The following is a 56,840-nucleotide window of genomic DNA, read 5'->3' as shown; positions in this document are numbered from 1 at the left end:
GTCGCCGGTAAATCCCCGAACCGGTCGATGAAGTGCTGCTTCTGATTGATCACCGACGCCTCCCCCAACGGCCGAATGGCAATCGACAAATGGCGAGGTTGTGCCTGTCGAACCGCCTCGACCAGGTGCTGGTCACTGCTGTCCAGATGCTGCCCGAACAGGCATAGCCCCTGGCTCTCCTGCGCCAATTGCGCCAAGCACCAGCTGAGGTAGTCCGAGTGACGAATGGCGCGCAGCTTTTCGTCGCTGCGGTCTTCATTGATGAACAAGGGCACTTCCCCCGGAATGTTCACGGCAAAGCCATCGAGCAACTCGGCGCTCTCTGCGCTGCGTTGGCGGGTGGTGCCATCCGGCAGTTTCAGCAGGTGCAGGCCGCCATGCAGGTGCAGCACGCGGGTGCCTTCACTGCGGGTGCGGCGTACGTCGAAAAAGCCTTGCTCATCGAACAGCTCGGCAAAACCTTGGGGGGCGTGCTGCACGGCCCAAGGCACGATCAGGTCGTAGTTGCTGGTGTAGATGTTGCGATAGCCGCGCAAGGCCTGGTTCAGCATGGCCAGCGTGGCGGCTGGCATCAGCGGCCATGGCAGATGCACCGTGCGCACGGCATGAATCAGCGCTTCCTTGATCGAGTAGTAGCGGTTCAGCGGTGCCGTGGAGTTGATGGCCAGGGCCGCGTTGACCCGCACCGTGCTGTTGAGGGCGCTGAGCACGGGCTCGAACAATTCGGTGGCGAGTGACTTGAACAAGGCTTGGTCGCTGATCGCCAGGCCTTTTTTGCGGCCCGCGCGCTGCGCTTCCTCGAACAGCGAGAAATAGCCAAACGGCTTCCACAGTGCACGGCTGGCGCCGTTGCCCAGCAGCAGGGCGTCGCAAGGGTGGCGTTGGTCGAGTTCTGGCCAGGGGGTGAGGTAAGCGTCAAGTGCGGGCATGCGGGGTCCGTTGGGCGGAGCGGAAAACGGGGCGACTGTAGCATGTCATTCAAGCGCTAGGTGATTGAGGCTGGCGAGGACAAGAAGTCGTGTGTGAGAATGATACGGATTCCTATTAGCGACGCTCACCTTCAATGACATCCTTTTCCACACCCTGGAGCGGCCCTGCGCCGGCCTTGCAGGCGGTCGTCGATGATCTGCTGGCCAACTACAGTGACCTGCGTCGCTACCTCAGCGGGCGCCTGCGCAACCCCGACGACGCCGCAGACATCGCTCAGTCCAGCTTTGCCCAGGCCTATGCCCACGCGCTGAATGCGCCGGTGCTCAATGCGCGCGCGTTGTTGTTCCAGGCGGCGCGTAACTTGTGCATCGATCAGTACCGGCGGCGCAGCACCGAGTTGGCGGCGCTGGAGGATTGGCTGGTGCGCGTCGACGGCTTGAGCCCCAGCGTCGAGGACATCCTGATCGCGCGCGAGCAGTTGCAGCAACTGATTGCACTGATCGAGCGCATGCCGCGCCTGCGCCGCGAAGTGTTCGTGCGGGTGCGGCTGTATGGCCAGAGCCATCGCGAGGTGTGTGAGGCGCTGGCGCTGTCGGCCAAGTCGGTGGAACTGCACATCGCCCGCGCGGTGTTCGACCTCTCCGAACTGCGCCTGGCCAGCCGCCATGGCTGACCCGGTTGCCGCACGCAAGGTGCAACAGGCCTTGGTCTACCTCGCGGCGATGCATGGCGACGACCCCACGCGTGTGCGCGAAGCCAGCGGCCAGGCGCTGCGCTGGCGGGGTAAGAGCGACGAACATGAGCGCGCCTGGCATGAGGCCGAGCAGCGCTGGCAACTGGTGCATCGCCTGGCGCCGCAATTGCGCGGCGCCCTGCAGCCGCAGCCGCATGATCCGGGCCGTCGGCGCCTGTTGCGCCAGGGCGGCGCGTTGGCGGTACTGCTGGCGGCAGGTGGCTGGCTGGGCTGGATGTGGCAGCGCACCGCTGCATTCCAGCAAGACCTGCAGACCGCGCACGGCGAACAGCCCCGCAGCCTGGCCTTGCCCGATGGCAGCCAACTGCTGGTGGCGGCCGAGAGCAACCTGCGTATCCGCTTCGACCATGGCCAGCGCCAGGTGATGCTGTTGCACGGCAATGTCTTCTTCGACGTCGCCCATGAGCGCTGGCGGCCTTTCCATATCAGCACCCGTGTGGGCAGTGTCCAGGTGCTGGGCACGGCCTTCACGGTCAGCGACCGGGGTGACCGGGTGTTCGTGGCGGTGGCCCGCGGCCGTGTACAGGTGCGTGACCTGCACGGTGGCGAACGTACCCTTGGCGCTGGCGAACGTGTCTGCATCGATGCTCAGGGGCACCTGAGCAACCTGCATGCGCAGGGGCGACTCGGCCCGGACGTCGACCATTGGCAACGCGGTTGGTGGTCTTACACCGACCAGTCGCTGCGCGAAGTGATCGGCGAGCTCAATGCCTATCTGCCGCAGCCCGTGCTGCTGGCGCCGGAAGTCGCCGAACTGAAGCTGACCGGCAGCTTCCCTATCGATCAGCCGCAGAAACTGCTGGAAGCGTTGCCACGCATTCTGCCGGTGCGCCTGAGCGAACGGCAGGGCAGGGTGGAACTGTTGGCGCGCTGAAAAAAGTTTTGAGGGGTAAGCCGCTGGAGCGGCGTCATCAACGGTGAACCCCTCCAAGAGCAAGGACCCTTCATGTCGTTCGCCTCCACCCGTTTATCCGTGCCACTGCGCCACCTGGCCCTGGCCTGCGCACTGGGCAGCCTGTTGTCGCCGGGCATGGCCCTGGCTGACAGCCAGCCACTGGCCCTGGATTTTCCGAGCCAATCGCTGGAAACCACGGTGCACGCCCTTGCCCGCCAGTCCGGTGTGGCCATTGCCGCTGACAGCCGGGTACTCGCGGGCCGCACTGCGCCCGCCCTGCACGGGCGCTTCAGCGTGCTGCAAGCCTTGCAGCAGTTGCTGATCGGCACCGACCTGGTGGCCGAGGAGCACAACGGCGTGGTGACCCTGCGCAGCACCGCCGAGGACGGCGCCTTGACCCTCGGCGCCACCAACGTCAACGCCGCCGGTTTCAACAGTGAACTGCCCGAGGCCTACAGCGGCGGCCAGGTGGCGCGCGGTGCACGGCTTGGCATGCTGGGCAATCGCGACATCATGGACACGCCATTCAACATCACCGCCTACACCGCCAAGACCATCGCCGACCAGCAGAGCGGCACGGTTGGCGCCGTGTTGCGCAATGACCCGTCGATCCGCTTCAGCACCGGCGAAGGCCATGCCTACGAGAACTTCATGATCCGTGGCTATGGCCTAGAGTCCTCGGAGTTGGCGGTAAATGGCCTGTACGGCCTGGCGCCAGATGGCCATGTGCCGACCGAATTCCTCGAACGGGTCGAAGTGCTTAAAGGCCCAAGCGCATTGCTCAGCGGCATGGCGCCTAATGGCGGGGTGGGCGGCAATGTCAACCTGGTACCCAAGCGTGCCGGCGATGCCCCACTGACCCGGCTGACCACAAGCTACGTTTCCGACGGCTACTTTGCCCAGCACATCGACGTGGCCCGACGCTTTGCGGATGGGCGCTTTGGTGTCCGCTTCAATGGGGTGTATGGCAGTGGCGACATGGGCGTCGACGAACAGTCGAAGGACCGCACGCTGGCCGCCCTGGCGCTGGATTACCGAGGTGACGACTTCAAGCTCGAACTGGATGCCTACGAGACCCATGAAAAACTCGACAACGGCAGCCCGATGATGGCGGGCTTCAGCGAGCTGGGCTACGTGACCAAGGCGCCCAAGCCCGACACCAACGTGCTGGAAGGCATCTATGCCAAACAAGTCAGCAAGGCAGTGGTGCTGCGCGGCGAGTACCAGCTCAACGACGACTGGACGGCATTTGCCAGTGTGGGTGGGGCACGCACGTACTACGACGGCTTCCTGAACGGCACCCGCATCCGGGTGCAGGCGGCCGATGGCAGCGCCAAGGGGCAGACTTACAACCAGGCCGGCTACACCCACAGCCTGTCCAGCGAGGCCGGCCTGCGCGGCAACTTCATGACGGGGCCGGTCACCCACCAGCTGGTGTTGACGACGTCGCTGCTGCACCAGGACATCGGCCGAGCGCCCACGGTCACCGGCGCCACCTACGACACCAACCTCTATCGCCCGGTCAAAGGGGTGATTGCCGGTGATCACGGCTCGAATGACAAGACCGGCGACAATACCTTGTCCAGCTTCGCCCTGGCCGACACCCTCGGTTTCTTCGACGAGCGTGTGTTGCTGACCCTGGGTGCGCGTGCCCAGCGGGTTCGGCAGAAGATGAGCAAACCAACGGCCTATGACGAACGCAAACTGACCCCGGCCTTTGGCATCGTGGTCAAGCCTTGGGATGCGCCGGTGTCGCTGTACGCCAACTACATCGAAGGCCTGACCCAAGGTGGCACGGTGACCGAGGTGGGGGCCCTGAACAAGGACGAGCAATTTGCGCCGTACGTGGCCAAGCAGATGGAAGCGGGCGTGAAGTGGGACCTGGGCACGTTCAGCCATACCCTGGCGGTGTTCCAGATCGAGAAACCCAGCATGGTCAAGAACACCCGCGGCGACACCTTCTGGTACACCGATGATGGCGAGCAGCGCAACCGTGGCGTGGAATGGAACATGTTCGGTGAAGCCGCCCCTGGCGTACGCCTGCTGGGCGGGGTGACCTACACCCGCGCCGAACTGAGCAAGACGGCCAACGGTACCCTGGATGGCAACACCGCCCGCGGTGTACCGGCCTGGTCGGCCAACCTCGGCGCCGAGTGGGACCTGCCCTGGGTCGATGGCCTGACCCTGACGGCACTGGGCATTCACAGCAGCTCGCAGTACCTGGACGACGAGAACACGCTGAAAATCCCACAATGGACGCGCTACGACCTGGGCGCGCGCTACGCCACCCGCGTGCTGAGCAAGGACGTGACCCTGCGCGCCAGCCTGGAGAACGTCGAGAATCGTGCCTACTGGGCGGGGGTGTTCAACCCGGGGTATGCCACCGTCAGCGAACCGCGCACCTTGAAGCTGTCCGCCAGCGTCGACTTCTGAGGTGCGCATGAACCGCAACTCTCTCATCCGTTGCGCCTTGCTGCTGGCCTTGACCAGCGCCGTGGCGCAGGCTGCAAGCGAAGCCACGCTGCAGCCCGGTCAGGCTGTCAAGGGCCAGGCCATGTCCGCAGGCAGCACGGTCTGGCACGTTGGGCTCAAGGCGGGCGACCTGGTGCGCGGCCGGGTCGACGGCGACGTCAGCCTGCGCCTGCTGGACCCGCAGGGCAGGCCCTTGCGCCTGTTGATCGACGGCCAGGACCAGCCGCGCGCGTTCATCTTTGTCGCCGACAGCCCGGGTGCATATGGCTTGCGTGCAGAGCCACTGGACGGGCGCCCGGGCGCCCCTTTCAGCCTGCGCCTGGAGCAGGTACTGGCGCGTGCCGAGCAGCAGCAAAGCCCACCACGGCTGGCCAGCCCGGCCCTGGCCGAGTTGGCCGGGCAGCTTGCCCAGGGCGGTGATACCGAGGCGTTCTGGAACGCGCGAAAGGCCCAGGGCACGCCGCTGGTCGAGCGCCTACCGGGCCAGCCGCAGCAGCGCCTGGTGACGTTTCTGTGGCGCGGCGCCCAGCACAATGTGCGGATGTTCGGCGCGCCTTCGGGCCGTCACGAAGCGCTGCAACGGCTTGGCACCAGCGATGTCTGGTACGCCAGTTTCGAGGTCCCGGCCAGCACCCGGCTCAGCTACCAAATGGCGCCTGATGTGCCAGCGTCGGATGACCGCCGGGTGATTCTTGCCACCACGCGCCGCGACCCGCTCAACCCTGCCACCTTCGCCGACAGCAGCGGTGATGCCTGGCTGTCGCGTTCACGCCTGGAATTGCCGGATGCGCCACCGCAACCTTGGGTAGCCGAGCGGTCGGGTATCGCCCGTGGCACGCTCGAACGCAAGCGCCTGGCCAGCGACGTGCTGGGCAACACGCGCGATGTCTACCTGTACCGACCGGCTGGCTGGCGCCCGGGTGCTGCAGGCCAGGCCTTGCTGGTGCTGTTCGATGCCCACGCCTATACCCGCCAAGTGCCTACGCCGACCCTTCTCGACAACCTGATCGCCGATGGCCTGATCCCGCCCACGGCAGCCATCATCATCGCCAACCCCAGCGACCTCAGCCGCCAGCAGGAGCTGCCACCCAACCCACGGTTCGCCCGCTTCATGGCCGAACAACTAATGCCCTGGGCGCGACAACAAGGCTTGAGTGCACCCGCGGCCCGTACGGTAATCGCCGGCTCCAGCTACGGGGGGCTGGCCGCGTCCTACCTGGGCCTGATGCACCCTGAGCTGTTCGGCAATGTGCTGAGCCTGTCGGGGTCGTACTGGTGGGCCAAGGACGGGGAAGAGCCAGGCTGGCTGACCCGTGAGTACGTCAAGGCAACCCCCAAGCCGCTACGTTTCTACCTGCAATCGGGGCTGTTCGAAGGCCCGACGATTCTGGATACCAACCGCCACCTGCGCGATGTGTTGCGTGCCAAGGGCTATGCGGTGGAAGCGGTGGAGTACCCCGCGGGGCATGATTACCTGCAATGGCGCGGGTCACTGCCGTGTGGCCTGGTGAGCCTGATCGGCAGGCCGGGTAAGGCCAGTTCCCAGGCGTGCGCTGAATACCGTTGATGCCCTGCATCCCTTGTAGGAGCAGCCTTGTGCTGCGAAGAGGCCAGCGCTAACAGCGAAGAGTATGTGTTGTCACTGGCCTCTTCGCAGCACAAGGCTGCTCCTACAGTAGAGGGTGATTGGCCTGGATTCAGCGTAAGCACGTTGACGCGTTTTACTCCGGTGTTGACACGTGGCGACTCCTGTTCCGCCACACCCGATACGCGCGGATCCCGGCGCGTACCGAGCCGAACAGCAGTTTGTCCTCCATCTCCCGTGCCATCCCTGAGCGCACCAGCATGCGCAGGAAGGTGCCGCGGGCGCGGGCGATGGCGAAGAAGATGCCTTGGGCAGCCAGGGTGTCGCGGACTTCGCGCAGCGCGGCAATGCCGCTGACGTCGATGCTGGTCACCGCTTCGGCATCGAACAGCACAACCTTGGGCTGGGCCTGGCTCTGCACGGCTTCCAGCAGGCGCATCTTGAAGTAGTCGGCATTGAAGAACAGGATCGCATCGTCGAAGCGGTACACCACCAACCCCGGTACGGTGCGGGCGTCCTTGAACTTGCGGATGTCGACTTGGCCCTCGGTGCCCGGCAGCCAGCCCAGCACTGCGTCGGTGGGCTGGTAGATGCTGTACAGCAGGCGCAGGATCGCCAGGGTCACGGCAAACACGATACCCGGCAGCACGCCCAGGCCCAGCACGCCGACCGTGGTCAGCAGGCAGAGCCAGAACTCGAAGCGGCTCAGGCGCCGGATGCTCTTCAGCGACTTGATGTCGATCAGCCCCCAGCCCGCCATCAGCAACACGGCCCCCAGCGCCGCCTGGGGGATCCAGGCCATGGGGGCGGTGAAGAACAGCAGGATCAGGGCGATCACCAGCGCAGCGATGATGCCGACCAGCTGGCTCTTGCCGCCGACCATGTCGTTGACTGCGGTACGCGAGTCGGCGCCACTGATGGCAAAGCCTTGGGACATCCCGGCCGCCAGGTTGCTCACCCCGAGCGCCACGAACTCATGGTTGGCGTTGATAGCGTAGCCATGGCGTGCGGCAAAACTGCGCGCTGTGAGCATGGCGCTGCAGAAACTGACGGTGGCAATACCCAGGGCGTCGCGCAGCAGGCTTTTCATTTCTGCCAGGTTGCTTTGCGGCCAAGCCAGTTGCGGCATGCCGGCCGGTACCGGGCCGAGGATGGCGACACCGAAGCGGTCCAGGCCGAACAGGCCTACCACAACCGTGAACAGCGCCACCGCCACCAGCGCCGCCGGTAGCCGTGGGTAGCGCTGCGGTAGCCAGATCAGCAGCGCCAGCGCGGACAGGCCGATGGCCAGGGTCACCCCATGAATCTCGCCCAGGCGCTGGAGGAAGTTGACCAGGCTCAGGATGAACCCGTCGCCCTCGATCTTGAACCCGACCACCTTGGACAACTGCCCGGCGATCAGGCTCAGGCCAATGCCATTGAGGTAGCCGATCAGGATCGGCCGTGAGAAGAAGCTGGCGATGAACCCGGCCCTGGCCAGGCCCGCGCCGATCAGCATCACGCCCACCAGCACGGTGACAATTACCGACAGCTCGGCAATACGCTGGGGGTCGCCCAGCGCCAGCGGTGCCACGGCCCCGGCGATCATCGCGCAGGTGGCGGCGTCCGGGCCGACCATCAGCTGACGCGAGCTGCCGATCAGGGCATACACCATCATCGGTAGCACGCAGGCATACAGGCCATATTGCGGCGGCAGGCCGACGATTTGTGCGTAAGCGATGGCGATGGGGATCTGGATAGCCGCCACCGAAAGCCCAGCCTGCAGGTCGGCATGAAACCACTCACGGCGGTAGTGCAACAGGTTGGCGAGGCCAGGTAGCCAGCGGGACAGAAACATGCGCGGTCCTTTCGAAATGTTTCACGAATCCATCAAGCATATGCGCTTCAAGCCGTTTCGCTTGCAAGCGGATTCGCCGGCCGCGCATTCAAGCGCAACGGCTGGGAAGTGGCCATGGGCCAGATCAACAAAAGGGGCATGAAAACGAATAGGCAGAAACGAAAAAAGGAGCCGAGGCTCCTTTTGACAGCGATGACGTTGCTGGAACGCCATGCGGGAATGCGATGTGGAGCGGGTAGAGGGAATCGAACCCTCAACTAAAGCTTGGGAAGCTTTCGTTTTGCCACTAAACTATACCCGCGTCTGCGTTCGACTTTTTACCAGAACCCTCATCGAATTAGAAGCCCAAGTTATAAAAAAGGGTTATAAAAAGCTTGTCGGCGACCCATAGCCTGCGGGTAAAGGGCTACAGGACGCCGAGGCGCTCAGATGGCCAGTGCATGCTGCCCCTGTACGTGCTGGTAGCGTTGACGTGGCTCACGCACGGTCGGCTTGAGGAAGCCGAGCAGCGCACTGCGGGTGTCTTCGCAGGCCGCCTTGGTCTCCATGTCGAGGAAGTGCCCAGCATCGCGAATCACGCTGAAGTGGCTCTTGCCCACATGGCGACCAAACTCGCGCGCATCTTCAGCCGTGGTGTACTCATCGCGGTCGCCGTTGATGAACAGCACCGGGATATCGATGTTGCGCGCACCACTCAATGCCCGTTCCAAGTCATGATGCAGCACTTCGTTGATGTGGAAGTGCATCTGCGCGTACTCGTGGCTGTCCAGGCTGCTCACGTGGCGATAGTTGAAGCGCTTGAACAGCGACGGCAGGTGCTTGCCGATGGTGTCGTTGACCAGGTTGCCGACCTGGTAGCGATCACAGGCGGCCAGGTACTGGCAGCCACGGTCCAGGTAGTCGCGCATCGGTTCGTTGATCACCGGCGAGAACGAGCTGACCACGGCCTTCTTCACTCGCCGCGGCTGGTGCGCCAGCGCCAGCAGCGTGCTCGCACCGCCCCACGAAAACGACATCACGTGATCGGCCTGGAAGTGCTCGATCAGCTCAAGGAGGATATGCGCCTCGGTCTCCTTGGTGATCAGCCGTTCCTGGCGGTTGTGCGGTTTGGATTTGCCAGCGTACGGCTGGTCGAACAGCACGACGTTGAATTGTGGGTGCAGGTTCCGCACTGTCTGGGCGAACGAGGCCGTGGTGGCCAGCGAACCGTTGATCAAAATGATCGTCTTCTCGGCTGCATCCGCGCGATGGAACTCCGTGTAAACCCGATACTGACCTTGGATATCAAGTACAGCGATTTCTGGCCTCATGTCATCGACTCCTGGCGCAAAAAGGGTATTCGCGTCACCTAGGGTGCACGTTCTTTATGACAGGTAGGCATTTGCCTTGAAGAGTAACCGGGGCCCTGTGTCGATCCTTGGCACACATGTCGACGGTATTGTTTTTGGCGGGCAATTTGCCGTGCCCCAAGGCATCTAGGCGTTGGGTGGCCGGCAAAAAGGTGTCTTCGACTGCGGGCGTGACTCATGAGTCACATGCAGACTGACGATTTGGATTCAAGCAGTGGGCTGGGGATCCTGCAAGTGCCGTTGGGGGAAATATGTGACTTGGGCCGCCGGGCGGTCGTGTGACACTGCCAGTGTTGCCTTTTCTGGCCTCTTCGCGGGCAAGCCCGCTCCCACAGGTACTGCACAAGCCTCCAACGCTGTGGAGTCCTGTGTGAGCCACAGGTACTGCACAGGCTTCCAACGCTGTGGAGTCCTGTGGGGGCCACAGGTACTGCACAGGCTTCCAGCACTGTGGAGATCCTGTGGGAGCGGGCTTGCCCGCGAAGAGGCCAGTGCAAACACCCTAGACCGAGTCGATTTCCTCGGCCGTCAACGCCCTGAATGCCCCCGGTGCCAACGCCGGATCCAGGCGAATCGCGCCCATGCTCTCGCGGTGCAGCCCCACCACCTTGTTGTCGAAATGGCCAAACATGCGTTTGACCTGGTGGTACCGCCCCTCGACGATAGCCAACCGGGCCTGGCGGGGGCCAAGGATGTCGAGTTGGGCGGGCAGGGTGGTGAGGTTTTCGAAGGCGAAATACAGGCCTTCGTGGAACTTGGCAGCATAATGCTCGCCAATCTCGTCTTCGGTCTCGACCAGGTAATGCTTGGGCAGTTTGGTCGTTGGCTGGGTCAGGCGACGCGACCATTGGCCGTCGTTGGTCAGGATCAGCAGGCCGGTGGTGTTGAAGTCCAGGCGCCCGGCAATGTGCAGGTCGTCGCGCAGTTCAGCGGGCAGCAACTCGAGCACCGTGCGGTGTTGTGGGTCCTGGGTGGCGCTGACGCACCCGGTCGGCTTGTTGAGCATCAGGTAGCGCGCCGGTCGCCCGGCCTGCAGCAGTTGCTCATCCACCTCGACGCGGCTGAACTCACGCACGTCCGTCAACGGGTCGACCGCCACTTGGCCATCGACCCGCACGCGGCGCTGCACCAGCAGCAGGCGAACGTGCTGGCGGTTGTAGCAGGGCAGGTTGGCAAGAAAACGATCGAGGCGCATGGGGAACAGGGCTGAAGTTAAAGGCCGCGCAGTCTAGCGCTTTGTGCCGGGCGGCGCTGCCTGCAGTTGCGCTTCGACCGCTGCGCAGCGCGGGCACAGGCAGGCCTTGTCACGCAACTCGGCGGGCAGGGCCTGGAGCACGGCGGGGTCGATGGTCACGCTGTAGCACCAACAGGCCTGCGTGGCGCTGCGGGGGTCGGCCAGGCTGCACTGGTTGAGGGCGCCGCAGGCGGGGCAGTGCTGGCTGTCATTCATGGTCAGGTCCGGAAACTTCACTGCAGACGCGGTTGCGGCCGGCCTGCTTGGCACGATAGAGCGCACGGTCGGCGCGGGTCAGCAGGGCATGCAAGGTATCGCCCGGTTGCAGGCTGCTCAGGCCGATGCTGGTGGTCAGGCGCAACGGTCGGTCGTCGTAGCTGAAGGTCAGCTGTTCGGTGCGGCGGCGGATTTTTTCCGCCACTTCCACCGCTTGCCGGCCTTCTGCCTCTCGCAGCAGCACGATGAATTCCTCACCGCCCCAGCGGCAGAGTATATCCGACTGGCGCAGGCTGCCCTGCAGCACATTGGCGAACTGGCGCAGCACTTCGTCGCCGGCCAGGTGGCCATGGGTGTCATTGAGCACCTTGAAGTGGTCAAGGTCGATCAACAGGGCCACCAGCGGGCCGCTGTCGCGCTGGGCCTCATGCAGGGCCTGGGCGGCCAGCAGGTCGAAGCTGCGCCGGTTGGGCAGGCCGGTGAGGCTGTCGAGGGTGGCCAGCGCCTCGGTGCTGGCCTGGTGGCGCTTGACCATCGCATGCACCAGTGACAGCACCACCAGGGTGATCATCGCGCAAATTGCCAGGTTCAGGTACAGCGAGTGGCGGATGCGGTCCAGGGTACCGGTTTCGCGCTTGTCCACCAGCAGGTACCAGTCCAGCTCGGGCAGGTGCCGCACATTGAGAAAGTGGCTGTGGTTGTCGCTGTCGCGGTATTCGTGGCTGCCTTCGCCAGGTACCGGTTGCTGTGCCAGCAGGTCGCTCAGCTCGGGGTTGTCGCTAAGCGGCTGGCCGACGCGCAAGCCGTGGGGGCCACCTTCGGAGCCGGTCAGCAGGACCTTGCCCTTGGCATCGGTGAACAGCACCGAGCGCTGGTAGCGGCGCTGGTACTCGTCGATCAGCTTGACCACCGACGACACACTCAAGCCCACCCCGGCCGCGCCGATGAAGCGGTGTTGGTAGTCCAGCACCTGGTAGTTGATGAACACTGTCAGGCTGTCCTGGTTGGCCATGTCCAGGTCGACGTTGATCTCATAGGGTGCCTTGAGGTCGCGCAGGCGAAAGTACCAGGCATCGCGCCAGCTGCCGGGCTTGATCTGCTTGAGTACGCCCTTGGCCTGGTAGTAGGTGAGGCTGCGGTCGGAGACGAAGAACGAGGTGAAGATGTCCTGCTTGCCCATGATCTCGCCCAGGTAGCGGGTGATGCGCTGGGTGTCCTGCTCACCGGACAATACCCAGTCCCGCAAGAAGGTGTCCTGGGCCATCATCGAGGCGATCAGCACAGGGCGGATCAGGTCTTTCTGGATTTCCGAATAGACCGTGTCGGAGGTCAGTGGCAATTCGGTGTTCACGATGCCATCGCGAATGGCACTGCGTGAGGCGAAGTAGCTGAGCAGGGAAGTGGCGAGAAAGCCGCTGGCCAGCAGCATCAGCAGGGTGACGATCAGCGAACGCTGCGAAAACAGAGCGGAACGTGCAGGCATGATCTTCCCGTGATGTGTGCCAAGGCGGTCATTCTAGTGAGATGACCGGTAAATGACTGCAAGTTTTTCAGGGTTATCGCACCTGTTTCAAATTATTGCAAAAATGGCACTGCACCTCGGTATGGCGGTCTTATTCAGTGTCGATGAACGCGTTTTGCATCGACGCTCGCCAGCGCCGCTGTTCGGGCACTCCAGCGGTCCAGGAGGCCGCCATGTCCTATCGAATGCTGTTGATCGCCCTGTTGGGTCTGATGACGTCTGCCTGCGCCCCTTACTACGGCGGCGGGGGCTACTACCGATCGGATTACTACTCCACCGACCGTTATGTGTCACCGGGGTATTACCGATACGACCGCTACTATGTAACGCCGCAGCCGCGTTACTACTACCAGCCCGCACCTCGTTATTACCGCCCGGCGCCGGTGCCGCAGTACAGGCCCCACCCGCAGCCAGGCATGAACCAGTGGCATGGCAACCCGCGGTATGACTACGGCAATCGCCAGCGCTATGACTATGGGCGTGACCGTGACCGCCATGACTATCGCGATGGCAGCCAGCGCTATCAGAACGATCGTTGGCATTCCAATGGGCGAGGGGACCGTGACCGCAGGCCAGATGGCGGCCGGGGGCAGGGCCGCAACTGGCAGCGGTGATGAATTGGGGTGCGCAGCGGCCCGGTTGCAGATAATCAATCCAAATCCGCCAGTGGATGGCGCCCCTCCCAGACCTTGGTAAAATGCGCCTCGACCACCGCCGCTGGCACCTGCGCCACATCCGGCCAGTGCCAGCGCGGCTGATTGTCTTTGTCCAGCAGGCGCGCGCGCACCCCTTCGCTGAATTCCGGATGACGGCAGCAATTCAGGCTCATGCCGAACTCCATCTGGAATACCTGCGCCAATGACAGGTGCCGGGCCCGGCGGATCTGTTCCCACACCAAGTGCGCGGTCAACGGGCACCCCTCATGCAGGCGTTCACCCGCTTCGGCCAGCAGAGGGTCGTTGTGATGTTTCAGGCGTTGCAGCGCATGCCATGCGCCGGCGGGGTCGGCGACATCCAGCAGCTCATCGATCACTTGGCGCCGGGGCAGCCATTGCGCCTCGGGTAGCTCCTCGCAGGCACGATGCTGCTCGGCCTTGAGCAGGCTGTTGAGCTGCAACTCGGTCTGCTCCTGCCAGTTCAGCTGCAACAACTCTTCGATCAACTCCTCCTGCTGGTGCTCGCCGAAGAAACGATCGGCGAGACCCAGGTCGAGGGCATCGCGGGCATTGATCGGGGCGCCGGTCAGTCCGAGGAACAGCCCCAGCTTGCCCGGCAGACGGGCGAGGAACCAGCTGGCGCCGACGTCGGGGTAGAGGCCGATGCTGATCTCTGGCATCGCCAGCCGGCTGCTGGGCGTGACGATGCGCACATTGGCGCCTTGCAGCAGCCCCATGCCGCCACCCAGCACATGCCCGTGCCCCCAGCACAGCAGCGGCTTGGGGTAGGTGTGCAGCAGGTAATCGAGGCGATACTCGGCAGCGAAGAAGGTGGCGGCCAGCGGCGGCACGCTGCCGGGGTGATCGCGGCAAGCCTGGGCCAGCGCCCTGACGTCGCCCCCGGCACAGAACGCCTTGGCGCCATTGCCTCGCAGCAGCACGCAGACCACGCCAGGGTCGCGGGCCCAGGCGTGCAACTGCTCGCCGAGCACTTCGATCATCCGCAGGTTCAGTGCATTGAGCGCCTTGGGTGCATCCAGGGTGGCGATGCCGATGCAGGCGCCATCGGCACCGGTGAGTACCTCGCAATGAATAGACATGGACTACCTCTCGCAGGTCATCGCACAAGTATGGCCTGCCTGCGGGATCATGCCGGTCGTCGGTCGGATCGTTTGACAAGCGGATGAGGCTTACCTAGTGTCGCGCCATTGTTTACGGATGGCCCCATGACTGACGACGATCGCATCAAACTCGAACCCAGCTGGAAAGCCGCATTGCGCGACGAATTCGACCAGCCCTACATGCATCAGCTGCGCGAATTCCTGCGCCAGGAGCACGCGGCCGGCAAAGAGATCTACCCACCGGGCCCGCTGATCTTCAATGCCCTTAACTCGACGCCGTTGCAGCAGGTCAAGGTGGTGATCCTCGGCCAGGACCCGTATCACGGCCCAGGCCAGGCCCATGGCCTGTGCTTCTCGGTGCAGCCGGGCATCGCCACGCCGCCGTCGCTGGTCAATATCTACAAAGAGCTGCAGCGCGACCTGAACATCCCGATCGCCAGCCACGGCTACCTGCAGAGCTGGGCCGAGCAAGGCGTGCTGCTGCTCAACACGACCATGACCGTTGAGCGCGCCAATGCGGCTTCACATGCCAAGAAGGGCTGGGAGTTCTTTACCGACCGGGTCATCCAGGTGGTCAGCGAGCAGTGCCCGAACGTGGTGTTTCTGCTGTGGGGCGCGCATGCCCAGGGCAAGCAGAAACTGATCGATGGCACCAAGCACCTGGTGCTGAAGTCGGTGCATCCGTCGCCCTTGTCGGCGTATCGGGGCTTCCTCGGTTGCGGGCACTTCAGCCGGGCCAATGGCTTCCTCGAACAGCGTGGGTTGGCACCGATCAACTGGGCCTTGCCGCCGCTTTGATGGCATGAAACACCGTGGAGCAGGCGACGCGGTGTTTCAGGCTTTTTCTGCGTTCCAGAGCCGGAACAGCGGCTCTGCCAAAAACAACACGAACAACAACCGCATCACTTGCAGCGCTGTCACCAACGGCACCGACAGTTGCAGGGTCTCCGCCGTCAGGCTCATCTCCGCAATCCCGCCGGGCATCATCCCCAGGGTCAGCGAACGCAGGTCTAGCGCCGTCATCACGCTCAACCCCCACGCTGCGCTGCCGGCAATCAACATGCACAGCGCCGTGGCCAGCAACGTACGGCCCAGAAACGAAGGTGCGCGGCGGAAAAACGCGCGGTTGAAGTGGCAGGCCAGGCCGCTGCCAATCAGCCACTGGCCGATTTGACTCGCGCCATCAGGCAGGCCGATCTGCAGGTTGCCCGCCAGGCTAACCGTCGCCGCCACCAGCAGCGGCCCGAACAGCCAGGGGTTGGGCTGGCGCAACCGCTGCCAGATAAAGCCCGCGGCTATACCCAGCGGGGCGATCAACGCTAGCCAGCCCCAGCTAACACTGCCGGCATGATTGAGCGGTACACCGTCACCCATCAGGAACTTGAACAGCGCCGGCACGCACAGCACCACTGCCAACACACGCAGGCTTTGCGCCGCCGCCACCTGGCTGAGCACCGCGCCATTGCGCGCGCCCAGGTTGACCATCTCACCCGAACCGCCCGGCATGCTGGCGAAGAAGGCGGTTGCGCGGTCTTCGCCGGTACGTCGCAGCAACCACACGCTGATCACGCTGGATAGGGTAGTGAACAGCGCGCCAAAGAAGATCAGCAGAAAGTGGCTGCCCACCTGTTCGATCACGGCGGGGGTGAAGTGCAGGCCGATGCCCAGGCCGATGATGCATTGCCCGCATTTGCGCCCATTGGGGATTTCCGACAGCTGCCAGGGGGTCAGGCAGCGCACCAGGATGATCGCCAACAACGCGCCGACCATCCAGGGCAAAGGCCAGCCGACCGTGCTGGCGAGATACCCACCAGCAAGGCCGAGCAGCCCGGTAGCCCAATACAGGGGCAAGGACCGATCAGGCATCAGCCATGGCCCGGCGCTGCAGGCTGCGCTTGCGCCAGATACGCAGCAGCGGCAGGCACAGCATGCACACCACCAGGACCCACACGCCCATGCTGATCGGGCTGGACCAGAGGATGCCCAGCTCACCGTTGGAGATCGACAGCGCACGGCGCAGGTTCTGCTCCATCAGCCCGCCGAGGATGAAGCCGAGCAGGATCGGCGACAGCGGGAAGTCCAGCTTGCGCAGGATGTAGCCCATGATGCCGATGCCGACCATCAGGAACAGGTCGAAGGTGGTGGCGTGCACGGCATACACGCCGATCCCGGTGATGATTGCGATGACCGGCACCAGCGCCCAGTTCGGTACGGCGAGGATGCGGGTGAAGATGCGGATCATCGGGATGTTGAGGATCACCAGCATGATGTTGGCGATGAACAACGAGGCGATCAGGCCCCAGACGATGTCTGGCTGCTGTTCGAACAACAGCGGGCCGGGGGTGATGTTGTACAGGGTCAGTGCGCCGATCATCACCGCGGTGGTGCCCGAACCTGGCACGCCGAGGGTCAGCATGGGGACCAAGGCGCCGCAACAGGAGGCGCCGATAGCGGTTTCTGGCGCGGCCAGGCCACGGGCATCACCCTTGCCGAACTTGCCGCTTTCGCCAGCGATACGCTTCTCGGTCATGTAGGCCACGGCACTGGCCAGGGTCGCGCCGGCACCTGGCAGCACGCCCATGATGAAGCCGAGCAGGCCGCAGCGGATGTTCACTGCGAACACCGAAGCCGCTTCCTTGACGTTGAACAGCATGCGCCCAGTGGCCTTGACCGCCTGGTGGCCATGGTGGGTCTTTTCCAGCAGCAGGAGGATTTCGCTGATCGAGAACAGCCCCAGCACCAGCACCACGAACTGGATGCCGTCGGCCAGGTGCACGCTGTCACCGGTGAAGCGGTAGACGCCGCTGTTGGCGTCGATGCCGACCGCCGACAGGAACAGGCCGATCAGCGCAGCGATGAAGGTCTTCAACGGTTTGTCGCCGGCCATGCCGCCCAAGGCGACAATGGCGAACACCATCAGCACGAAGTATTCCGCCGGGCCGAAGGCGATCGCCCATTTCGCCAGCAGCGGGGCGAACAGCACCATGCCGCAGGTGGCGATGAAGGCGCCGATGAACGAACTCCAGGCAGACAGCGACAGGGCAACGCCTGCCAGGCCCTGGCGGGCCATCGGGTAGCCGTCGAGGGTGGTCATCACGGTCGAAGCTTCGCCCGGGATGTTCAGCAGGATCGAACTGATGCGCCCGCCGTATTCGCAGCCCAGGTACACCGCAGCCAGCAGAATCAGCGCCGACTCAGGCGGCAGGCCCAAGGCAAAGGCGATGGGGATCAGCAGGGCCACGCCGTTGATCGGGCCCAGGCCCGGCAGCAGGCCGACCACGGTGCCGATCAGGGTGCCACTGAGGGCGGTGACCAGGTTGTACGGGCTCAGGGCGACGCCGAAGCCCTGGCCCAGGTAGCTCAAGGTATCCATGTGTCAGTTCTCCAGTACGCTCAGCAGGCCAAGGGGCAGGGGCACGTCCATCACGCGGTCGAACAGCCAGTAGAGGAACAGGCTCATGCCGACCACGACGATGGCGCTGTGCAGCCAGCGGCCGCCGTACAGCCGGGCCATGGGCAGGCCGACCAGGATGGCGCTGAGGATGAAACCCAGAGGTTCGAAGGTGGCAGCGAAGACGATCAGCAGGCCGACACAGGCGGCGATCTTGATCAGGGTTTCGCGGTCCAGTTCTGGCTCGTCGTCTTTGCGCACGATGGGCGTTGGGCGGATGGCCAGGTAAAGCAGGCCCAGGCCCATCAGGCCGAGCATCAGCAGCGGATAGGCCCGCGGGCCAACCGGTTCGTAGGAAAACGCAGCCTGGTACGGCCAGGCCATCACGGCCAGGGCGGCGCATACCGCCAGCAGGACCAGGGCGAAGAGGCGTTGCAGGATCATCGGGGAATCCTCGTTGGACGCGGACTCTGTGGGAGCGGGCTTGCCCCGCGAACACCGGCAAAGCCGGTGCCATGCACCGAGGTGCCAGCTTCGCGGGACAAGCCCGCTCCCACAGGGATCTGTTCAGGTAGTCGGCGAGTTACTGAATCAGGCCGAATTCCCTGGCCAGTGCCTTGTAGTCAGCCACCTGCTTCTTCACATAGCCGTCCAGCTCTTCGCCGGTCATGGCGAACGGGAACAGCTCGCGCTGGTCACGCAGCTTGGCGAAGTCTTCCGAGGCCAGCATCTTGTCGAACGAGGCCTTCCACCAGGCGTAGTCCTCGTCGCTCACCTTCGGCCCCAGGTAGAAGCCGCGTACCACCGGCCAGACGATGTCGTAGCCCTGCTCCTTGGCGGTAGGGATGTCTTTCATCTCTGGCTCGTCCAGGCGGTTTTCGGAGAACACCGCGAGGATGCGCATGTTGCCGCTCTGGATGTGCGGCATGGAGTCGGAGATGTCGGTGGAGCCGACCTGGATGTGCCCGCCCAGCAATGCAGTGGCAATTTCACCGCCGCCTTCCAGGGCCACGTAACGCAGGTCACGCGGGTTGATGCCGGCGGCCTTGGCGATCAGTGCGGTTTGCATCCAGTCTTGGCTGCCGACCGTGCCACCGGAGCCGATCACAACCTTGCTCGGGTCTTTCTTCAGGGCAGCAACCAGGTCGTCGAGGGTTTTGTAGGGCGAATCGCTCTTCACGGCGATGGCACCGTAGCTGGTGCCGACGGCTGCCAACCACTTGACCGCGTTCTCGTCGAAGCGGCCGAACTTGCCTTGGGCCAGGTTCAGCAGCGAGCCACTGGACCACGCCACCAGAGTGCCGGCATCCCCTGGGCGCTGGGCCACCACGGCGTTGTAGGCCACCGCGCCGACGCCGCCGGGCATGTAGGTGACACGCATGGGCTTGCTGAGGATTTTCTCCTGCACCAGGGCGCTCTGCACCAGTTTGCAGGTCAGGTCGAAGCCACCGCCGGGCGAGGCAGGGGCGATGCATTCAGGGCGTTTCGGTTCGGCAGCGAGGGCGTTGCCGGCCAGCAGCAGGCAGCCGGTAGCGAGGACGAGGCGGCGCAGTGAAAAGGTCATCGTCAATCTCCGTGAGCGTTGTTGTTATTGGGTTACCACAGGGCCACGCTGTAGCTCACCAGCAGCCGCACTTCGTCGGCGTCGCGGGCAAAATTCGAGCGGAAGGTGGCGTTGCGCAAGCGCACGGCGACGTTTTTCAACGGGCCGCTTTGTACCACGTACTTGAACTCGGTGTTGCGTTCCCACTCCTTGCCCTCGCTGCCATCGGCGCGGCTGACGTTGTCGCCGCTGATGTAACGGGTCATGAAGGTCAGGCCAGGGATACCCAGGGCCGCGAAGTTGTAGTCGTAGCGCATCTGCCAGGAGTGCTCGTCGGCACCGGCGAAGTCGTTGATCTGCACGAAGTTGACCAGGTACGGGTCGGCGCCATCGATGTAGGGGAAGGCGCTGTCGCCGGACAGGTGCTGGTAGGCGGCACTGACCTTGTGCCCGCCCAGGGCGTAGCTGAGCATGCCGTTGACGGTGGTGTTGTCGATGTTGCCGGCCTTGGCGGCGCCGGCATCGTCACTCACGGCAAGGCGCAGGTCAGCGCCCAAGGTGCCCGGCCCCCACGGCTGGGTGGCGACCATGCCGAGGAAGTGCTGGCGGTAGATGTCGTCGAGTTGGGCGAAGTGGTAGCTGCCGGTGATGCGATCGGTGAACTGGTAGTCCAGGCCCGCGAGGTCGAGGTTGTCGGCGGTGAAGGTGCCACCGAAGCGGCCGTTCTTGTTGTTGAGGGCCAGGTCTTCCCAGTTGGTGTCGTTGCGGTCCTTGGCCTTTTCCAGACGCCCGCCGGTGAAGGTCAGGTGGCTGATTTCTTTCGAGGTGAGCAAGCCGCCTTCGAAGGTTTGCGGCAGGATGCGCCCGTCGTTGGGCTGCAGGGTCGGCAGCTCGGGGATCAGCGTGCCGATCTTCAATTCGGTCTTGGAGACTTTGACCTTGCCGGTCAGGCCGAGCTTGGAGTATTCGTCGGCGGCCTTGCCGTCGTCATGGGTCGGCAGCAGGCCGGTGTCGGTGCGGTCGGGGCTGGAGTCGAGCTTGATGCCCAGCATGCCCAGCGCATCCAGGCCAAAGCCTACAGTGCCGTCGGTGTAGCCGGACTCGAAGTTGAGCATGAAACCCTGGGCCCATTCGTCGCGCTTGGATTGCTGCGCGCTGGTGCCGTCGCGAAAGTCGCGGTTGAAGTACATGTTGCGGGTTTCGAAGGTCGCCGTGCTGTCTTCGAAGAAGGCGGCCTGGCTCATGGGCGCGACACCGGCGAGCGCAAGGGCGCTGGCGATGGCAGAAGGGCGTGCGGCAAAGGAACGGGTAGGCACGAATGCCTGCGGCTGCGATGACAGCATCGTCGATGACTCCGTTTATTGTTCTTATTCGTTGCACCTTGCTGGTGCTTTTTTCGGCGCGTGGGGCGACCGTGGTGCGATGCTAGGTAACGAACCTTTCGCTAACCTTTCAGCGTGAAAGGTTTGTCAGAAGGGGCTTCACAGGCCGGTCGACAGCGGTACACTCCGCGCCACCGCCCCACCCGAGCAGGGAGAATCCGATGCGTGTGCTGCTGGTCGAAGACCACCTGCAACTGGCCGAAAGCGTGGCCCAGGCCTTGAAAAGTCACGGCCTGACCGTGGATGTACTGCATGACGGCGTGGCTGCCGACCTGGCCCTGGCCAGTGAGGAATATGCCGTTGCCGTGCTCGATGTTGGCTTGCCGCGCATGGATGGCTTCGAAGTGCTGGCGCGTTTGCGTGGCCGCGGCAAGACCCTGCCGGTGCTGATGCTGACCGCGCGCAGTGACGTCAAGGACCGGGTCCACGGGCTGAACCTGGGGGCTGACGATTACCTGGCCAAGCCGTTCGAACTGACTGAGCTGGAAGCCCGGGTCAAGGCCTTGCTGCGCCGCAGCGTGCTAGGTGGCGAACGCCAGCAGCGTTGCGGGCCGTTGGTGTACGACCTGGATACCCGGCGCTTCAGCCTGGGCGAGGACAACCTGACCCTGACCTCGCGTGAACAGAGCGTGCTTGAAGCGCTGATCGCCCGCCCAGGCCGGGTGATGAGCAAGGAGCAACTGGCCGCCCAGGTGTTTGGCCTGGACGAAGAAGCCAGCCCCGACGCCATCGAAATCTACATCCACCGCCTGCGCAAGAAGCTCGACGGCCACCCGGTGGCGATTGTCACCTTCCGTGGCCTGGGGTATCTGCTCGAGCATCGCGATGCGTGACAACGGCAGCTTGCGCGGGCGGCTGCTGGGCAACCTGGCACTGTTGCTGGTGGTGTTGATGCTGGCCAGCGGCCTGAGCGCCTACTGGAACGGCCGTGAAGCCGCCGACACGGCGTACGACCGGACCTTGCTGGCCTCGGCACGGACCATCGCCGCGGGCTTGTCGCAACGCGACGGCTCGTTGAGCGCGGACGTGCCCTATGTGGCCCTGGATACCTTCGCCTACGACAGTGCCGGGCGTATCTACTACCAGGTGCTGGACATCAAGCAGCGCTTGATTTCGGGCTACGAGAACCTGCCAGCGCCGCCGCCTGGCACGCCGCGCACCGACGACTACCCGGCGCTGGCGCGGTTCTACAACGCGACGTACCTCGGCCAGGACGTGCGCGTGGTCAGCCTGCTCAAGCCGGTCAGCGAGCCGAACATGAACGGCATGGCGGAAATTCGCGTGGCCGAGACCGAAGAAGCGCGGGTGCGCATGGCGCGCGGGCTGATGGCCGATACCCTGCTGCGCCTTGGAATGCTGGCACTGGGCGCTTTGGTGATGGTGTGGTTTGCGGTCAGTGCCGCGCTACGCCCGCTGGAGCGCCTGCGCACCGCCGTGGAAGAGCGCCAACCCGATGACCTGCGGGCTTTGCCGGTGGTGCAGGTGCAGCGCGAACTGGGCCCACTGGTGCGGGCCTTGAACCACTTTACCGAGCGCTTGCGCGGGCAGTTCGAGCGCCAAGCCCAGTTCATCGCCGACGCCGCCCACGAGTTGCGCACGCCCTTGGCGGCGCTCAAGGCGCGGGTCGAGTTGGGCTTGCGTTCATCCGAGCCGCAGGAGTGGCGGCAGACGTTGGAATCAGCCGCTCAAGGCACCGACCGCTTGACCCACCTGGCCAACCAACTGTTGTCATTGGCACGGGTCGAGAATGGCGCCCGGGCAATCGCCGAAGGTGGCGCGCAGCGCCTGGACCTCAGCCAGTTGGCCCGCGAACTGGGCATGGCCATGGCGCCCTTGGCGCATAACCGTGGCGTGGCATTGGCCCTGGAGGCCGAGGCGCCCGTGTGGCTCAAGGGTGAGCCGACCTTGCTCAACGAACTGCTGAGCAACCTGGTGGATAACGCCTTGGCGCATACCCCGGCCGGTGGCAACGTGATTTTGCGGGTGCTGGCGCCGGCGGTGCTGGAGGTCGAGGATGACGGCCCGGGTATTCCCGAGGATGAGCGCGAACGGGTGTTCGAGCGCTTCTACCGCCGCAGTGCTCAAGGCAGTGGGCTGGGGTTGGCGATTGTCGGCGAGATCTGCCGCGCGCACCTGGCGCAGATCAGCCTGCACGATGGCGAGAAGGGCGGCTTGCGGGTGCGGGTGAGTTTTATCGCTGACTAGGGTTTCATTTCCATTGGCCCGTCGGCACTGTAGGAGCAGCCTTGTGCTGCGAAAGGGCCAGTGACTGCAGCGAAGATTTGCTGTGCTGTTACCGGCCTCTTCGCAGCACAAGGCTGCTCCTACCTGAATCGTGCAGGAGGGGAGGTGTCGCGGGCTTTTGGCGGCCTAGCGCAACAGGCTCCGCGCCTCAAGCAGCTCTTCGACTTCCAGTTCGGTGCCGAACGGCAGCCCCAGGTGTCGGTACGCCGGCAACGCGGCCAGTGGCCGGCTACGCCCACGTTGGCTGATGCAGCGGGCGATCTGCACGACGTCGATATAGTCGACCTTGTCCGTCTGCCGGTCGAGGTCCTGAACCTGGCTCGGCAGGTTGACCAATTGCTCGGGAAACTCCCACGCCTTGAGGATCTTGTCACCCAGCACGGGCTGGATCTGCTCGATCACGTAGTGCAGGCAGACCGGGTCGGACAGCAGCTCGTTATGTTCTTCGGCGTAAATCAGCACCGGCAGGGCACCGATCTGGTTGACCAGCCCACCGAGGGTCGCCTGGTCGGGTTTGAGGTGGGTGAAACGGCGGCAGATTTCGTAGCTGATGCCTGCCACTTCCAGGCTGTTGACCCAGATATCGCGCAGCTTTTGCTCAACAGCCGGCGAGCGGGCATGAAAGATCTGTTCGATCACGAGGCCGATGGCCAGGTTGCAGCTGTAGTTGATGCCTAGGCGAGTAATTGCGGTATGCAGGTCAGTGACCTCTACCGCAGCGCGCAACAGTGGGCTGTTGACGACTTTGATCAGGCGCGCCGAGAGGGCCGCGTCGCGACCGATCACCTTGCTCAGGGCCGACACGCTGATCTCGCTATCCTCGGCGGCCTCGCGGATGCTCAAGGCAACCTCGGGCAGGGTCGGCAGGACCAGGTCATCCTTTTCGATGGCATCGAGCAACTGTGCTTGAACCATCTCGGCCAGCTTGTTCATGGACTTCTCTACCGCAGTGGTGGTGCGGCCCCGTCACGCGGACGGGGCAGGCTGGTCAGCGCTGGATTTCCCGGTCGCGGTCCAGTTCGTAGGGCAGGCTCAGCACGTGCAGGCGTGGCCCTTCCAGGCTGCCCAGGTGCAGGTTGTCATCGGCCACCGCATCGGCGCTGAGCACCGCGAGCAACTCGCAACCGGTACCGGTATTGGCCGCTATCACCACTTCACCGACCGACGAGCCATGGGTGGGCGAGAAAATCTCGGCACCTGGCGCGGGGATGTCCTGTTGATCGAGCGCCAGGCGATACTGACGGCGCTTGAGCTTGCCCAGGTACTGCATGCGGGCAACGATTTCCTGGCCGGTGTAGCAGCCCTTCTTGAAGCTGACGCCGTCCACGGCCTGCAGGTTGATCATCTGCGGGATGAACAGCTCGCGGGTAGGGCCCATGACTTGGCCAATACCTGCGCGGATCTGGCCCAGCAGCCAGTCGTTGAGGCTGCCTTCAGGCAGGCTGGCGGCGAGTGCCGCGCCTACGTTGGCGGCCTGCTCGGCAGGTACCCACAGCTCGACACGGCCTGCGGACACGGCGATGGCGATCAGGCCCTCGTGGCGCACGGTGGCGCTTGCTTCGACCGGCGGCGTCAAGCCCAAGGCTTGCAGTGCCGCCTCGCCGCCCTGCAGGCCAAAGCGCGCCCAGGCGGCGCTCTCGTCGCTGAGGGTGGCCTTGGAGAACACGGCGTACTTCTTGAGGTCGGCCAATTGGGCATCGAGCAGCTCACTGGCCATGGCCAGCAGGTAGCCATTGCCTTCGGGCACGATGCGGAAACTCGATTGCATGCGCCCTTTGACCATGCAGCGGGCACCGAGGCTGGCATGTTCCTGGCTGAGGTAGTTGATGTTGCAGGTCAGCTGGCCCTGCAGGAACTTGCCTGCGTCGGAGCCGCGGACGGCGAGGATGCCCTCGTGGGACAGGGGGCTGAAGAAAGCGGAATCGGCCATGGGTCATCGCGGTGGCTAAAGACTGGCGGCCATCATAGAACGCCAGTAACAAAATAGGTAGGTGACTAGACCAACGCCCTGTGCCGCTTCGCTCGCCTGGCTGTATACTGGCGGGCCATTCGAGGAGGGCCCCATGGTCGAACAAACTGAACTCAACCGGCTTTTCTGGCACAGCCGCCGCGGCATGCTGGAACTGGACGTACTGTTGGTGCCTTTCACCCAGGAAGTCTACGCCACCCTCAACGAAGCCGACCGCGAACTCTATGTACGCCTGTTGAGCTGCGAAGATCAGGACATGTTCGGCTGGTTCATGGAGCGCACCGAGTCTGAAGACCCGGAGCTGCAGCGCATGGTCCGCATCATCCTGGACCGTGTCCAGCCCAAGTGAGTTTTTCGAAAGCCGTTGGCAAGGCTCGTGCCTGCTGCTAACGGCCTACCTGAGTTGCCAGGTGCTGGCGCTGTTCACTGTATGGGTGAGCGCGTTGCCCTGGTGGCTGTCCCTGGCGGCCACTGCCGCGTCTGTCGCCCACGCCTGCTGGGCCATCCCCCGACGCATTTTGCTCACGCATCCGCATGCGGTTACCGGGCTGCGCCGAGACCTGCTTGGTTGGCGGGTATTCAGCCGCGCCCAGGGTTGGCAGCCGGTGCGTTTGTGCCGGGACAGCGTTGCGTTGCCGGGGATGGTGGTCGTGCGGTTTGTGCGGGAGGGGCGTTGGCTGGGGGAGGGGCAGTGCGTTCCCAGGGATGCCCTCGGGGCTGATGAGCATCGGCGGTTGCGGGTAAGGCTGAAGTTCAGCCGGCGGCGCTGGGCTGAGGTGGGAGCGATTCAGGGCTGATAGGTTTTCACCGTGGCAGGTTCAGTGCCTGTGAGATCGAGCGCCGCCCGCGCGGCGCTTCGCAGCACAAGGCTGCTCCCACATCTGTTTCGGGCCAATTATTCCTGAGGCATTGGCGCGCGGCCCCTTGGCGCCTGACACGATATCGAGTCGAACAAACAAGGCGGTCGCGCGCCTCTCTCACAGGCTTTACTGGCCCGAAACAGATGTGGGAGCAGCCTTGTGCTGCGAAGCGCCGCGCGGGCGGCGCTCGATCTCACAGGCGCTGCAGCTTTCAGACCAGACCGCTGCAGCTTTCAGACCGGGCTGAGGATGGTGTCTTTAGCCTCGTCCAGCATCCCCGGATAATCCAGCGTGTAATGCAACCCGCGGCTTTCCTTGCGCTGCATCGCCGAACGAATCATCAGTTCCGCCACCTGAGCGAGGTTGCGCAGCTCGATCAGGTCGCGGCTGACCTTGTAGTTGCTGTAGAACTCGTCGATTTCGTCGAGCAGCAGGCGGATGCGGTGTTCGGCGCGCTGTAGGCGCTTGCTGGTGCGCACGATGCCGACATAGTCCCACATGAAGCGCCGCAGCTCGTCCCAGTTGTGCGCGATGATCACATCCTCGTCCGAGTCCGTTACCTGGCTGGCATCCCAGCCGGGCAGGGCTTTGGGCATGTCGACCTGTTCCAGGTGCGCCTGGATGTCGGCGGCAGCGGCGCGGCCATAGACAAAGCATTCGAGCAGCGAGTTGCTGGCCATGCGGTTGGCGCCATGCAGGCCGGTAAAGCTGGTCTCACCGATGGCATACAGCCCGGGCACGTCGGTATGCCCGCGGTCGTCCACCACTACACCGCCGCAGGTGTAGTGGGCTGCAGGGACTACCGGGATCGGCTGGCGGGTGATGTCGATGCCGAAGGCCAGGCAGCGTTCGTAAACGGTGGGGAAGTGGCCTTTGATGAAATCGGCCGGCTTGTGGGTGATGTCCAGGTACACGCAGTCCACACCCAGGCGCTTCATCTCGTGGTCGATGGCGCGGGCCACGATGTCACGCGGGGCCAGTTCTTCGCGGGGGTCGAAGCGTGGCATGAAGCGCTCGCCGTTGGGCAGGCGCAACAGGGCGCCTTCACCGCGCAGGGCCTCGGTAATCAGGAAGCTCTTGGCTTGGGGGTGGTACAGGCAGGTTGGGTGGAACTGGTTGAACTCAAGGTTGGCCACCCGGCAGCCCGCGCGCCAGGCCATGGCGATACCGTCGCCGCAGGCACCGTCCGGGTTACTGGTATACAGGTAGACCTTGGCCGCGCCACCGGTGGCGAGCACGGTGAAGCGCGCCCCGTAGGTGTCCACTTCGCCGCTATTGCGGTTTAGCACGTAGGCACCCAGGCAGCGCTCGCCGGGCAGGCCCAGGCGGCGCTCGGTGATCAGGTCGACCGCCACGCGCTGCTCCAGCAGCTGGATGTTCGGGCGTAGGCGGGCCTGGGCCAGCAAGGTGGTGAAGATCGCGGCGCCTGTGGCATCGGCGGCGTGGATGATGCGCCGGTGGCTGTGGCCACCTTCGCGGGTCAGGTGGAACTCGAAGCCCCCATCGTCGACCCCGTGCTGTTCATCCCGGGTAAAGGGCACGCCTTGCTCGATCAACCACTGGATGGCTTCGCGGCTGTGCTCGACGGTGAAGCGCACGGCATCTTCATGGCACAGGCCGCCGCCGGCATTGAGGGTGTCCTCGACATGCGACTGTACAGTGTCGGTGTCGTCCAGCACGGCGGCAACACCGCCCTGGGCCCAATAGGTCGAGCCATTGGCCAGGTCGCCTTTGCTGAGCACGGCGATACGCAGGTGGCTGGGGAGGTTCAGTGCCAGGCTGAGACCGGCGGCGCCGCTGCCGATCACCAGGACATCATGTTGGAATTGTTGGCTCATGTCGGGACACTAGTAATCTACGGAAGGGGCACGGCACAATAGTCACGCGCCGATGGCATTGTGAAACTATCGTTAAACCAGGCCGGGTTGCCTTTATAGCAGCCCCGGGTGGCCAATTTCCATGCCACTTGCCAGGAAGCAGCGACCTTGTGGGAACTTTCCGACAGCTACGGAAATCCTATGAAGGCTGCCCGCACGCCACAAATGTCGCGGCGACGCACGGCGGCAGCTCTATTCGGGCTGACACCTGCGTATTCGAAACCTGATTATTGACGTTGCCGGCCGTGACCGCGCCGCGTCTTCCGTGCGAGCCGACCAAGGGCTGCAGGAAACTTGCTTGGAGGGGAGAACTTTTGCGCAAAGCCCGAGTCTATGTTTGCAAGCCTGAACGATGGCTGTTGCAACGCTCCTTCGAGTCTACCGAGGAGTGTTCATGCTAACCCAGGAAGAGGATCAGCAGCTTGTCGAGCGCGTGCAGCGCGGTGACAGGCGAGCTTTCGATCTGTTGGTGCTGAAGTATCAGCACAAGATTCTCGGGTTGATCGTGCGGTTCGTTCACGATACCCACGAGGCCCAGGATGTAGCACAGGAAGCCTTTATCAAGGCCTACCGTGCGCTTGGCAATTTTCGCGGAGACAGTGCGTTTTATACCTGGCTGTACCGCATCGCCATCAACACGGCGAAGAACTACCTGGTGTCCCGTGGAAGACGGCCACCAGACAGTGATGTGAGCTCCGAGGATGCGGAGTTTTACGACGGCGATCATGGTCTCAAGGATCTCGAGTCCCCAGAGCGCTCGTTGTTGCGGGATGAAATCGAAGGCACGGTCCATCGCACCATCCAGCAACTGCCCGAGGACCTGCGCACGGCATTGACCCTGCGCGAGTTCGACGGATTGAGTTATGAAGACATTGCCAGTGTCATGCAATGTCCGGTGGGTACCGTGCGCTCTCGAATCTTCCGCGCTCGGGAGGCCATAGATAAAGCCCTGCAGCCGTTGTTGCAGGAAACCTGAGACAGCGGCTACAGCCAAGAGAGGAACCGCCATGAGTCGTGAAGCGTTGCAGGAATCGCTGTCCGCGGTAATGGATAACGAAGCGGACGAACTGGAATTACGTCGGGTACTGAGTGCCGTCGACGATGCCGAAACCCGTGCCACCTGGTCGCGTTACCAGGTCGCTCGCGCAGCGATGCACAAGGAACTGCTGCTGCCCAACCTCGATATCGCCTCGGCGGTGTCGGCAGCGTTGGCTGACGAAGCGGTACCGGCCAAGGTCAATAAAGGCCCATGGCGCAGCGTCGCTCGCCTGGCAGTCGCTGCCTCGGTGACGGTTGCCGTGCTGGCGGGTGTGCGCATGTACAACCAGGACGAAATCACCGGTGCAGAGCTTGCCTCCCAGCAACCTGCGCAGCAGGGGCTGAGCGTGCCACAAACTCAAGGCCCGGCGGTATTGGCAGGCTATAGTGAAAGCAGTGAGCAACCGACCGGGCCGATGGCCAACGGTGTGCTGCAGAACCAGGCCGGCTGGGATCAGCGTCTGCCAGGCTACCTGCGCCAGCACGCCCAGGAATCTGCGCTCAAGGGCAGCGAAACCGCGTTGCCGTATGCCCGCGCCGCCAGCCTGGATAACCCCGCTAAGTAAGGAGGATCATGCGCGCGCTACCTCTCCTGTCGCTGCTGATAGGCAGCTGCATGACGGTGCCAGCGTTGGCGGCCAACTCTTCGCCCGAGGCGAATGAGTGGCTGAACAAGCTGGCACAGGCCGAGCAAAAGCAAAGCTACCAAGGCTCTTTCGTCTACGAGCGTAACGGCAGCTTTTCTTCCCACGATATCTGGCACAGGGTTGAGGACGGCAAGGTCAGCGAGCGGCTGCTGCAGCTCGATGGCACTGCCCAGGAAATCGTGCGCGTGGATGGCAAGGTTGCGTGCGTCAGTGGTGCCTTGGTTAACGGCGTTACGACGCCGCCCGATGCGGCGCCGCGTGCGCTGGACCCCCTCAAGTTGATGGGCTGGTACGATCTGGCTGTGGCGGGCAAGTCACGTGTCGCCGGGCGCGATGCGGTGATCGTCACCCTCACACCGCGCGACCAGCACCGTTATGCGTTCGAGTTGCACCTTGACCGCAGCACCGGCTTGCCGCTGCGCTCGTTGATGCTCAACGACAAGGGGCAATTGCTTGAGCGCTTCCAGATGACCCGCCTCGATACCGATGACCTGCCTACCGCGGATGACTTGCGCCCCAGTGCCGCTTGCAAACCGGTGGAGCGGGGCACCAGTACCGGCCAGGAAACCGTCGCCGGCTGGCGCTCGGACTGGCTGCCGCCGGGTTTTGAGCTGGTCAACAGCTCGGTGCGCCGCGACCCGTCCCGCAACAGCACGGTCAGCAGCCTGATGTATGACGATGGCCTGGCGCGCGTTTCGGTATTCCTCGAGCCAGTCAACGACAACTCAGGCACCGACACACGCGTGCAACTCGGGCCAACCGTGGCGGTATCGCGCCGCCTGAACACGCCGAAGGGCAAGGTCCTGGTCACTGTGGTAGGTGAAATACCCCTGGGTACTGCAGAGCGCATTGCGCTGTCGATGCGGCCTCAGGATGCCCAGGCGCGGCAATGATGGCGTGCGCTTTTCAGGTGGTTTCCGGCGTGAGAGACATGCTCCTGAAATGAAATTAAAGCATTGTCATTTGCAATCTTTCCGTAAATTTTCTATAGGTCAGGCTTCTTGGAGCCTGGCCTTTCCTGCTTGTGCAGGGGCCTTACGCTAACCACGCTCGTTGTGACGGGAGCCGTATGTCTATACCACGCTTGAAATCCTACCTATCGATGTTCGCCGCCGTGCTTATGCTCGGCCAGGTGCTCACCGCCCAGGCCGAGGAAGCCCTGCCAGACTTCACCACGTTGGTCGAGCAAGCCTCGCCGGCCGTGGTCAACATCAGTACCAAGCAGAAGCTGCCGGACCGCCGCATCGCCGCAGGGCAGATGCCGGACCTCGAAGGCCTGCCGCCGATGTTCCGCGAATTCTTCGAGCGCAACATGCCGCAACAGCCCCGCTCGCCGCGCGGTGATCGTCAGCGTGAAGCCCAGTCGCTGGGCTCGGGGTTCATCATTTCCAGCGATGGCTACGTACTGACCAACAACCATGTGGTGGCCGACGCCGACGAGATCATCGTCCGCCTGTCGGACCGCAGCGAGCTGCAAGCCAAGCTGGTCGGCACCGACCCACGCACCGATGTCGCGCTGCTCAAGGTCGAAGGCAAGAACCTGCCGACCGTCAAGCTGGGCGACTCCGAGAAGCTCAAAGTGGGTGAGTGGGTGCTGGCCATCGGTTCGCCGTTCGGCTTCGACCATTCGGTGACCAAAGGTATCGTCAGTGCCAAGGGCCGTACCCTGCCTAACGACACCTACGTGCCGTTCATCCAGACTGACGTTGCCATCAACCCGGGTAACTCCGGCGGCCCGCTGTTCAACATGCAGGGCGAGGTCGTGGGTATCAACTCGCAGATCTTCACCCGCTCGGGCGGCTTCATGGGCCTGTCGTTCGCGATCCCGATCGATGTGGCGATCGACGTATCCAACCAGCTGAAAAAAGACGGCAAGGTCAGCCGTGGCTGGCTGGGCGTGGTGATTCAGGAGGTCAACAAGGACCTGGCTGAGTCCTTCGGCCTGGACAAACCGGCCGGTGCCCTGGTGGCCCAAGTGCTGGAAGATGGCCCAGCCGCCAAAGGTGGCCTGCAGGTGGGTGACGTGATCCTGAGCATGAACGGCCAGCCGATCGTCATGTCGGCCGACTTGCCGCACCTGGTCGGCAGCCTCAAGGACGGCGACAAGGCCAAGCTCGAGATCATCCGCAACGGCAAGCGCCAGAACCTGGACGTCAGCGTCGGTGCGCTGCCGGACGATGACGCTGACATCGGTACGGGTACCGGTGCAGATGGCAGTGCCGAGCGCAGCAGCAACCGTCTGGGTGTTTCGGTCGCTGATCTCAGCGCCGAGCAGAAGAAAGCCCTCGAACTCAAGGGTGGCGTGGTCATCAAGGAAGTCCAGGATGGCCCGGCCGCATTGATCGGCCTGCGTCCAGGTGACGTCATCAGCCACCTGAACAACCAGGCCATTGGTTCGGCGAAGGAATTCACCGAGATCGCCAAGGACCTGCCGAAGAACCGCTCGGTGTCCATGCGCGTGCTGCGCCAGGGGCGTGCGAGCTTTATCACCTTCAAGCTGGCTGAATAAGCGGGTCTTCAGGTAGGAAAAGGGGCAGCGTTGGCTGCCCTTTTTCGTGGAATCTACGGAGAAATGGGCTGGTCCGATCGCCGGCAAGCCGGCTCCCACAGGTGGGGTGGAGGTTTCAGGTAAGGCGCTGCGGCGTTACGAAGCGGCTTGCCAGCGACACTGTTGGCACAGACAGCCGATCAGGAATCTCCCATATCCCTGCTGCTTGAGGTACAATTCCCGGCTATTTTTCGGCGGGCGTCCCGGCTCGCAGCCTTTTCGAGTGTTGACCCGTGAGTGATTTGAGTCATATCCGCAATTTCTCCATCATCGCCCACATCGACCATGGCAAGTCGACGCTGGCCGACCGTTTCATCCAGATGTGCGGTGGCCTGTCTGCGCGCGAAATGGAAGCCCAGGTCCTCGACTCCATGGACCTGGAGCGCGAACGCGGGATCACCATCAAGGCCCACAGCGTCACGCTTCATTACAAGGCGCAAGACGGCAAGACCTACCAGCTGAACTTCATCGACACCCCCGGCCACGTCGACTTCACCTATGAAGTCTCGCGCTCGCTGGCCGCCTGTGAAGGCGCACTGTTGGTGGTGGACGCCGGTCAAGGCGTCGAAGCCCAGTCCGTGGCCAACTGCTACACCGCCATCGAGCAAGGCCTCGAGGTCATGCCGGTGTTGAACAAGATGGACCTGCCCCAGGCTGACCCGGACCGCGTCAAGGACGAGATCGAGAAGATCATCGGCATCGACGCTACCGACGCCGTGGCGTGCAGTGCCAAGAGCGGCATGGGCGTCGACGAGGTGCTCGAGCGCCTGGTGCACACCATCCCCGCGCCGGTAGGCGAAATCGACGCGCCGCTGCAGGCGCTGATCATCGACTCCTGGTTCGACAACTACCTGGGCGTTGTCTCGCTGGTGCGCGTGCGCCAGGGCCGCGTCAAGAAAGGCGACAAGATCCTGGTCAAGTCCACCGGCAAGGTGCACCTGGTCGACAGCGTCGGCGTCTTCACCCCGAAACACACCCAGACCGCCGACCTCAAGGCCGGTGAAGTGGGCTTCATCATCGCCAGCATCAAAGACATTCACGGTGCACCGGTTGGTGACACCCTGACCCTGTCCTCGACCCCGGAAGTCGAAGTGCTGGCGGGCTTCAAGAAGATCCAGCCACAGGTCTACGCCGGCCTGTTCCCGGTCAGCTCGGACGATTTCGAGGACTTCCGCGACGCGCTGCAGAAGCTGACCCTCAACGACTCCTCGCTCCAGTACATGCCGGAAAGCTCCGACGCCCTGGGCTTCGGTTTCCGCTGCGGCTTCCTGGGCATGCTGCACATGGAGATCATCCAGGAGCGCCTGGAGCGTGAGTACGACCTGGACCTGATCACCACTGCGCCTAGCGTGATCTACGAGCTCGAACTGAAAACCGGCGAAACCATCATCGTCGACAACCCGTCGAAGCTGCCGGATGTTTCGGCCGTCACCGACTTCCGCGAGCCGATCGTCACCGCGACCATCCTGGTGCCGCAGGAGCACCTGGGTAACGTCATCACTCTGTGCATCGAGAAACGTGGCGTTCAGCGCGACATGCAGTTCCTCGGCAGCCAGGTTCAGGTGCGTTACGACATGCCGATGAACGAGGTGGTACTGGACTTCTTCGACCGCCTCAAGTCGACCAGTCGCGGTTACGCCTCGCTGGACTATCATTTCGATCGCTACCAGTCGGCCAACCTGGTCAAACTGGATGTACTGATCAACGGCGACAAGGTCGATGCCCTGGCGTTGATCGTGCACCGCGACAACGCGGCCTACAAAGGTCGTGCGTTGACCGAGAAGATGAAGGAGCTGATCCCTCGGCAGATGTTCGATGTGGCGATCCAGGCAGCTATCGGCGGCCAGATCATCGCGCGGACAACCGTCAAGGCGCTCAGAAAGAACGTACTGGCCAAGTGCTACGGTGGTGACGTCAGCCGTAAGAAGAAACTGCTGGAGAAGCAGAAGGCCGGTAAGAAACGCATGAAGCAAGTGGGCAACGTGGAGATTCCACAAGAGGCCTTCCTTGCTGTGCTCAGGTTGGATAGCTAGGTCCTATGTCGCTAAATTTCCCGCTGTTGCTAGTCATCGCCGTAGCTGTCTGCGGCCTGTTGGGCTTGATCGACCTGCTGTTCCTGGCCCCGCGCCGGCGAGCGGCAATCGCCAACTATCAGGGGCGCGTCAATCCGCCCGAGATGGCGGTGGTCGAGCGCCTGAACAAGGAGCCGCTGCTGGTCGAATACGGCAAGTCGTTCTTCCCGGTGCTGTTCATCGTGCTGGTACTGCGCTCGTTTTTGGTCGAGCCGTTCCAGATCCCTTCGGGGTCGATGAAACCGACCCTGGAAGTGGGCGACTTCATCCTGGTGAACAAGTTCTCCTATGGCATTCGCCTGCCGGTGATCGACAAGAAGGTCATCGAGGTGGGTGACCCGCAACGCGGCGATGTGATGGTGTTCCGCTATCCGAGCGACCCGAACGTCAACTACATCAAGCGTGTCGTTGGCCTGCCGGGCGACCAGATCCGCTACACCAACGACAAGCGGCTGTACGTCAATGGCCAACCCATTGCCGAACAACTGGTGGGCACCGAACCGGGCACCTTGGGCAGCGCCGAGCTGTACAAAGAGAAGCTGGGCGAGGCCGAGCACCTGATCCGCAAGGAGATGAGCCGTTACCGCATGCCGCCGGACCAGCAATGGACCGTACCGGCTGGCCATTACTTCATGATGGGCGACAACCGCGACAACTCCAACGATAGCCGTTACTGGGATGACCCGAACATTCCCAAGGAACTGCACGGCATGGTTCCGGACCGGAACATTGTCGGCAAGGCCTTCGCGGTCTGGATGAGCTGGCCAGAGCCCAAGCTCAGCCATATGCCCAACCTGTCGCGGGTCGGCCTGATCCATTGATACCCTTCGGCGCTGTCCAGCAGACAGCGCCGAATGCATTTCTGACATAGGCTGTGTTCTCAGGGATCGAGAGTTTCGCCGCGTACAGCGGCGGGCCACAGCCAAACAGTCTTTCAGGATGTTGATTTGAACAACGCGTTGAACAACGAACGGGTGGCCGCATGAGTGCTTCCCTCGCCGCACTGGAGCGAAAGCTCGGTTACACCTTCAAGAACCAGGACCAGATGCTTCTGGCCCTGACCCATCGCAGCTACGCCGGGCGCAATAACGAACGCCTGGAGTTTCTGGGCGACGCCATTCTCAACTTCGTGGCCGGTGAGGCGCTGTTCGAGCGCTTCCCGCAGGCCCGTGAAGGCCAGTTGTCGCGCTTGCGTGCGCGTCTGGTCAAGGGTGAGACCCTGGCCCGCCTGGCGCGAGGCTTTGATCTGGGCGAGTACCTACGACTGGGTTCGGGTGAGCTGAAAAGCGGCGGTTTCCGCCGCGAATCGATCCTGGCCGATGCCCTGGAGGCGCTGATTGGCGCCATCTACCTGGACGCGGACATGCAGACCGCCCGGGAGCGTATCCTGGCCTGGCTGGCCGATGAATTCGAAAGCCTGACCCTGGTCGACACCAACAAGGACCCCAAGACCCGCCTGCAAGAGTTCTTGCAGTCGCGCAGCTGTGAGCTGCCGCGCTACGAGGTGGTGGATATCCAGGGCGAACCGCACTGCCGTACCTTCTTCGTCGAATGCGAAGTGGTGCTGCTGAACAACAAGAGCCGTGGTCAGGGTGTGAGCCGGCGTATCGCTGAGCAAGTCGCCGCTGCGGCTGCATTGATCGCCCTGGGCGTGGAGAATGGCAATGACTGATAACAACCCGACTCGCTGCGGCTACGTGGCCATTGTCGGCCGCCCCAACGTGGGCAAGTCGACCTTGCTCAACCACATCCTCGGGCAGAAGCTGGCGATCACCTCGCGCAAGCCGCAGACCACCCGCCACAACATGCTCGGCATCAAGACCGAGGGTGATGTGCAGGCGATCTACGTCGACACGCCGGGTATGCACAAGGCCAACGACAAGGCCCTGAACCGTTACATGAACCGTAACGCTTCGGCAGCCCTGAAAGACGTCGACGTGGTGATCTTCGTGGTTGACCGTACCCGCTGGACCGACGAGGACCAGTTGGTGCTCGAGCGCGTCCAGTACGTCAGCGGCCCGGTCATCCTGGCGGTCAACAAGACCGACCGCCTGGAAGAAAAAGCCGACCTGATTCCGCACCTGCAATGGCTGCAGGAGCAACTGCCGAACGCGGAAGTGGTACCGATCTCCGCGCAACAGGGGCATAACCTCGAGGCGCTGGAAGGCCTGATCGCCAAGCACCTGCCGGAGAACGAGCACTTCTTCCCGGAAGACCAGATCACCGACCGCAGCAGCCGTTTCCTGGCCGCTGAACTGGTGCGCGAGAAGATCATGCGCCAGCTGGGTGCGGAGCTGCCGTACCAGATCACCGTAGAGATCGAAGAGTTCAAGCAGCAAGGGCACGTGTTGCACATCCATGCGCTGATCCTGGTCGAACGCGATGGCCAGAAGAAGATCATCATCGGTGACAAGGGCGAGCGTATCAAACGCATTGGCTCCGACGCGCGCAAGGACATGGAAGTGCTGTTCGACGCCAAGGTCATGCTCAACCTCTGGGTCAAGGTCAAAGGCGGTTGGTCCGACGATGAGCGCGCCCTGCGCTCGCTGGGCTACGGCGACCTGTAACCCCTGCTGTATGGGCTTGGGGCTGCCTTGCAGCCCATCGCCGGCAAGCCGGCTCCCACACAACCGCAGCGCTACCGAGCCCTGTAGGAGCCGGCTTGCCGGCGATGGGCCGCATAGCGGCCCGATTGGCCTTGGGACAAGTGATTGCCATGGAACAACCTGACGGCCAGCCGGCCTATGTGCTGCACAGTCGTGCCTACAAGGAAACCAGCGCACTGGTGGACTTCCTCACGCCGCAAGGCCGTGTGCGGGCCGTGTTGCGCCGTGCGCGGGGCAAAGGTGGCAGCCTGGTGCGGCCGTTCGTGCCGCTGGAAGTGGAGCTGCGCGGGCGCGGCGAGCTGAAGAATGTCGGCCGCCTGGAGACACTTGGCATCGCCGCCTGGTTGCACGGCGATGCGCTGTTCAGCGGGTTGTACCTCAACGAGCTGCTCATGCGTTTGCTGCCCGCCGAAGCCCCTCACCCTGCGCTGTTCGAGCACTACACCCTGACATTGCAGGCGCTGGCCGCCGGGCGCCCCCTGGAGCCGTTGCTGCGTTCTTTCGAATGGCGCCTGCTGGACGAGCTCGGTTATGCGTTTTCGTTGCAGCATGACGTGAACGACTTGCCGATCGCCGCCGATGGCCGCTACCGCTTGCGCGTGGATGCCGGGCTTGAGCGGGTCGAGTTGCTGCAGCCCGGGTTGTTCCTGGGGGGCGAGCTGTTGGCCCTGGCGCAAGCCGACTGGGAAGCCCCGGGGGCGCTGCTCGCAGCCAAGCGGTTGATGCGTCAGGCACTGGCCGTTCATCTGGGTGCCAAACCCCTGGTCAGCCGGGAACTGTTTCGCAAGCGTTGATCACGTCGTATGCTGTGGGGCTCAATCTTCAGGAGAGCCTTTCGTGACTCACAGCAACCGCATGCTTCTCGGCGTAAATATCGACCACGTGGCGACGCTGCGCCAGGCCCGGGGCACGCGTTACCCTGATCCGGTCAAGGCTGCCCTGGACGCCGAAGAAGCGGGTGCCGACGGCATCACCGTGCACCTGCGCGAAGACCGCCGGCACATTCAGGAGCGCGATGTGGTGGTGCTCAAGGATGTACTGCAGACCCGCATGAACTTCGAAATGGGCGTCACCGAAGAGATGATGGCCTTCGCTGAGAAGATCCGCCCGGCGCACATCTGCCTGGTACCCGAGACCCGTCAGGAACTGACCACCGAAGGCGGCCTGGACGTGGCTGGGCAAGAGGCACGGATCAAGGCAGCAGTCGAGCGCCTGGCCCGCACCGGTGCCGAAGTGTCGCTGTTCATTGACGCCGACGAGCGGCAGATCGAAGCGTCGCATCGCGTAGGCGCGCCGGCCATCGAGCTGCACACCGGCCGTTACGCCGATGCACAGACGCCGACTGAAGTCGCTGAAGAGCTCAAGCGCATCGCGGACGGTGTTGCGTTCGGGGTGGGCCAAGGGCTGATCGTCAATGCCGGCCATGGCCTGCATTACCACAACGTCGAGGCAGTCGCGGCGATCAAGGGTATCAATGAGCTGAACATCGGCCACGCGTTGGTGGCCCATGCGCTGTTCGTCGGCTTCAAGGCTGCGGTGGCGGAGATGAAGGCGTTGATCGTGGCGGCTTCGCGCTGATCGCAGGTTGACGGAACTGGCCTCATCGCCGGCAAGCCGGCTCCCACAGGTACAGCGCTAGCCTTGAAGCCTACGCAGTTGATGTGGGAGCAACTGTCTTGTGGTGCTTGTGCCGGCCTCATCGCTGGCAAGCCAGCTCCCACAGGTGCGGCGCTAGTTTTTGAGGCTACACAGTTCGGGTGGGAGCCGGCTTGCCGGCGATAAGGCCGTTACCAGCAGCCGGTCACTCGGCTCTGAACACCAGGGTAAACCGGGTCGGCCCTGCCGGGCTGCTCATCACCTCGACCCGCCCACCATGCAACTGCATGATCGACTTCACGATCGCCAGCCCCAGCCCGGTGCCCCCCTCAAGCCGTGAGCGCCCAGCGCCCACGCGATAGAAACGCTCGAACAACTGCGGCTGATGCTCTGCGGCAATCCCTACGCCCTCATTTTCCACCCAGACCCTGACATCGCTTGCGTGGCGCTCGATACCGAGGTCTATGCGCTTGCCTGCCGGCGCATGCCGAATGGCATTGCTCAACAGGTTCGACAACGCACGCTGGAACATCAGCCGATCACACAAGGCCGTGCCCCAGCCCTGAAGGTGAAGCTCGATGTCCTTGAGCTCCGCGCTGATGGCAAACAGCTCCACCACCTGTGCAGCCTCATCGGCCAGCGCCAGAGGCTTGAGCGCCACTTGCGCCTGAGGCTGGCTAACCTGGGCGAGAAACAGCATGTCGTTGATGATGCGGTTGAGCCGGGTGAGCTCTTCGATGCTGTCCTCCAGCACTTCCCGGTAGTTGGCGTTGTCGCGCTCGCGGCTGAGGGTGACCTGGGCCTTGCCCATCAGGTTGCTTAGCGGCGTGCGTAACTCATGGGCAAGGTCGTCGGAAAACTGCGACAACTGTTGCACGCCTTGGTCGAGCCGGTCGAGCATCACGTTGATGGCCCTGGCCAGCTCGCCCAGCTCTTGTGGCAGGCCACTGTCGGGCAGGCGGTGGCTGAGGTCCTGGGCCGAAACCTGGCCGGCCACCCGGCGAAAATGGCGCAAGGGTTTCAGGCTGCGTTGCACCAGCTTCCAGGCGCCGATGCCGATCAGTATCAACAGCAAGGGCAGGGCGATCAGGGTCGAGTGCAGGTAGGCTTGGAGCAGGGCGTTGTCGTCGGCGCGGTCGAGCGTCATCATCACCCGTACTGGTGTTTCGTCGCGCAAGCGCATCTGGCGTGTCGCTGTCAGCATTTGGTTACCGCGGCTGTCGTGCCATTCGTGAAACGTCAGCCGGGCGCCGGTCGCCAGCGCGCCCACGCTCGACTCCAGGGCTGGGCCCAGGCTGAGCAGGTGCGGGTGGCGGCCCTCGAGCGCGAGCACGCTGAGGCTGAGGTTGTCGTGCCCCATGACCAGGTCGAGCAGGGGGTGGGCGCGGCTGCCCAGGTCCTCGCTGCGCAGGTCGACACGCAGGTTATGTTCCACCTGCAACATCTTGCGCGCGAGGTCCTTGCGCGCGCGGCTGTCGAGCTCGTGGTCGAGCGCCAACACCGCCAGGCAGGCCAGCAGCAGCACCAGCAGGGCGCCCATCAGGGTCACGCTCAGGCCTAGGCGCAACGACAGGCTGGCAGTCTTCAATGGCGCGCCTCAAGCACATAGCCGACGCCGCGCAGGGTATGGATCAGCTTGTCTTCGAAGGGGTCGTCGATCTTCGCCCGCAGGCGCCGGATGGAAACCTCGACCACATTGGTGTCACAGTCGAAATTCATGTCCCAGACCAGCGAGATGATTTGCGTGCGCGACAGCACTTCACCGCTCTGGCGCATCAGCAGGTGCAGCAGGGAAAACTCCTTGGCGGTCAGGTCGATGCGCTTGGCGCCGCGCCAGGCGCGATGCCGGCCTGGGTCGAGTTCGAGGTCGGCGACGCGCAGGGTGGTGGGTTGCAGCGGCTGTTCATTGCGCCGCAGCAGGCTGCGGATGCGCGCCAGCAGCTCGGGGAATTCGAACGGCTTGAGCAGGTAGTCATCGGCGCCCAAGTCGAGGCCCTTGACCCGGTCTGCCAGGCGACCGTGGGCGGTGAGCATCATGATCCGCGTGGCGGATTCAGCGCGCAGCCGCTGGAGCACGCTCCAGCCGTCCAGCTCGGGCAAATTGACGTCGAGGATCACCAGGTCGTAGGCCTGTTGACGGGCCAGGTGCAGGCCGTCGATGCCGGTGTGGGCGCAGTCGACCACGTAGCCGTTCTCACGCAGCCCCTGCTGCAGGTAATCGGCGGTGCGCAGTTCGTCCTCGATGATCAGTAGACGCATGGTAGGGCTCGGTTGAATGAAAGACGGCGATTCTCGGCCCTGTAGTGGGAACAGGGTCAAGCGCCGGAATGTTACGCCATGCGGGCCCCGGACATCGCTGGATAACAGATTTGTAATCATGTCGCCATGTGCCGGACAGCTGCCGCCCAGCTTGCAGGACTGTAATGTCCGCCTCACCTTGGTGTTAGCTGGCGTGCCCCAGGATGGCCTCATCTGAACCACTCGATGAGGTAACCCTGATGAACCTGACTCGGTATGTGTTGTGGGTGCTACTGGCGCTGGGCAGCACCAGCGCGCTGGCGGAGGGCGGCGCAGAACGCTCGCGGCAGTTCTGGGAGGCGTTCCGCGAAGACCAGCAACGCCTGCATGGCCAGCCGGACCAGGCGCTGGCGGAACGCCAGCGCAAAACCCAGCAAGCCACCGAAAAACTGGTCAAGGACTGACTTCGACCTCCGCCTTTGCGTGCTCCCGCAACGACGGTTCGTTTGGCGCCCCAGGTGGGCGCCTGTTTTGCGTGTGCCAGGCGCAATGCCCGGTGCACCGCTGCAAATGGCGGAAAAACTGCCCGCTGCTGTGCCTCCTGTCGCTGCCTTAGCGTGGTCGGACCAAGCCTTCCCAGGGCTTGACTCGAGGAGACACGACCATGAGTACACAAACGGCTGAGTACGATCAGCTACAGGCGGATGCGGCAAAGACACCGGCCAAGCTGATCCAGGCCATGGCCGAGCGCGATGGTGAGGACGAAGGCGGGCTGACCCTCAGCCGCGAGCACATCATCACCCTCAATCGGTATGTCAATTTTGTCTTCGGCCTGCCGTCGACCCCCGACAACCTGCAGCGCTGGCTGGGCTACACGCAGATCGACGAACCCGAACTGGCCCCCGCCGGCATGACCACGCTGTTCGATGCGTTGCGTGGCCATGCGCGCAGTTGGGGGCCGCTTTCCGACAGCAACAAGAAGCTCGCCAGCGAACTGGCCTCCACGGCCGCGTCGATCAACGCTGCCGGGGAAACTATCGTCGATGAGTGCCGGCAGATTCGCGCGTTGGGCTCCGACATCAAGGCGTGGGACAAGGTCGTGCTGGGTACCCCGGTGAAACTGGACCGTGCCGACCAGCGGGCGGTTTCGTCGCTGGTCGATTACCTGCAGATCCTTCAGGAGGATGTGCAGCGCTACGCGGTGCGGGTCGCCACCGTGCGCGGCGAAACCGAGACGTTCCGCGATGCCGCGCGCTTCAAGTTGATCCCGGCGGTGAAACAGAAGGGGCAAGCGGTCGAGCGCACCAAGGGTGATGGTGAGGTGGAGCGCCTGCGCGTGAAGCTCAAGGAGCTGGACGACGAGATCGGTGCCTTGAGCAAAGAGTATGACCAGTACGTCAAGCAGGCGCTCAGCGGCCTGGCCGCAGGGCCGATCGGCGCGGTGATCACCGGCGGCATCTACGGGAGCAAGGCCGAGAAGGTTCGCAAGGAGCGCAAGCGTCGCCAGGCAGAGCGGCGTGCTACCAGCGAGCAACTGCGCGTGCGGGTGAATCTGGAAGGCCGCATGGAAGAGATGGCGACCTTCGTCGACGAGCTCGATACCCGCTTGCAGGACGTAGTGACTGCGGCGTCCCACCTGCAGACCGCCTGGGAAATCGTCGGTGCGTACATCGACGCGTCGATCGGCAAGCTCGAACAGATCTCCGACAACCGCGCCTTGGCCAGGTTTGTCATTTATTTCCGGCAGTTCCTGGCGCAGTGGATCCAGATCGAAAAGACCTCCCTGCAACTGACCCGCATTTTCGACGACGCCGCTTCGGCCCACTAACAGGTGAACGACCATGAATGACAATATCAGTGTGCTGCATACCCGTGCCAATCCGCCTGAATTGGGCAGCGTGTTGGGTGCAACGCGAAGCTTCACCGAAGCCTGGCAGCGCGGCGAGTTGAAATTTCAGCCGGTGATCCACGAGTCGCTGGAGCGCCACATGAAGCTGTTCATCAACTGCGCCGAGGTGATGGTGCGCAACGCCCAGCGCGTTGTCGCGGAGATCTCCAACGATCCACTGCGCGATATCCTCGACGCCCTGGAGGATGGCGACGATGAGGAGGTGCTGGCAATTGCTGGAGAAGTCGCCAACACGGTGAAGTTTCTGCTGGACACCCAGGTGGCCCACCTGGGCAAGGAACAGCAGGCGCTGGCCACCCTGGCAGCGCTGGCGTGGGCCCGCGACGAACAGCGGCTGCTCAAGCAACAGCAGGATCAGGCCAACCTGCACACCCAGGTAAGCGCCGAGCATGATCGCGAGAAGCACAACCAGTCGGCGATCGAGCAGGCCATTGCCACCCTGGAGGCCCAGGGCTTGCAGACCCGCTTCGGCGGTGTCGTACCTTCTGCGCAAGACCTGGCCAAACTGGCCGTACCTGGCGGCGAAGCCGCGGCGATGGCCGACGCCGTGAACACGGCAGTGGGGCAGCTGCAAACCCTGCTCGGCGATGTCGTCGAAGGCATGCGCTACGCCCAGTTGCAGCAGGAGCGGCGGGTTGCGCGCGAGCGGGTGGCGAACCTGGCGCGGCAAGTGCGCGAACTCGATCAGCGTCAGCAGGTGGTGAGCGCGCAACTGGCGGCACTGCTAACGATGCCGCGTTTGCACGAGCAACGCTCCGAGTGGGACGCCGGCATCAATGTCGTGCGCCAGGCCCTGGCCAACTTCGTGCCGCGAATAGGCACTGCGGCCCCGAGCAACGTTGCGCAGGTGCAAGCCCTGGACGACACCTTCAAGCAACTGCTGGCCTATCAGCGACAACTGCTCGAGCAGCACCGTCGCGGGCTGTAACGGCTCAGGCCGACCGTGCTCCTCGGGCGCGGTCGGCTGCGCCATATCCAAGTGGATGAGAGTCGAACAATGAATCCCCGGACATTGAGTTTCCAAGAGCAGCAACAAAAGGCGATTGTCCTGCCTGGCGCCTTGATTGGCGCCATGGACGACCGTGACGGACAGGGCCGGGCGGGCCTGATCCTGACCCGTGAATCACGCCAGACCCTCAGCGACTACAGCCTGCGCATGCTGACGCTGCCGGGCGATTGCACGCAGACCTTGCGCTGGCTTGGCTATACCAGCATTGCCGAGCCAGAGTTGACGCCTGAGCGTATGCTCGCCATGTTCAAGCGGTTGCGCGCGCACGGGCAAAGCTGGAGCCATCTGGAGCGCAGCACCCAGGCGGTCACCCTTCAGCTCGAGGCGCACGCCAGCCAGGTCGAGGATTGCGGGGCCGAGGTCGTGCAACTGGTCGCGCGCACGCGTGCGCTGGGGCCCAATCGACCTTCGTGGGACAGCCTGCGCGAGGCGCCCGATGTAACGCTCGATGAGCATGACCGCGCGTTGATCAGTTCGATGGCTGACCGGCTGATGAGCTTGCATGCGCTGATCGACGATTTCGACCTGCAGCTCGATCAAGTGCGGATAGGCTTCGAGCGCTTTCGCGACGAGGCGCGTTTCAAGCTACGCCCGGAAGTGGTGGAGAAGTGCCGAGCGGCAGCGCGCTTTTCACAGGCGCCGGATGGCGAAAACCTGGCCTGGGAGCTAGCCAGCCTGGATGAGGACATCAAAGCGGTGCGCAGTGAATATGAGCGTTACTCCAGGCAGTCCTCGCTGGGCTGGGTCGGCGGCCCCTTCGGCGCGTTGATCGGCAATTCGATCTATGGCTCCAAAGCCAAGTCAGCGCGCGCCGAACTCCGCCGCCTGGAGCATCGGCGCAGCGCAGTCAGCCAACAGTTGAGCGAGTTTCGTCGGGTGGAGGGGCGCGTACAGAAGCTGTACTCCAACATGGGCCAGCTGGAGCTCGACCTGTGGGATGTGGTGCTTGCGGCGGGTCACCTGCACACGGCCTGGCAAACCATCGAGGCCTACCTGGAAAGCGCGGCAGGCCACTTGGGGAAGATGAACACCCGCCAGCAACTGGCGGTGTTCATTTACTACTTCAGGCAGTTTCTCGCCCAGTGGGCAGGGATACGCGAACATTCCCGGGAGATGGCGAAGGTCTTCAACTAGGCGCTACTTGCGCGCCACGATCGTTGCGCGCCGCGGCGCGGGCAGGCCTTCGATGGTCAGGCTTTGGTCATTGGGGTCGAGGAAGTCGCTCAGTGACTGGTAGCGCATCCAGTCGGTGCTGCGCTGTTCTTCGATGCTGGTGACGCTGACATCGACGCAGCGTACATCGCTGAAGCCGGCACGGCGCAACCAGCGCTCCAGAGCGGGTACCGAGGGCAGGTACCAGACGTTGCGCATTTGTGCGTAGCGGTCTTCTGGGACCAGCACCTGTTGCTCGTCGCCTTCGACCACCAACGTCTCCAGCACCAGCTCGCCGCCTTTGACCAGGCAATCCTTGAGCGCCAGCAGGTGCTCTATGGGCGAGCGCCGGTGGTAGAACACGCCCATGGAGAACACCGTGTCGAAGCCTTCAAGGTTGGCCGGCAAATCTTCCAGGGCGAACGGCAAGTGCCAGGCTGGCAGCTCGGGCAAGTACTGCTGCACGGCCTGGAACTGGCAGAAGAACAGCCAGTTGGGGTCGACCCCGACCACCATATCGGCACCGGCGCCGAGCATGCGCCATTGGTAATAACCGTTGCCGCAGCCGACATCGAGCACGCGCTTGCCCTTGAGGTCCAGGTGCGGGCTGACCCGCGACCACTTCCAGTCCGAGCGCCATTCGGTGTCCACATGCACGCCGAACAGGTCGAACGGCCCTTTGCGCCAGGGCGACAAGCCCATCAGCGCCTCACGCATCTGCGCGCGGGTGGCGTCGTCGCACTCGCAATCCAGGCGCAGCCCGTTGACCAGGTCGATTTCGCTAGGTTGCAGGGCGGGAAGCGCATCCAGCGCGCCGCGCCAGCGATCGAGGTCGCCGTGGCCTTTTTCCAGCTTGGCCTCCAGTTGCGCTTGCAGGCCTTGCGACCAGGAAGCCAGGGGGGTGCCCGCCAGGCGGCGGACCAGAGGGGACAGATCGATCATGGCAGGGCTATCAGCGAGGCGAAGTTAAGGCATTGGAACCACGGCACGACCTTGGAGAAACCCGCAGCGCGCAGGCGCGCCTTGTGCGCATCCAGGGTGTCGGGCTTCATCACGTTCTCGATGGCACTGCGCTTCTGGGCAATTTCCAGTTCGCTGTAGCCGTTGGCCCGTTTGAAGTCCAGGTGCAGTTCATTCAGCAGGTTTTGCTCGTCATCGTCGGCGAAACGCAGTTTTTCCGAGAGGATCAGCGCGCCGCCCGGCAGCAGGGCCTGGCGGATACGGCCGAGCAACTCAAGGCGTTGGTCGGGTGCGATGAATTGCAGGGTGAAGTTCATCGCCACTACCGAGGCCGGCTCGAAGGGCAGGGCGAGGATGTCGGCTTCCAGCACGTTGACCGGCAGCAGTTCCTGGAACATCGAGTCCTGCGCGGTGAGGTACTGGCGGCAGCGCTCGACCATCGCAGCGGAGTTGTCCACGGCGATGACTCGGCAACCGTCGCTGCGTACATGACGGCGCAACGACTGGGTGACAGCGCCCAGTGAGGCACCCAGGTCGTACAGCGTACTGTTCGGCTGGGCGAAGCGTGCGGCCAGCACGCCGAGGTTTTCGACGATGGTCGGGTAGCCTGGCACCGAACGCTTGATCATGTCCGGGAACACGCGCACCACGTCTTCGTTGAAGGCGAAGTCGGGTACCTGCTCCAGAGGTTGGGCGAAGAGGCGGTCGGGTTGTTTGCTCACTGCGGGCTCGATACGGGGTGAAACGGAGACGCATTTTAGCCAAAGGCGGAGCATCTTGCCATGGCAGGGCTTCGGGGCCATTGCACGTACCAGCAGGCAGTCAAGGTTGCCAGCGACAGGCGTTAAGCGCGGTCAGCGGACGATGACCTTGCACTCGAAGCTCTGCACCGGTGCTACTTCAGCCTCCCAGGGGCGTTGATACACCAGCACCAGTTGGGCTTCTCCGGCACTGCTGGCAAGGTAGCGCCAGGTGGACGAGCCGGCACTGCCGACCACGTCGGTGTCATCGGGGGCACTGTAGACCTCGGGGCCGAGGCTTTGCAGGATGCTCGCGGCAGGGTTCTCAATGCGCCAGCGGTAGCCGGTTGAGGGGTTTCCTGGAAGGGTCAGGGTGAGTGCCTGGCCCACCTTCAGACGCTGGGGGCATTCGCTTTCGGCGTCCAGCTCGACGGTTTGCAGGGGGTGCTGGGCGCAGGCAGCAAGCAAGGTAAGGCTCAGAGGAACGAGCAGACGAGGGGCGGTCATGTTGGCTCCGTAGGCTGGCGATGACCTGAGGATAACCGAAGCACGTGTAAATTTGTGCCACCGGTACAGGCCTGTCCACGGCGAATGCCGCAAACAGGCCAGGACTGATCAGAACAGCACTTTCGCTACGTCGGCAAAGCGCTTGGCAAAATGCACCGTCAGCCCTTCACGCAGGTAGTCTGGCAATTCTTCGAAGTCGCCGCGGTTGGCCTCGGGCAGGATCAGCTCGAAGATCTTCTGCCGCTTGGCGGCAATCACCTTCTCACGCACCCCGCCAATGGGCAGCACCTGGCCGGTCAGGGTCAGCTCACCGGTCATGGCCACGCCCTTTTTCGGCGCCTGGTCCCGCGCCAGCGACAGCAGCGCGCTGGCCATGGTCACCCCCGCGCTTGGGCCATCCTTGGGCGTAGCACCCTCGGGCACGTGCAGGTGGATGAATGCCTCGTTGAAGTAGCCTGGGTCACCGCCAAACTGTTTGAGGTTGGAGCTGACGTAGCTATAAGCGATCTCGGCGGACTCTTTCATCACATCCCCCAGTTTGCCGGTCAGCTTGAAGCCGCGGCTGAGGGTATGAATGCGGGTGGCCTCGATCGGCAGCGTGGCGCCGCCCATGCTGGTCCAGGCCAAACCCGTTATCACGCCTTTGCCAGCCAGCACCTGCTCGCTGCGGAATACCGGCATGCCGAGCGCGGCCTCTAGGTCTTTGCTGCCAATCTTGAGCTTGGCATCCGGGTCCTCCAGCAGCTTGACCACGGCTTTGCGCACCAGTTTGCCCAGTTGCTTCTCCAGCTGCCGCACCCCTGCCTCACGGGCATAGCCCTCGATCACGGTGCGCAGCGCGCTGTCAGTGATGCTCAGGCTGGTCTTGGCCACGCCGGCCTTGTCCAGCTGCTTGGGCCACAGGTGGCGCTTGGCGATGGCCAGCTTTTCTTCGGTGATGTAGCCGGAGAGGCGGATCACTTCCATGCGGTCGAGCAACGGCCCGGGGATCGAGTCGAGCGTGTTGGCGGTGCAGACGAACAGCACCTTGGACAGGTCCAGGCGCAGGTCCAGGTAGTGGTCGAGGAAGTCGACGTTCTGCTCGGGGTCGAGGGTTTCCAGCAGCGCGGAAGCCGGGTCGCCCTGGTAGCTCTGGCCCATCTTATCGATCTCGTCGAGCATGATCACCGGGTTCATCACTTCGACGTCTTTCAGCGCCTGCACCAGCTTGCCCGGTTGGGCGCCGATGTAGGTGCGGCGGTGGCCCTTGATTTCGGCTTCGTCGCGCATGCCGCCGACGCTGAAGCGGTAGAACGGCCTGCCGAGCGATTCGGCAATGGACTTGCCAATGCTGGTCTTGCCCACACCCGGTGGGCCCACCAGCAGCACGATCGAGCCGCTGATCTCGCCTTTCCAGGCGCCCACGGCGAGGAATTCGAGGATGCGTTCCTTGATGTCATCAAGGCCGGCGTGGTGCTGGTCGAGCACCTTGCGCGCGTGCTTGAGGTCGAGCTTGTCTTTGCCGTAAACGCCCCACGGCAGGGCGGTGGCCCAGTCGAGGTAGTTGCGGGTCACGGCGTATTCCGGCGAGCCGGTCTCGAGGATCGCCAGCTTGCCCATTTCTTCGTCGATGCGCTTCTGCGCCTGGGCGGGCAGGGTCTTGCCCTCAAGGCGCTGTTCGAACTGTTCGAGGTCGGCGCTGCGGTCGTCCTTGGTCAGGCCCAGCTCCTGCTGGATGACCTTGAGCTGCTCCTTGAGGAAGAACTCGCGCTGGTGCTCGCCGATCTGGCGGTTGACCTCGGCCGAGATCTCGTTCTGCAGGCGCGCCACCTCGACCTCTTTGCGCAGCATCGGCAGGACCTTTTCCATGCGTTTGAGCATGGGCACGCAATCGAGCACTTCCTGCAACTGGCTGCCGGTGGCCGAGGTAAGGGCTGCGGCAAAGTCGGTCAGCGGTGACGGGTCGTTGGGGCTGAAGCGGTTGAGGTAGTTTTTCAGCTCTTCGCTGTACAGCGGGTTGAGCGGCAGCAGCTCTTTGATCGCATTGATCAGCGCCATGCCGTAGGCCTTGACCTCGTCGGTAGGCTCGGTGGGTTGGCGCGGGTATTCCACCTCGACCAGGTAGGGCGGGCGATGGTGCTTGAGCCAGGTCCGGATACGCACCCGGGTCAGGCCCTGGGCCACGAACTGCAGCTTGCCGTTTTCACGGCTGGCGTGGTGCACCTTGACCAGGGTGCCGTACTCCGGCAGGGCGGAGGTGTCGAAATGGCGGTGGTCTTCGGGCGGGGTGTCCATGAAGAACAGCGCCAGGCAGTGGTCGGGTGACTTGGCGACCAGGTCGAGGGTTTCTGCCCAGGGCTCTTCGTTGACAATCACGGGCAACACTTGTGCCGGGAAGAACGGGCGGTTGTGAATCGGGATCACATAGACCTTGTCCGGCAGTTGCTGGCCGGGCAGGGCGAGGGCGTGGCCGGGTGTGGCCTGGGTATCGGCGTGCTCGACTTCGCTGTGTTCGTCGGGGTGTTCGGGGAAATCCTGCTGGTTGCTCATGGGGCACCTGCGTGAATGACTATGGTGCTTAGATGGGGCGCGGGGGGATGGGTTTCAAGCTTTGCGTTAGAAGGTGCAAGCTGCAAAAAAAAACGGGGCCCTGCAGGCCCCGCTTTCTCTTGTGGCTTGTAGCTTGCCGCTAGAAGCTTAGTCGGCGAGTTTGTAAGCGATGATGTAATCACCCATCTTGGTGCCCAGCGAGCCGTGGCCGCCAGCGGTCACCAGCACGTACTGCTTGCCGTCCTTGCCGCTGTAGGTCATCGGCGTGGCCTGGCCACCGGCCGGCAGGCGGGCTTTCCACAGCTCTTTACCGTTGTTGGTGTCGTAGGCACGCAGGTACTGGTCCAGGGTGCCGCTGAGGAAGCCGACGCCGCCTGCGGTAACGATCGAACCGCCCATGCTCGGCACGCCTACCGGCAGGCCGATTGGCACAGGTGTGCTGTCGCGGGTGGTGCCGTTCTTGTGCTTCCACACGACCTTGTTGGTGAACAGGTCGATGGCCGCCACATAGCCCCAGGCAGGCGCCTGGCACGGTACGCCCAGCGGCGACATGAACGGGTGCATGGTCACCGCGTATGGTGCGCCGGTGTTGGGCTGCACGCCGCTGGTCTCGCTTTCGCGCTTGCTGCCGGCGGCCACTTGCTCGCGCGGCACCATCTTCGACACGAAGGCCATGTAGTTGGGCGAGGTGAACAGCAACTGGCGTACCGGGTCGACCGACACGCTGCCCCAGTTGAACACGCCGACGTTACCTGGGTAGATCAGCGAACCCTGCTCGGACGGCGGGGTGTACTGGCCTTCGTAACGCAGTTCGCGGAACTGGATGCGGCACAGCATCTGGTCGAACGGTGTGGCGCCCCACATGGCCTGTTCGGTCAGCTCAGGGCCGAGCAGGTTGAGGTCGGAGCGGGCCTGGGTCGGCGAGGTGTGGTCGCCTTTCACGGCGCCTTGCGGGGTCGGGATCTCACGGATCGGCACGATTGGCGTGCCGTCGCGGCGGTCCAGCACATACAGGCTGCCCTGCTTGGTCGGCACGATGATCGCCGGCTTCACGCCATCGGCGGTCTTCAGGTGGACCAGGGTTGGCTGGCTGCCGACGTCCATGTCCCACAGGTCGTGGTGGGTGAACTGGTAGTTCCAGCGGGCCTTGCCGGTGGTCAGGTCGAGGGCGACAACACCTGCGCTGTACTTTTCCGCGCCGGGGGTGCGGTCGGCGCCCCATTGGTCTGGGGTCTGGTTGCCCAGCGGCAGGTAGATCATGCCGAGGTCTTCATCGACGCTGGCGATCGACCACATGTTTGCCGAGTTGCGGCTGTAGGTCTTGCCGGGTGCCAGAGGCTTGGTGTCGTCCGGGTTGTTGCTGTCCCAGTTCCACACCAGGTGGCCGTCGTGCACGTCGTAGGCGCGGATGACGCCAGAGGGCTCGTTGGTCGACTCGTTGTCGGTGACATGGCCGCCGATGATCACCAGATCACGGGTGATCGCCGCCGGCGAAGTGGAGTAGTAGCCGCCGGCGGTGAATGGGCCGATGCCGGTGGTCAGGTCGATCACGCCCTGGTTGGCGAAGCCTTCGCAGACCTTGCCGTTGTCGGCGTTGATGGCGATCAGGCGGGCGTCGGCGGTGGGCAGGTACAGGCGGCGCGGGCAGGCCTGGGCGACAGTCTTGCCGGCATCGGTGATTTTCGGTGCTGGGCTGCCATCACGGCTGACGTAGTTGTTCTCGTCATAGTACGAGACGCCGCGGCAGGTCATGTGGGCGAAGCCCTTGAAGGTACCGACCGGGCTCTTGACCTGTGGGTCGTAGCGCCAGATTTCGGCGCCGGTGTCCGGGTCCAGGGCCAGCAGCTTGCTGTGCGCGGTGCAGGCGTAGAGCATGCCGTTGACCTTCAACGGGGTGTTCTGGTTGGTCAGCTCCACCGGGTCGTTGTCGGTCGGCAGGTCGCCGGTACGGATGCGCCAGGCTTCTTCCAGGCGGTAAGCGTTCTGCGGGGTGATCTGGCGCAGCGGCGAATAGCGGTCACCATGCTCGGTGCGGCCGTAGGCCTGCCATTCGCCGTCGGGCATGGCCGGCGCGGCGCTGGCCATCTCACTGCTCTCGCGGCCCAGTTCCCCGAACACTTCACCTGGGTGGGTAAACTGGCTGCCCAGGGCGCAGGCACCGGAGGCGACCACGGCGACGCTGAGCAGCGCGGTGTTGGCCTTGGCGGCCGGGCCGATCAGTGAGCGACGTGCCCAAGGCAGCAGCAGGACCACGCCAATGGCGAACCAGATGGCCAGGCGCGGCACCAGTTGCCACCAGTCCAGGCCCACTTCCAGCAATGCCCAGGCGGTGCTGCCGAGCAGCACCAGGCCGTACAGCCCGAGGGCGATGCGGCGCTGGGCCAGCAGCAGGATACCGGACAGGGCAAAGCCGATGCCGGCGATCAGGTAATACAGCGACCCCCCCAGCTGGCTCAGCTTGATGCCGCCAGCCAGCAGGGCCAGGCCCATCAGCAACAGCAGCACGCCCAGAAGGCGCGGTAGCCAGCGGGTTCCATTCTTGGCACCGTCAGTGCTCATCGTAGGTTCTCCGTTATGTCAAAAGGTTGATTCAGAAAGTGCTTTGGATCTTCAGGCCGCCGATCAGCGCATCGTCAACCTGCGACACCCCGCCCGGGTGGCGGATGTACTGCAGGTTGGGGCGCACTGTGAGCCAGTCGGCCAAGTGAATGCCGTAGTACAGCTCGGCGCTGTACTCCGTGTCCTGCACGGGCAGGAAGCCAGGGTTGTCGTAGTCGTTGAGGCCGGCGGCCTGGTTGGCCAGGCGGGCGTTCTTGCGGTAGGCCGGGTTGACGTGCACGCGGGCGAGGGCGAAGCCGATGTCGTCCTTGGCGCGGGCATCGAAGGGCCCTTTGTATACCAGTCCTGCCTGAACATAGTTGTCGATGGCATTGGTCTTCTTGTCGTGCAAGGTGGCGTTGGCGAACAGGCTCAGGCCACGCGACTGGTCGGACGCCAGCGAGGTGACCTGCTGCTGGGCGCCGAGCCACATGCCGTGCTTGCTCGAACGGCTGCGGTAGGCGGCGCCACTGAGCGCAGCCGGCTGGCCGTTGCTGTCGTCGAGCACATCGTGTGCCTTGGCATTACTGTAGTAGTAGCCGGCGCGATATTCCCCTTTCAGGCCATTGACCTGTGGGCTCCACACCAGTTCGACCGGCAGGATGGCGCCCTGGGTGCCGCTGCCACTGAGCTTGAAACCGTTGCCCGATTCCAGGTTGGAAGGGTTTTGCTCGTACACGCCGACTTGGGCATAGAGTGCGTCGGTGAGGTTGTAGCGCACGCGCAGGGCCCATTGGCTGACGGGCCAGTTGTACCAGATGCTGCCAACCCAGTTGCCTACCTGCGAGCCGCAGAAGGCCAGGTTCTGGAAGTCGCAGGGGAAGCTGTTGAAGTCTTCGCCTTCACCGAAACGGCCGAATTTGACGTCCAGTGCGCCGTCAAAGTACTTCTGTTTGACCCACAGTTGCGTGAGCCGCCAGGTTTCACCGCGGCCCCAGACTTCCTGGGCAGAGGTGAAGCCGCCGACACGCGGGTCGTTGATGCGGTCGTTGCTGATGTTGTCGCCGTGGCGCTCGGTGAGGGTCAGCTGAAATTCGGTGTCGTTCCAGCCAAAGATCTTTTCCAGGTCCAGGTGGCTACCGAAGGTGAACTGGTCGCTGTAGCGCGCGGTACGGTCGTGGTCGAAGCCGCCGTGCAGGTTGCTGCCCATCTCGCCGGTATAGCCGAGGGTGAAGTCGTAACCTTTTGCCAGTAATTCACTGCGGGTGCCGCCCCAATCGCCCAGCATCCACGGGGAATCGCTGGCGAACATTTCGCTGGCGCTAGCAGGGGTTGCACAGGCGGTGAGGGCAAGGCCGATGAAACAGGTTTTGGGCAGCTGGAACATGAGATAGCGCTATCTTTTGATTATTGAACAAACGACAAGGGCATCGAAGGGCGGGCCCTTCAATGGAGATGACAACAAGGTGGAGTCGATGAAGCGATTCAGCTTGCGGCGGGGAGGATATAGGGGAAGTTGTAAGAAAAAAAGACAAATTGTCGCAGTTGATTGTTGTCGATCCGGTAACAGTGCCGTTTGTAGGAGCAGCCTTGTGCTGCGAAGAGGCCGGTGAAATCAGTGAAGATTTGCTGTGTTATCTCCGGCCTCTTCGCAGCACAAGGCTGCTCCTACACGCGAATGGGGGCGCAGGGCGCCCCGATGGCAGCTCAAAACGTCGTACGCAGCCCCACTTCCACACTGCGCCCCGGCGCTGGCGCAATATCCCGCAGAATCGAACTGGCATAGCGCACCGTCTGATCCGTCAGGTTTTCACCCCGCACGAAGGCCAGCCACTCGCTTTGCCCGATGTCGAAGCGATAGCCCACACTCGCGCCGAGCGTGGTGTAGCCATCGGTGCTGGTTTCGTTGGCCGGTGTGCGATGTTGCGACGCGGCATGCTGCACATCGACCCGCGCCTGCCAGCGGTCCAGTGCCCAGACCAGGCCGCTGTTCAACCGCAGCGGTGCGATTCGTGGCAATGGCTCGCCACTGTCGAGGTTCTTGGCACGGGTGTAGTCGCCGGACAGCTCCAGCGCGAAGCTGCCATAGCGGTTCTCGACCAGTTGCCAGCGGTCTTGCGCCTCGATGCCATAGAAGCGCGCCCGCACGCCCTGATACTGGTATTCCGGGAAGCCGTCATGGTCGTGATCATGATCGTGGTCATGCTCGTCCTCGCCATGGTCGTGGTCATGGCCCTCACGCAGGTTGCCTGTGCCGATCAGGCCAATGTAGTTGCGAAAGTGGCTGTAGAAGACCCCGACGCTGCCTTTGTGAGTGCCGTTGTCGAAGCGCAGGGCCAAGTCGCCGGAAATGGCCTTTTCCTTGTTCAGGCTGGCATCGCCCACCTCGTAAGCCCCGGTGGCCACATGCGCACCGTTGGCATACAGCTCATAGAAGGTTGGGGCGCGCTCGGTGTAGCCAAGGTTGGCGGCCAGTGCCCAGACCGGGTCGAGCTGGTACACCGCCCCGGAAGACAGGCTGAAGGCATTGAAGGTGCTGGCGCTGTCGGCCGCGGCAAAGGTCTCGTTGCCCTTGGCATCCGGGTCGACGCGGGTGTGCTCCAAACGCGCGCCCAGGCTCAGGTTCAGGCGCTCGGTGGCCTGCCATTGCTCAAGCATGAACAGCGCCAGGCTGTCGGTATCGGTATGCGGGACGAACGCTTCCTCCCCCAGTGCCGAGAACTCGTTACGGCTGACCTGGGCACCGATTACCCCTTCAACCGGCCCGAGTGGCTGATGACGCGCCTCGATGCGTGCCTCGTAGCCCTTGTTCTTGAAGGTGGTGTGCACCTCGCCTTCTTCGATTTCGCTGTGCTCGTAGTCGGTATAGCCGGCATCGACCTTGACCGAGCTGAACGGGCCTTCGAGGTCACGCAGTTCAGAGGCGAATGCGTAGTGGTCTTGCTGCATGTCCAAGCGTACGCCGGGTTCGGCCACCGAGCCGTAGTTGCTGTCGTAGCGGCTGTAGGACAGGCCAGCATAGCCATGGTCCCACTGGTAAGAGCCGCCGACGGCGCCCCCGTCCTGACGCCCGTCGCTGTTCTCCAGGCGGTGTTTGCTACCCGGCTCGTCAGCGTCACGCAACTTCGAGCTGCGCGCGTAACCAGGGATGCGCAAATCGTTGAACTGGCGGCTGTTGGCGTCCAGGTGCAGGGCGAAGGCGCCGTTGCCGGCTTCCAGTTTACCGGCGCTGCTGCGGGTGGTGTCGGCGCCGCCATAACGCAGTTCGCCCGCCCCGTGGATGCCTTCGATCGGCGCATCGGGGATGCGGTTATCGAAGGTATTGACCACACCGCCAATGGCATTGCCGCCGTAGAGCAGGGCAGCGGGCCCGCGGACGATTTCGACCCGCTCCACGGTCACCGGGTCGAGCGGTACGGCGTGATCGTAGGACAGCGACGAGGCATCCAGTGCACCGACGCCGTTGCGCAGGATGCGGATGCGGTCGCCGTCCAGGCCACGGATTACCGGGCGGCTGGCGCCAGGGCCGAACCAGGTAGAGGCGACGCCTGGCTGTTTGTTCAGGGTTTCACCGAGGCTGCCGTGTTGCTGTTGCAGCAGGTGGTCACCTTCGAGGACCGTGCTCGGGGCGGCCACTTGGCGATTGCCCAGCGGGTTGGCGGTGATGACCTGGGGTTCGAGTTCAACGGCCTGGCTGGGTGATGAGGCCAGCCACAGCGCGACGGCGAGGGGGGAGAGGCGGAGCGGGATGTACAGCATGGGGATGGGGCGTTCCTTGGCAGAGGCTTTTGTATTGTTACTATATAACATTGCTATTTCAGCATAAGGCTTTCGCCTCTGGCCAGCGGTTTTTCAAGCGACCTGAGTCCCCTGGCCACTACACTCGTGTAAGGTGCGCACCTTTCCCACGCTGGAGCACTGGCATGAGCACGGCCCAACACAACGCGCTGCACGGCAAGACCCTGGAGCAGATCCTCACCGAACTGGTGGCTCACTACGAATGGCAGGGCCTTGCCGAGCGCGTCGATGTGCGTTGCTTCAAGAGCAACCCGACCATCAAGTCGAGCCTGACCTTCTTGCGCAAGACGCCCTGGGCGCGGGAGAAGGTCGAACAGCTGTACGTGAAGCTGCAGCGCAAGGCCTAAGGTGCGGCGCCATCCGTGGCTGAGCCTGGCCGCCGTGCTCGGTTGGTTCGGCCTAGCGGTGCAGGTGTATCTGGTGTTGCTGGCGCGCTGGCAGGAACAGGCCAGCCTGATTGGCGGCCTGGTCAACGTCTTTGGTTATTTCACCGTGCTGACCAACACCCTGGTAGCAACGGTTTTGAGCTATGCCGCGTTTGGCCGGGAGGGCAGCGCCAGGCGCTTCTTTCTGTTGCCGTCGGTCAGCTCCGCCGTGGCGGCCAGCATCGTACTGGTGGCGTTGGCCTACAGCGTGCTGCTGCGCCACTTGTGGCAACCCGAGGGCTGGCAATGGCTGGCAGACGAGTTGCTGCATGATGTGATGCCGGCGTTGTTCGTTCTGTACTGGTGGTTCGCGGTGCCCAAGGGCCATTTGCGGCTGTGGCACCTGGCGGGCTGGGCGCTGTACCCGGCGGGGTACTTTGCCTATGCGCTGTGGCGGGGCAGTGAGATTGGCGTGTATGCCTACCCCTTCATCGATGTGGCGAGCCTCGGGTATGGGCGGGTGATGCTCAATGCCCTCGGGGTGTTGGCGGGGTTCTGGGGGATCGGGCTGGTGTTGCTGGGGTTGGACCGCTGGCGCGGCCGGCAGTTGGCGGTCAGCGTGTAGGAGCAGCCTTGTGCTGCGAAGAGGCCAGTGGCAGCACCGAAGATTTACTGGGCGGGCACAGGCCACTTAGCAGCACCAGGCGGCTCCGACAGAAAGCAGAGCAGCCCCACACAAGTTGGGCAGCCG

The 56,840-nt window shown here is 63.6% G+C and carries 50 protein-coding genes and 1 tRNA gene (1 of these 51 running past the window's edge); 26 read left to right on the top strand and 25 right to left on the bottom strand.

The features are described 5' to 3' along the window. A protein-coding gene (locus tag OO306_RS08970; protein ID WP_085273586.1) for a DUF4917 family protein crosses the window boundary here: on the bottom strand, positions 1-929 show its 5' portion. It extends 82 nt beyond the left edge of the window; 929 of the gene's 1,011 nt are visible here — the first part of the coding sequence; it begins with the start codon at positions 927-929; its stop codon lies beyond the left edge, outside the window. A gap of 134 nt (positions 930-1,063) precedes the next feature. Between OO306_RS08970 and OO306_RS08965 the strand changes: the two genes are divergently transcribed. The 4 genes from OO306_RS08965 to OO306_RS08950 all read left to right on the top strand — a co-directional run bounded on the left by OO306_RS08965 (position 1,064) and on the right by OO306_RS08950 (position 6,618). Next, entirely contained in the window at positions 1,064-1,603 is a 540-nt protein-coding gene (locus OO306_RS08965; RefSeq protein ID WP_099455186.1) for an RNA polymerase sigma factor, read from the top strand. Beyond that, the gene (locus OO306_RS08960; RefSeq protein ID WP_265968409.1) at positions 1,596-2,558 is read left to right on the top strand and encodes a FecR family protein; all 963 of its coding nucleotides are present in this window, start codon (positions 1,596-1,598) and stop codon (positions 2,556-2,558) included. The genes OO306_RS08965 and OO306_RS08960 overlap by 8 nt, the downstream gene beginning before the upstream one ends. A gap of 72 nt (positions 2,559-2,630) precedes the next feature. Then, positions 2,631-5,012 carry a TonB-dependent receptor gene (locus OO306_RS08955; protein ID WP_265968408.1) on the top strand — a complete coding sequence of 794 codons (2,382 nt, stop codon included), beginning with the start codon at positions 2,631-2,633 and terminating at the stop codon, positions 5,010-5,012. A gap of 7 nt (positions 5,013-5,019) precedes the next feature. Then, positions 5,020-6,618 (top strand): alpha/beta hydrolase-fold protein, encoded by a 1,599-nt coding sequence (locus OO306_RS08950; protein WP_265968407.1) that lies wholly within the window; start codon positions 5,020-5,022, stop codon positions 6,616-6,618. A 154-nt stretch (positions 6,619-6,772) separates the two neighbouring features. Here the strand turns inward: OO306_RS08950 and OO306_RS08945 are convergent, their stop codons facing one another. From OO306_RS08945 to OO306_RS08920, 6 genes are all read right to left on the bottom strand, one after another. After that, complete coding sequence (locus OO306_RS08945; RefSeq protein ID WP_027594124.1) at positions 6,773-8,473, bottom strand: SulP family inorganic anion transporter; 1,701 nt, start codon at positions 8,471-8,473, stop codon at positions 6,773-6,775. 227 nt (positions 8,474-8,700) lie between these two features. Then, positions 8,701-8,774, bottom strand: a tRNA-Gly gene (locus OO306_RS08940). 124 nt (positions 8,775-8,898) lie between these two features. Continuing rightward, positions 8,899-9,783, bottom strand: coding sequence for an alpha/beta fold hydrolase (locus OO306_RS08935; protein WP_265968406.1), 885 nt, complete (start codon positions 9,781-9,783; stop codon positions 8,899-8,901). 541 nt (positions 9,784-10,324) lie between these two features. Next, positions 10,325-11,017, bottom strand: a complete 693-nt coding sequence (locus OO306_RS08930; protein WP_265968405.1) for a pseudouridine synthase — start codon at positions 11,015-11,017, stop codon at positions 10,325-10,327. Between the two features lie 33 nt (positions 11,018-11,050). Further along, positions 11,051-11,272, bottom strand: coding sequence for a cysteine-rich CWC family protein (locus tag OO306_RS08925; protein ID WP_027594127.1), 222 nt, complete (start codon positions 11,270-11,272; stop codon positions 11,051-11,053). Continuing rightward, positions 11,265-12,755 carry a sensor domain-containing diguanylate cyclase gene (locus tag OO306_RS08920; protein ID WP_265968404.1) on the bottom strand — a complete coding sequence of 497 codons (1,491 nt, stop codon included), beginning with the start codon at positions 12,753-12,755 and terminating at the stop codon, positions 11,265-11,267. Before OO306_RS08920 ends, OO306_RS08925 begins: the two co-directional genes overlap by 8 nt. A gap of 212 nt (positions 12,756-12,967) precedes the next feature. Here OO306_RS08920 and OO306_RS08915 point away from each other — a divergent pair, with 212 nt between their 5' ends. Then, positions 12,968-13,408: a hypothetical protein gene (locus OO306_RS08915; protein ID WP_252825678.1), complete on the top strand. Its 441-nt coding sequence runs from the start codon at positions 12,968-12,970 to the stop codon at positions 13,406-13,408. A 35-nt stretch (positions 13,409-13,443) separates the two neighbouring features. Here OO306_RS08915 and OO306_RS08910 read toward each other — a convergent pair whose 3' ends face one another. Beyond that, on the bottom strand, positions 13,444-14,550 hold the full coding sequence (locus OO306_RS08910) for an enoyl-CoA hydratase/isomerase family protein (RefSeq protein ID WP_265968403.1): 1,107 nt from the start codon (positions 14,548-14,550) through the stop codon (positions 13,444-13,446). Between the two features lie 126 nt (positions 14,551-14,676). Between OO306_RS08910 and ung the strand changes: the two genes are divergently transcribed. Next, positions 14,677-15,369, top strand: coding sequence for a uracil-DNA glycosylase (gene ung, locus OO306_RS08905; protein WP_265968402.1), 693 nt, complete (start codon positions 14,677-14,679; stop codon positions 15,367-15,369). A gap of 36 nt (positions 15,370-15,405) precedes the next feature. Here ung and OO306_RS08900 read toward each other — a convergent pair whose 3' ends face one another. The 5 genes from OO306_RS08900 to OO306_RS08880 all read right to left on the bottom strand — a co-directional run bounded on the left by OO306_RS08900 (position 15,406) and on the right by OO306_RS08880 (position 20,848). Continuing rightward, a complete protein-coding gene (locus OO306_RS08900) occupies positions 15,406-16,437 on the bottom strand; it encodes an AbrB family transcriptional regulator (protein ID WP_265968401.1) in 1,032 nt (343 codons plus the stop codon). Further along, complete coding sequence (locus OO306_RS08895) at positions 16,430-17,944, bottom strand: tripartite tricarboxylate transporter permease (RefSeq protein WP_027594133.1); 1,515 nt, start codon at positions 17,942-17,944, stop codon at positions 16,430-16,432. The genes OO306_RS08900 and OO306_RS08895 overlap by 8 nt, the downstream gene beginning before the upstream one ends. Positions 17,945-17,947: 3 nt before the next feature. Further along, a complete protein-coding gene (locus OO306_RS08890; RefSeq protein ID WP_027594134.1) occupies positions 17,948-18,406 on the bottom strand; it encodes a tripartite tricarboxylate transporter TctB family protein in 459 nt (152 codons plus the stop codon). A 139-nt stretch (positions 18,407-18,545) separates the two neighbouring features. Next, positions 18,546-19,526 (bottom strand): tripartite tricarboxylate transporter substrate binding protein, encoded by a 981-nt coding sequence (locus OO306_RS08885; protein ID WP_027594135.1) that lies wholly within the window; start codon positions 19,524-19,526, stop codon positions 18,546-18,548. A gap of 32 nt (positions 19,527-19,558) precedes the next feature. Further along, entirely contained in the window at positions 19,559-20,848 is a 1,290-nt protein-coding gene (locus OO306_RS08880) for an OprD family porin (protein WP_027594136.1), read from the bottom strand. A gap of 200 nt (positions 20,849-21,048) precedes the next feature. Here OO306_RS08880 and OO306_RS08875 point away from each other — a divergent pair, with 200 nt between their 5' ends. Then, complete coding sequence (locus OO306_RS08875) at positions 21,049-21,720, top strand: response regulator (RefSeq protein ID WP_027594137.1); 672 nt, start codon at positions 21,049-21,051, stop codon at positions 21,718-21,720. After that, a complete protein-coding gene (locus tag OO306_RS08870) occupies positions 21,713-23,092 on the top strand; it encodes a sensor histidine kinase (protein WP_027594138.1) in 1,380 nt (459 codons plus the stop codon). The genes OO306_RS08875 and OO306_RS08870 overlap by 8 nt, the downstream gene beginning before the upstream one ends. Before the next feature lie 165 nt (positions 23,093-23,257). On the opposite strand, the gene OO306_RS08865 is transcribed toward OO306_RS08870, so the two are convergent. Both OO306_RS08865 and OO306_RS08860 read right to left on the bottom strand, forming a co-directional pair. Beyond that, positions 23,258-24,064 carry an HDOD domain-containing protein gene (locus tag OO306_RS08865; protein ID WP_027594139.1) on the bottom strand — a complete coding sequence of 269 codons (807 nt, stop codon included), beginning with the start codon at positions 24,062-24,064 and terminating at the stop codon, positions 23,258-23,260. 55 nt (positions 24,065-24,119) lie between these two features. Beyond that, positions 24,120-25,061, bottom strand: coding sequence for a folate-binding protein YgfZ (locus OO306_RS08860; RefSeq protein ID WP_265968400.1), 942 nt, complete (start codon positions 25,059-25,061; stop codon positions 24,120-24,122). 133 nt (positions 25,062-25,194) lie between these two features. On the opposite strand from OO306_RS08860, the gene OO306_RS08855 reads away from it, so the two are divergent. Both OO306_RS08855 and OO306_RS08850 read left to right on the top strand, forming a co-directional pair. Beyond that, a complete protein-coding gene (locus tag OO306_RS08855) occupies positions 25,195-25,449 on the top strand; it encodes a succinate dehydrogenase assembly factor 2 (RefSeq protein ID WP_027594141.1) in 255 nt (84 codons plus the stop codon). Next, positions 25,433-25,897 (top strand): protein YgfX, encoded by a 465-nt coding sequence (locus OO306_RS08850; protein ID WP_265968399.1) that lies wholly within the window; start codon positions 25,433-25,435, stop codon positions 25,895-25,897. Before OO306_RS08855 ends, OO306_RS08850 begins: the two co-directional genes overlap by 17 nt. Before the next feature lie 296 nt (positions 25,898-26,193). On the opposite strand, the gene nadB is transcribed toward OO306_RS08850, so the two are convergent. After that, positions 26,194-27,798, bottom strand: coding sequence for an L-aspartate oxidase (gene nadB / locus OO306_RS08845; RefSeq protein WP_265968398.1), 1,605 nt, complete (start codon positions 27,796-27,798; stop codon positions 26,194-26,196). A 433-nt stretch (positions 27,799-28,231) separates the two neighbouring features. On the opposite strand from nadB, the gene rpoE reads away from it, so the two are divergent. From rpoE to pdxJ, 10 genes are all read left to right on the top strand, one after another. Beyond that, on the top strand, positions 28,232-28,813 hold the full coding sequence (gene rpoE, locus OO306_RS08840) for an RNA polymerase sigma factor RpoE (RefSeq protein WP_003252049.1): 582 nt from the start codon (positions 28,232-28,234) through the stop codon (positions 28,811-28,813). 31 nt (positions 28,814-28,844) lie between these two features. Further along, positions 28,845-29,441, top strand: coding sequence for a sigma-E factor negative regulatory protein (locus tag OO306_RS08835; RefSeq protein WP_099430294.1), 597 nt, complete (start codon positions 28,845-28,847; stop codon positions 29,439-29,441). Between the two features lie 8 nt (positions 29,442-29,449). Beyond that, positions 29,450-30,415: a MucB/RseB C-terminal domain-containing protein gene (locus tag OO306_RS08830; protein ID WP_265968397.1), complete on the top strand. Its 966-nt coding sequence runs from the start codon at positions 29,450-29,452 to the stop codon at positions 30,413-30,415. A 176-nt stretch (positions 30,416-30,591) separates the two neighbouring features. Next, complete coding sequence (locus tag OO306_RS08825; RefSeq protein WP_027594145.1) at positions 30,592-32,031, top strand: DegQ family serine endoprotease; 1,440 nt, start codon at positions 30,592-30,594, stop codon at positions 32,029-32,031. Positions 32,032-32,303: 272 nt separating this feature from the next. Continuing rightward, a complete protein-coding gene (gene lepA / locus OO306_RS08820) occupies positions 32,304-34,103 on the top strand; it encodes a translation elongation factor 4 (protein WP_016498174.1) in 1,800 nt (599 codons plus the stop codon). 5 nt (positions 34,104-34,108) lie between these two features. Beyond that, positions 34,109-34,963 carry a signal peptidase I gene (gene lepB / locus OO306_RS08815; RefSeq protein ID WP_027594147.1) on the top strand — a complete coding sequence of 285 codons (855 nt, stop codon included), beginning with the start codon at positions 34,109-34,111 and terminating at the stop codon, positions 34,961-34,963. A gap of 161 nt (positions 34,964-35,124) precedes the next feature. Next, the gene (gene rnc, locus OO306_RS08810) at positions 35,125-35,814 is read left to right on the top strand and encodes a ribonuclease III (RefSeq protein ID WP_027594148.1); all 690 of its coding nucleotides are present in this window, start codon (positions 35,125-35,127) and stop codon (positions 35,812-35,814) included. After that, positions 35,807-36,709: a GTPase Era gene (era, locus tag OO306_RS08805; RefSeq protein WP_027594149.1), complete on the top strand. Its 903-nt coding sequence runs from the start codon at positions 35,807-35,809 to the stop codon at positions 36,707-36,709. The genes rnc and era overlap by 8 nt, the downstream gene beginning before the upstream one ends. Positions 36,710-36,858: 149 nt before the next feature. Next, a complete protein-coding gene (gene recO / locus OO306_RS08800; protein ID WP_265968396.1) occupies positions 36,859-37,542 on the top strand; it encodes a DNA repair protein RecO in 684 nt (227 codons plus the stop codon). 43 nt (positions 37,543-37,585) lie between these two features. Continuing rightward, a complete protein-coding gene (pdxJ, locus tag OO306_RS08795; RefSeq protein ID WP_099430291.1) occupies positions 37,586-38,326 on the top strand; it encodes a pyridoxine 5'-phosphate synthase in 741 nt (246 codons plus the stop codon). Positions 38,327-38,549: 223 nt separating this feature from the next. On the opposite strand, the gene OO306_RS08790 is transcribed toward pdxJ, so the two are convergent. Both OO306_RS08790 and OO306_RS08785 read right to left on the bottom strand, forming a co-directional pair. After that, on the bottom strand, positions 38,550-39,932 hold the full coding sequence (locus OO306_RS08790) for a heavy metal sensor histidine kinase (protein ID WP_265968395.1): 1,383 nt from the start codon (positions 39,930-39,932) through the stop codon (positions 38,550-38,552). Continuing rightward, the gene (locus OO306_RS08785) at positions 39,929-40,603 is read right to left on the bottom strand and encodes a heavy metal response regulator transcription factor (protein ID WP_027594153.1); all 675 of its coding nucleotides are present in this window, start codon (positions 40,601-40,603) and stop codon (positions 39,929-39,931) included. The genes OO306_RS08790 and OO306_RS08785 overlap by 4 nt, the downstream gene beginning before the upstream one ends. Positions 40,604-40,842: 239 nt before the next feature. Here OO306_RS08785 and OO306_RS08780 point away from each other — a divergent pair, with 239 nt between their 5' ends. From OO306_RS08780 to OO306_RS08765, 4 genes are all read left to right on the top strand, one after another. Then, positions 40,843-41,046, top strand: a complete 204-nt coding sequence (locus OO306_RS08780) for a hypothetical protein (protein WP_027594154.1) — start codon at positions 40,843-40,845, stop codon at positions 41,044-41,046. Between the two features lie 200 nt (positions 41,047-41,246). Continuing rightward, positions 41,247-42,410 carry an alpha-xenorhabdolysin family binary toxin subunit A gene (locus tag OO306_RS08775; RefSeq protein ID WP_265968394.1) on the top strand — a complete coding sequence of 388 codons (1,164 nt, stop codon included), beginning with the start codon at positions 41,247-41,249 and terminating at the stop codon, positions 42,408-42,410. Positions 42,411-42,423: 13 nt separating this feature from the next. Further along, positions 42,424-43,419 carry an alpha-xenorhabdolysin family binary toxin subunit B gene (locus OO306_RS08770; protein ID WP_265968393.1) on the top strand — a complete coding sequence of 332 codons (996 nt, stop codon included), beginning with the start codon at positions 42,424-42,426 and terminating at the stop codon, positions 43,417-43,419. A gap of 69 nt (positions 43,420-43,488) precedes the next feature. Next, positions 43,489-44,634, top strand: a complete 1,146-nt coding sequence (locus OO306_RS08765; RefSeq protein ID WP_265968392.1) for an alpha-xenorhabdolysin family binary toxin subunit A — start codon at positions 43,489-43,491, stop codon at positions 44,632-44,634. A gap of 3 nt (positions 44,635-44,637) precedes the next feature. Here OO306_RS08765 and cmoB read toward each other — a convergent pair whose 3' ends face one another. The 7 genes from cmoB to OO306_RS08730 form a co-directional block, all read right to left on the bottom strand. Then, positions 44,638-45,594 carry a tRNA 5-methoxyuridine(34)/uridine 5-oxyacetic acid(34) synthase CmoB gene (gene cmoB / locus OO306_RS08760; RefSeq protein WP_265968391.1) on the bottom strand — a complete coding sequence of 319 codons (957 nt, stop codon included), beginning with the start codon at positions 45,592-45,594 and terminating at the stop codon, positions 44,638-44,640. After that, the gene (gene cmoA, locus OO306_RS08755) at positions 45,591-46,334 is read right to left on the bottom strand and encodes a carboxy-S-adenosyl-L-methionine synthase CmoA (RefSeq protein ID WP_027594159.1); all 744 of its coding nucleotides are present in this window, start codon (positions 46,332-46,334) and stop codon (positions 45,591-45,593) included. The genes cmoB and cmoA overlap by 4 nt, the downstream gene beginning before the upstream one ends. Positions 46,335-46,466: 132 nt before the next feature. Next, a complete protein-coding gene (locus OO306_RS08750) occupies positions 46,467-46,859 on the bottom strand; it encodes a protease inhibitor I42 family protein (protein ID WP_265968390.1) in 393 nt (130 codons plus the stop codon). Between the two features lie 108 nt (positions 46,860-46,967). Beyond that, the gene (gene lon, locus OO306_RS08745; RefSeq protein ID WP_027594161.1) at positions 46,968-49,388 is read right to left on the bottom strand and encodes an endopeptidase La; all 2,421 of its coding nucleotides are present in this window, start codon (positions 49,386-49,388) and stop codon (positions 46,968-46,970) included. Positions 49,389-49,535: 147 nt separating this feature from the next. After that, a complete protein-coding gene (locus OO306_RS08740) occupies positions 49,536-51,947 on the bottom strand; it encodes a glucose/quinate/shikimate family membrane-bound PQQ-dependent dehydrogenase (RefSeq protein ID WP_265968389.1) in 2,412 nt (803 codons plus the stop codon). Positions 51,948-51,978: 31 nt separating this feature from the next. Continuing rightward, positions 51,979-53,313: a carbohydrate porin gene (locus tag OO306_RS08735; protein ID WP_265968388.1), complete on the bottom strand. Its 1,335-nt coding sequence runs from the start codon at positions 53,311-53,313 to the stop codon at positions 51,979-51,981. 320 nt (positions 53,314-53,633) lie between these two features. Continuing rightward, positions 53,634-55,685, bottom strand: coding sequence for a TonB-dependent receptor (locus OO306_RS08730; protein ID WP_265968387.1), 2,052 nt, complete (start codon positions 55,683-55,685; stop codon positions 53,634-53,636). Positions 55,686-55,849: 164 nt separating this feature from the next. On the opposite strand from OO306_RS08730, the gene OO306_RS08725 reads away from it, so the two are divergent. After that, positions 55,850-56,071: a VF530 family DNA-binding protein gene (locus OO306_RS08725; protein WP_027594165.1), complete on the top strand. Its 222-nt coding sequence runs from the start codon at positions 55,850-55,852 to the stop codon at positions 56,069-56,071. Between the two features lies 1 nt (position 56,072). After that, complete coding sequence (locus OO306_RS08720) at positions 56,073-56,714, top strand: Pr6Pr family membrane protein (protein WP_085273570.1); 642 nt, start codon at positions 56,073-56,075, stop codon at positions 56,712-56,714. Positions 56,715-56,840: the final 126 nt, after the last annotated feature.

Origin of the sequence: Pseudomonas sp. DCB_AW (genome assembly GCF_026240895.1) — a bacterium.
In the GTDB taxonomy this organism is placed as follows: domain Bacteria; phylum Pseudomonadota; class Gammaproteobacteria; order Pseudomonadales; family Pseudomonadaceae; genus Aquipseudomonas; species Aquipseudomonas kermanshahensis.
The sequence above is the reverse complement of the archived record's forward strand: the minus strand, read 5'-3'. Positions and strand labels throughout refer to the sequence as shown.

Excerpts from the sequence above, each read along its gene's own strand:
- OO306_RS08965 (WP_099455186.1), top strand. The coding sequence starts at position 1,064 with ATGACATCCTTTTCCACACCCTGGAGCGGCCCTGCGCCGGCCTTGCAG.
- OO306_RS08960 (WP_265968409.1), top strand. The coding sequence starts at position 1,596 with ATGGCTGACCCGGTTGCCGCACGCAAGGTGCAACAGGCCTTGGTCTAC.
- OO306_RS08955 (WP_265968408.1), top strand. The coding sequence starts at position 2,631 with ATGTCGTTCGCCTCCACCCGTTTATCCGTGCCACTGCGCCACCTGGCC.
- OO306_RS08950 (WP_265968407.1), top strand. The coding sequence starts at position 5,020 with ATGAACCGCAACTCTCTCATCCGTTGCGCCTTGCTGCTGGCCTTGACC.
- OO306_RS08945 (WP_027594124.1), bottom strand. The coding sequence starts at position 8,473 with ATGTTTCTGTCCCGCTGGCTACCTGGCCTCGCCAACCTGTTGCACTAC.
- OO306_RS08935 (WP_265968406.1), bottom strand. The coding sequence starts at position 9,783 with ATGAGGCCAGAAATCGCTGTACTTGATATCCAAGGTCAGTATCGGGTT.
- OO306_RS08930 (WP_265968405.1), bottom strand. The coding sequence starts at position 11,017 with ATGCGCCTCGATCGTTTTCTTGCCAACCTGCCCTGCTACAACCGCCAG.
- OO306_RS08925 (WP_027594127.1), bottom strand. The coding sequence starts at position 11,272 with ATGAATGACAGCCAGCACTGCCCCGCCTGCGGCGCCCTCAACCAGTGC.
- OO306_RS08920 (WP_265968404.1), bottom strand. The coding sequence starts at position 12,755 with ATGCCTGCACGTTCCGCTCTGTTTTCGCAGCGTTCGCTGATCGTCACC.
- OO306_RS08915 (WP_252825678.1), top strand. The coding sequence starts at position 12,968 with ATGTCCTATCGAATGCTGTTGATCGCCCTGTTGGGTCTGATGACGTCT.
- OO306_RS08910 (WP_265968403.1), bottom strand. The coding sequence starts at position 14,550 with ATGTCTATTCATTGCGAGGTACTCACCGGTGCCGATGGCGCCTGCATC.
- ung (WP_265968402.1), top strand. The coding sequence starts at position 14,677 with ATGACTGACGACGATCGCATCAAACTCGAACCCAGCTGGAAAGCCGCA.
- OO306_RS08900 (WP_265968401.1), bottom strand. The coding sequence starts at position 16,437 with ATGCCTGATCGGTCCTTGCCCCTGTATTGGGCTACCGGGCTGCTCGGC.
- OO306_RS08895 (WP_027594133.1), bottom strand. The coding sequence starts at position 17,944 with ATGGATACCTTGAGCTACCTGGGCCAGGGCTTCGGCGTCGCCCTGAGC.
- OO306_RS08890 (WP_027594134.1), bottom strand. The coding sequence starts at position 18,406 with ATGATCCTGCAACGCCTCTTCGCCCTGGTCCTGCTGGCGGTATGCGCC.
- OO306_RS08885 (WP_027594135.1), bottom strand. The coding sequence starts at position 19,526 with ATGACCTTTTCACTGCGCCGCCTCGTCCTCGCTACCGGCTGCCTGCTG.
- OO306_RS08880 (WP_027594136.1), bottom strand. The coding sequence starts at position 20,848 with ATGCTGTCATCGCAGCCGCAGGCATTCGTGCCTACCCGTTCCTTTGCC.
- OO306_RS08875 (WP_027594137.1), top strand. The coding sequence starts at position 21,049 with ATGCGTGTGCTGCTGGTCGAAGACCACCTGCAACTGGCCGAAAGCGTG.
- OO306_RS08870 (WP_027594138.1), top strand. The coding sequence starts at position 21,713 with ATGCGTGACAACGGCAGCTTGCGCGGGCGGCTGCTGGGCAACCTGGCA.
- OO306_RS08865 (WP_027594139.1), bottom strand. The coding sequence starts at position 24,064 with ATGAACAAGCTGGCCGAGATGGTTCAAGCACAGTTGCTCGATGCCATC.
- OO306_RS08860 (WP_265968400.1), bottom strand. The coding sequence starts at position 25,061 with ATGGCCGATTCCGCTTTCTTCAGCCCCCTGTCCCACGAGGGCATCCTC.
- OO306_RS08855 (WP_027594141.1), top strand. The coding sequence starts at position 25,195 with ATGGTCGAACAAACTGAACTCAACCGGCTTTTCTGGCACAGCCGCCGC.
- nadB (WP_265968398.1), bottom strand. The coding sequence starts at position 27,798 with ATGAGCCAACAATTCCAACATGATGTCCTGGTGATCGGCAGCGGCGCC.
- rpoE (WP_003252049.1), top strand. The coding sequence starts at position 28,232 with ATGCTAACCCAGGAAGAGGATCAGCAGCTTGTCGAGCGCGTGCAGCGC.
- OO306_RS08835 (WP_099430294.1), top strand. The coding sequence starts at position 28,845 with ATGAGTCGTGAAGCGTTGCAGGAATCGCTGTCCGCGGTAATGGATAAC.
- OO306_RS08830 (WP_265968397.1), top strand. The coding sequence starts at position 29,450 with ATGCGCGCGCTACCTCTCCTGTCGCTGCTGATAGGCAGCTGCATGACG.
- OO306_RS08825 (WP_027594145.1), top strand. The coding sequence starts at position 30,592 with ATGTCTATACCACGCTTGAAATCCTACCTATCGATGTTCGCCGCCGTG.
- lepB (WP_027594147.1), top strand. The coding sequence starts at position 34,109 with ATGTCGCTAAATTTCCCGCTGTTGCTAGTCATCGCCGTAGCTGTCTGC.
- rnc (WP_027594148.1), top strand. The coding sequence starts at position 35,125 with ATGAGTGCTTCCCTCGCCGCACTGGAGCGAAAGCTCGGTTACACCTTC.
- era (WP_027594149.1), top strand. The coding sequence starts at position 35,807 with ATGACTGATAACAACCCGACTCGCTGCGGCTACGTGGCCATTGTCGGC.
- recO (WP_265968396.1), top strand. The coding sequence starts at position 36,859 with ATGGAACAACCTGACGGCCAGCCGGCCTATGTGCTGCACAGTCGTGCC.
- OO306_RS08785 (WP_027594153.1), bottom strand. The coding sequence starts at position 40,603 with ATGCGTCTACTGATCATCGAGGACGAACTGCGCACCGCCGATTACCTG.
- OO306_RS08780 (WP_027594154.1), top strand. The coding sequence starts at position 40,843 with ATGAACCTGACTCGGTATGTGTTGTGGGTGCTACTGGCGCTGGGCAGC.
- OO306_RS08775 (WP_265968394.1), top strand. The coding sequence starts at position 41,247 with ATGAGTACACAAACGGCTGAGTACGATCAGCTACAGGCGGATGCGGCA.
- OO306_RS08770 (WP_265968393.1), top strand. The coding sequence starts at position 42,424 with ATGAATGACAATATCAGTGTGCTGCATACCCGTGCCAATCCGCCTGAA.
- OO306_RS08765 (WP_265968392.1), top strand. The coding sequence starts at position 43,489 with ATGAATCCCCGGACATTGAGTTTCCAAGAGCAGCAACAAAAGGCGATT.
- cmoB (WP_265968391.1), bottom strand. The coding sequence starts at position 45,594 with ATGATCGATCTGTCCCCTCTGGTCCGCCGCCTGGCGGGCACCCCCCTG.
- OO306_RS08750 (WP_265968390.1), bottom strand. The coding sequence starts at position 46,859 with ATGACCGCCCCTCGTCTGCTCGTTCCTCTGAGCCTTACCTTGCTTGCT.
- lon (WP_027594161.1), bottom strand. The coding sequence starts at position 49,388 with ATGAGCAACCAGCAGGATTTCCCCGAACACCCCGACGAACACAGCGAA.
- OO306_RS08740 (WP_265968389.1), bottom strand. The coding sequence starts at position 51,947 with ATGAGCACTGACGGTGCCAAGAATGGAACCCGCTGGCTACCGCGCCTT.
- OO306_RS08735 (WP_265968388.1), bottom strand. The coding sequence starts at position 53,313 with ATGTTCCAGCTGCCCAAAACCTGTTTCATCGGCCTTGCCCTCACCGCC.
- OO306_RS08730 (WP_265968387.1), bottom strand. The coding sequence starts at position 55,685 with ATGCTGTACATCCCGCTCCGCCTCTCCCCCCTCGCCGTCGCGCTGTGG.
- OO306_RS08725 (WP_027594165.1), top strand. The coding sequence starts at position 55,850 with ATGAGCACGGCCCAACACAACGCGCTGCACGGCAAGACCCTGGAGCAG.